This is a genomic window from Telluria sp. Soil_C_11, assembly GCF_057657395.1.
On record NZ_JBDGIN010000019.1, the window covers coordinates 1 to 57,671 of the forward strand.

Consider the following 57,671-nt stretch of genomic DNA (forward strand, 5'->3'; position numbering starts at 1 on the left):
TTTTGCCGTGGTCAACGTGACCGATGGTGCCGACGTTCACGTGCGGCTTGGTCCGTTCGAATTTTTCCTTTGCCATTTTGATCTTCCTTTAAAAGAACAATATTTTTAATTTTTGGGGGACAGGGCATAGTTCATCGCCGTTGCCCTGTCCTCAACTGACTAGATTTTACTGACTAATTACTTCGACTTTGCAGTCACGATGGCGTCCATCACGTGCTTCGGAGCTTCAGCATAGTGCTTGAATTCCATCGTGTAGGTCGCACGGCCCTGGGTTGCCGAACGCAGCACGGTCGAGTAACCGAACATTTCCGACAGCGGGACTTCGGCCTTGATGATCTTGCCACCGCCGCCCGGGATTTCGTCCATGCCCTGCACCATACCGCGGCGGGACGACAGGTCGCCCATCACGGTACCGGCGTAGTCTTCCGGCGTTTCCACTTCGACCGACATCATCGGCTCCAGGATGACCGGGTTGGCTTTACGGCAAGCATCCTTGAATGCCATCGAACCAGCCATGCGGAACGCGTTTTCGTTCGAGTCAACGTCGTGGTACGAACCGAAGACCAGGGTCACCTTGACGTCGACGACCGGGTAGCCAGCCAGCACGCCGGTGGTCAGGGTCTCGCGAACACCCTTCTCGACTGCCGGGATGTATTCGCGCGGAACCACACCGCCCTTGATGGCGTCGATGAACTCGAAGCCCTTGCCCGGCTCTTGCGGTTCGACGTTCAGGACAGCGTGACCGTACTGGCCGCGGCCGCCCGACTGCTTGACGAACTTGCCTTCGACGTCGGTGACACCCTTGCGGATGGTTTCGCGGTACGCCACCTGCGGCTTGCCGACGGTCGCTTCGACGCCGAATTCACGCTTCATGCGGTCGACGATGATCTCCAGGTGCAGCTCGCCCATACCACCGATGATGGTCTGGCCCGACTCTTCGTCGGTACGCACGCGGAACGACGGGTCTTCCTGAGCCAGACGGTTCAGTGCCAGGCCCATCTTTTCCTGGTCGGCCTTGGTCTTCGGCTCGACGGCCTGCTGGATCACCGGCTCCGGGAACACCATCTTTTCGAGGATGATCGGTGCCGACGGGTCGCACAGGGTTTCACCGGTGGTCGCTTCCTTCAGGCCCACGGCTGCAGCGATGTCGCCTGCGCGGACTTCCTTGATCTCTTCGCGCTGGTTCGCGTGCATCTGCAGAATACGGCCGACGCGTTCCTTCTTGCCCTTGATCGGGTTGAAGACGGTATCGCCCGAGTTGATGACGCCCGAATACACGCGGAAGAAGATCAGCTGGCCGACGAACGGGTCGGTCATGATCTTGAATGCCAGCGCAGCGAACTTCTCGTCGTCCGACGCCTTGCGGGTGACCGGCTGGTCGTCTTCGTCGGTACCTGCGACCGGCGGAATGTCGACCGGCGACGGCAGGTATTCGATGACCGCGTCCAGCATGGCCTGCACGCCCTTGTTCTTGAAGGCGGTGCCGCACATCATCGGCACGATTTCGCCGTTGATGGTACGGGTGCGCAGTGCCTGCTTGATCTCGGCTTCCGACAGTTCGCCTTCTTCGAGATACTTGTTCATCAGGTCTTCGTTCGCTTCAGCAGCGGTCTCGACCAGCTTCTCGCGCCATTCGTTGGCCTGGTCGACCAGCTCGGCCGGCACGTCGCGGTAGTCGAACTTCATGCCCTGCGAGGCGTCGTCCCAGTAGATGGCTTTCATCTTGACCAGGTCGACCACGCCCTTGAAGTTGTCTTCGGCGCCGATCGGGATCTGCAGCGGGATCGGGTTGGCCTTCAGGCGGGCGCGCATCTGCTCGTACACCTTGAAGAAGTTCGCACCGGTACGGTCCATCTTGTTGACGAATGCCAGACGCGGGACTTTGTACTTGTTAGCCTGACGCCACACGGTTTCCGACTGCGGCTGCACGCCGCCGACTGCACAGTAAACCATGCAGGCGCCGTCCAGGACGCGCATCGAACGCTCCACCTCGATGGTGAAGTCGACGTGGCCCGGGGTATCGATGATGTTGAAGCGGTGCGGCTCGAAGTTGTTGGCCATACCCTTCCAGAAGCAGGTCGTCGCTGCCGAGGTAATGGTGATGCCGCGCTCCTGCTCCTGCTCCATCCAGTCCATGGTTGCTGCACCGTCGTGCACTTCACCGATCTTGTGGTTCACGCCGGTGTAGAACAGGATGCGCTCGGTGGTGGTGGTCTTACCGGCGTCAATGTGAGCGGAGATACCGATGTTACGGTAGCGCTCAATAGGGGTAGTGCGTGCCATAATTTTTCCTAAATCTTTGAATGGACAAAACCGAGCAGCATTCTGGTGATCAAAATGCGCCCGGCCTGAACAACGGATACTGCATGGCCGCACCCCTTTCGAGGTTTGGCCACTTGCTTAGAAGCGGAAGTGCGAGAACGCTTTGTTCGCTTCAGCCATGCGGTGGACTTCGTCACGACGCTTCATCGCGCCGCCACGGCCTTCCGCAGCTTCCATCAGCTCACCACCCAGACGTTGCGGCATGGATTTCTCGCTACGCTTGTTTGCGGCTTCGCGCAACCAACGCATAGACAGAGCCATACGACGAACCGGACGAACTTCCACTGGCACCTGGTAGTTGGCGCCGCCGACGCGGCGGGATTTCACCTCGACCATCGGCTTGCAGTTGTTGATCGCGGTCGAGAACACTTCCAGCGGGTCCTTGCCCGATTTGGTCTGGATGTATTCGAACGCACCGTAGATGATGTTTTCTGCGACCGACTTCTTGCCGGACAGCATCAGAACGTTGACGAACTTGGCGACATCGGTATTGCCGAATTTCGGATCCGGCAGAATCTCGCGCTTGGGTACTTCACGACGACGTGGCATTTCAATTCCTTCCTGTCTTCAGTTGAGTGCTCTTTCCGCACTCGCGAAAAGCCCTCATGACTTTTCACTTACTCGGCCTTCCGGCCGGCTCAACTCAACAAATTAATTAAGCCAAAGTGGCGAAGAATTACTTCTTGGCAGCTTTAGCGCGCTTGGCACCGTACTTCGAACGGGCCTGCTTACGGTCTTTCACGCCCTGGGTATCCAGTGCACCGCGGACCATGTGGTAACGCACACCCGGCAAGTCTTTCACACGACCGCCGCGGATCAGCACGACCGAGTGTTCCTGCAGGTTGTGGCCTTCACCGCCGATGTACGAAATGACTTCGAAACCGTTGGTCAGGCGAACTTTGGCGACCTTACGCAGTGCCGAGTTCGGCTTCTTCGGGGTCGTCGTGTAGACACGGGTGCAAACACCACGCTTTTGCGGGCAGTTTTCCAGTGCCGGCGACTTGCTCTTCACAACCGCGGCTTCACGCGGCTTGCGAATCAGTTGATTGATGGTTGGCATCGTTCTTAATCCAACAAAATTTGCTACTACGTTGATGACCCGGACTGTCCAACTGCCCGGGGACTGAAACCTAGTCCCGGATTGCTTCCTGTACAGGCGACGAAAGCCACTCACCAACGGGAGCGGCTTGAATGCGTATACGATGTGCAGAATAAATTCGAGAACTCGCGAGTATAGACCCGAAGACGTGCAAGGTCAACCTGCTTGCGGTCCCGATACCGCCAGGAGGGCGATAGATAGCGAAATAACCAGGAGAATGTCGTACTTGCGACACAAGCATTGTACGCTGGTTTCCCCGTAGCAAAGGCGAGATAATGGCGCAATTCTCTCCGATTTTTTCCCTTCCCCTGGCTTCGATGCGATTCCTGCTGCGTCCGCGTAACCTGTATGTGCTGCTGAGTTACCTCGTGCTGTCCTGCATGCCTTTCGCGCCCCGCCTGTTCGGCCACCCGGTCGCGCATCCGGGCCAGCTGCTGGGCATCGAGCTGGTGTGCTGGATCGGCGCCTGGGCTTTCTGCAAGCGCCCCGCCTGGTTCCACTGGCTGCTGCTGCCGGCCTTCCTGGCGCTGCCGGTGGAGCTCTATCTATATGCGTTCTACGGCCAGGGCATCTCGACCCACCATCTCGGCATCATCGTCGAAACCAGCCCGGCCGAGGCGCTGGAATTCCTGGGCAGCAAAGTCTGGCTGATGGGGGGCGTCTTCCTCGGCGTGCTGGCCTGGTTCGCCAGCACCTGGATCGCCGCCTGGCGCACCCGCGACCTCGACTGGAACGACGTCTCGCGCTTCGTGGTGATGGGCGTGCTGGGCCTGGGCGTGGCGGTGTTCTTCTACGGCCGCGTGTTCGGCATCGCCCCGCCGCCGCTGGCGCGCACGGCCGCCGCAGCGGCCAGTCCTGCGCCGCTGAAGACCGGCGGCCCGGCCAGCGCCCCGGCTTCTGGTAGCGAGGAAACCGCCGCCCCGCGTCCCGGCAGCGTACCGCCCCCCGGCCGCCTGCCGCCGCTCGTGTACTGGGCCAGGCTGCCGTTCGACCTCGAGGCCTTCGCCCGCTCCTGGCCCTTCGGCCTGATGGCGCGCGGGATCGACTTCTATAAAGAACGGGTCTACCTGGCCGACCTGAACCGGCGCAGCGCCGATTTCCGCTTCGGCGCCCATGCGGGTCGCCCCGCCGACGAGCCGCAGCTGGTGGTGGTGGTGATCGGCGAATCCTCGCGCTACGACCGCTGGAGCCTGAACGGCTATGCGCGCGAGACCAACCCGCTGCTGTCGAAGGAATCGAACCTGGTGACCTTGCCGGACGTGATCACCTCGGTCTCGGCGACCCGGCTGTCGGTGCCGGTGATCATTTCGCGCAAGCCCGCCACCGAGAGCCTGAAGGACGGGTTCTCGGAAAAATCCTTCCTGACCGCCTTCAAGGAAGCCGGCTTCAAGACCTTCTGGCTGTCGAACCAGATCTCGTTCGGCAAGTTCGACACCCCGGTCTCGGTGTTCGCCAAGGAAGCCGACGTGGTCGATTTCCTGAACCTGGGCGGCTTCACCGACAACTCGAACTACGACGACGTGCTGTTCGGGCCCCTGAAGCACGCGGTGCTAGACCCCGCGCCCAAAAAACTGATCGTGCTGCACACCCTCGGCAGCCACTGGAACTACAGCCACCGCTACCCGAAGCAGTTCGACCAGTGGCTGCCCTCGCTGTACGGGGTCGACAAGCCGGTCTACACCGACATCCGCATCAAGGACAAGCTGAACAACAGCTACGACAGCTCGATCCTGTACACCGACTGGTTCCTGGCCCACGTCATCGATTCCCTGAAGGAGACGCAGCAGCCGGCGTCGATGCTGTACGTGGCCGACCACGGCCAGACCCTGTACGACAACCGCTGCCGCCTGGCCTTCCATGGCCACAACACGCAGTACGAATTCCACGTCCCGGCCCTCGCCTGGTATTCGGACGCCTACCGGGAGCGCTACCCCGGCAAGGTCGCGCAACTGCTGCGCCACCGGAAGGCGAAGCTGGCGACCGAAAACATCTTCCACACCCTGCTCGACATGGCCGAGGTGCGCTACCCCGACGAACGCCTCGACTGGAGCTTCGTGAACCCCGGCTTCAAGCAGCACAAGCGCTACGTCGACAGCTACGGCTGGACCGACTACGACAACGCCACCATCCAGGGGGAATGCCACGAAGTCATCGCCAAGGGCAAGCCGCTGCCGCGTACCTGATGCGCTGCCTCAAACCGGGGTCAGACTCCGAATTTTGGCAATTGCCTGGTCAAACTTGTTCTGCCAACCCATGGCGCTGGTCCTGACCAGACAGATTGCGCACAATTGATGCCGGTCGAGCGAACGGCAGAGGCCGTCTTCTAAGGTCGCTATTTTCATCATCGCTCGACTGCCATGCCACGCCCACGCCGCGTCGTCCTGCCTTCGGTTCCGCTACATATCATCCAGCGCGGGAACAACCGCGCTCCGTGTTTCGCTTCCCGGAACGATTACCTGGTGTACCTCGACATGCTGCGCGAATGCGCATTCGACTGCGGTTGTGCGCTGCACGCCTATGTCCTGATGACCAACCATGTGCACCTGCTGCTCTCCCCCAGCGGAAGCGACGGCGCCAGCATGATGATGCAGCGTCTGGGCAGGCGCTACGTCCACTATTTCAATCGCCGCCATGGCCGGACCGGCACCTTGTGGGAGGGGCGCTTTCGCTCCAGTCTCGTGCAGGACGAACGCTATCTGATGATTTGCCATCGCTATATCGAGCTCAACCCGATACGCGCATGCATGGCGGACGCGCCGTCCGACTACCCGTGGTCAAGCCACCTGGCCAATGCCTTCGGCCAGCAGAGCAGTCTACTGACGCCACATTCCGTCTACACGCGCCTGGGCGGCGATCCCGCGACGCGCCAGAGTGCGTACCGGGAGCTGTTCAGCGAAGCGTTATCGGATGAGGCCCTGGACCAGGTCAGGCAAGCCGGCAACGGCAATCGCCCGCTGGGTGCAGAGCCCGCTGATCGCCTGCTTCAAGTTTGCCGCGAGAAATAGCCAAAATTCGGAGTCTGACCCCGGTTTGATGCAGATCCTGTCCGGAGGTGTCCGTAGCACAGCCCGAGCGGACACGGCGGACAACTCATCCAGAACACTGCTTTCCTTGCGAATCAAGGACTTACGCAACTGGCACGGATCGTGCAAATACAGCACCGTCCAAACCCAGAATGTCCACCACCATGATTCGCGATACCTCACACCAAGACGCCGTCATCGCACCGAAGGCCGGGCACGCCATCAAGCGCCGCGCCCTCTGGATCGGCGCTGCCGTCGGCGTCGCCGCGCTGTGCGCCGCCCTGTTCTCGAGCTGGCGCAGCAGCGAAGCTTCGGTCAACGCGTCGCGCCTGCGCGTGGCCGAAGTCACCCGCGGCACCCTGGTGCGCGACGCCGCCGTCAACGGCCGCGTGGTCGCCGCCGTCAGCCCGACCCTGTATGCCAAGGCCTCCTCCACCGTCAACCTGAAGGTCGCCGCCGGCGACACCGTCAAGAAGGGCCAGGTGCTGGCGGTGCTGGAATCGCCCGACCTGGCCGACGTCCTGAAGCGCGAAGTCTCCACTTATGAAGGACTGAAGGCCGAGGTGGCGCGCCAGCAGATCCTGTCGCGCAAGCAGAAGCTGCTGGCGCAGAAAGAGGCCGACACCGCCGAGATCGAGCGCCTGTCCGCCCAGCGCACCCTGGAGCGCTACGACAGCGTGGCGCAGGTCGGCGTCATCGCCAAGATCGACTACCAGAAGGCCAAGGACGCGCTGCAGTCGGCCGAGATCCGCGCGAAGCACGCCTCGCAGGCCGCCGCGCTGGAAGGCGACGACGTCCAGCTGGCCCTGAAGACCAAGGTCAACGAACTGGAACGCGCGAAGCTGTCGATGGAAGAAGCGCAGCGCCGCGTCGACGAACTGACCGTGCGCGCACCGGTGGACGGCTTCATCGGCACCCTGAACGTGCAGAACCGCATGGTGGTGGCCGCCAACGCGCCCCTGATGACCCTGGTCGACCTGTCCAAGCTCGAAGTCGAAGTCGAGGTGCCGGAGACCTACGTGGCCGACATGGGCCTGGGCATGGGCGCCGAGATCGCGCTGCCCTCGGGCACCGCGACCGGCAAGCTGTCGGCGCTGTCGCCGGAAGTGGTCAAGAACATGGTGCTGGCGCGCGTGCGCTTCGATGGCGAGCAGCCCAAGGGCCTGCGCCAGAGCCAGCGCGTGACCGCGCGCCTGCTGATCGAGGAAAAACCGAACGTGCTGATGCTGCCGCGCGGGCCTTTCGTCGAGCAGGACGGCGGCCGCTATGCCTACGTGGTCCGCGACGGCATCGCCGTGCGCACCCCGATCACGATGGGCGCGACCAGCGTTTCGTCGGTCGAGATCCTCTCCGGACTGAAGCAGGGCGACAAAGTGGTAGTGGCAGGCACCGACGCATTCAACAACGCAAACCGCGTCTCGATCAATCAATAACCAATTCAAAGGAAACGACCATGCTGCGCATGACCAATCTGAGCAAGGTGTACCGTACCCACATGATCGAGACGCACGCCCTGCGCGGTTTCGAGATCGAAGTCAAGGAAGGCGAATTCGTCACCGTGACCGGCCCGTCCGGCTCCGGCAAGACCAGCTTCCTGAACATCGCCGGCCTGCTGGAGGAATTCACCGCGGGCGAATACATCCTCGACGGCGTGAACGTGAAGGGCCTGGACGACAACCAGCGCTCGCGCCTGCGCAACGAGAAGCTCGGCTTCATCTTCCAGGGCTTCAACCTGATCCCCGACCTGAACCTGTACGACAACGTCGACGTCCCGCTGCGCTACCGCGGCTTCAACGCGTCCGAGCGCAAGAACCGCATCGAAGACGCGCTGTCGAAGGTCGGCCTGGCCTCGCGCATGAAGCACTACCCGGCCGAGCTGTCGGGCGGCCAGCAGCAGCGCGTGGCGATCGCGCGCGCGCTGGCCGGCTCGCCGAAGCTGCTGCTGGCCGACGAACCGACCGGTAACCTCGACACTGCGATGGCGCGCGGCGTGATGGAGCTGCTGGAAGAGATCAACGCCGCCGGCACCACGATCCTGATGGTGACCCACGACCCCGAGCTGGCCGTGCGCACCACCCGCAACGTGCACATCATCGACGGCCAGGTGTCCGACCTGGTGCGCAAGGGCCCGACCCTGGTCGACACCAGAAGCGCGGCAAACAGCGCCGTGAGCGCCTGAGGCACCGGGAGAAATCATGTTCGCTTACTATTTCAAACTGGGCGTGCGCAGCCTGCGCCGCAACCCGGCGCTGACGGCGCTGATGGTGCTGACCCTGGCCGTCGGCGTGGCCGCCAGCGTCTCCACGCTGACCATCCTGCACGTGATGTCGGCCGACCCGATTCCCGAAAAGAGCAGCCGCCTGTTCGTGCCGCAGTTCGACAACGGCCCGGTCGAGGGCTTCAACCCGGGCGACGACCCGGACGACATGCAGATGAGCTACCCGGACGCCGCCAACCTGCTCAAGAGCGGCCAGGGCGAGCGCCGCACCGCGATGTATGGCGTGCCGGCCGCGATCGAGCCGCCGCGCAAGGACATCCCGGCCTTCTCGGCCACCGGCCTGGCGCCGACACGCGACTTCTTTGCCATGTTCAACGTGCCCTTCCTGCATGGCCAAGCCTGGAGCGAGGCCGACGACGCACGCGGCGCCGACGTCATCGTGCTCGGCCGCGAGACCGCCGAGAAGCTGTACGGGAACGCCAACCCGGTCGGCCAGCGCCTGATGGTGATGGGCTTCCCCTTCACCATCGTCGGCGTGACCGACAACTGGGCGCCGCTGCCGCGCTTCTATAAACTCATCGGCGGCAACCGCTTCGGCACGCCCGAGGAATTCTTCCTTCCGTTCTCGACCGCGATCCGGCACGAGACCCAGCACTCCGGCAGCATGAGCTGCAACGCCAACCGCGACCCCGGCTTCGCCAGCCTGCTGACCTCGGAATGCACCTGGATCCAGTTCTGGTTCGAGACCCGTTCCGCCAGCGACCGCGCCGAGCTGCAGACCTTCATCGACAACTACGCCAGCGAACAGCGCAAGCTGGGCCGCCTGAAGCGCAACGCCCCGAACAGGCTGTACGACGTGAACGAGTGGATGGAAAAGCTCAAGGTGGTGGGCAACGACAGCAAGCTGTCGGCCTGGCTGGCGTTCGGCTTCCTGGTGCTGTGCCTGGTGAACACGGTGGGCCTGTTGCTGGCCAAGTTCTCGGTGCGCGCTTCCGAAATCGGCGTGCGCCGCGCGCTGGGCGCCTCGCGCGCCGAGATCTTCCACCAGTTCCTGATCGAGACCGGCGTGGTCGGCCTGGTCGGCGGCGTGCTGGGCCTGGTGCTGGCCTTCGGCGCGCTGGCCCTGATCGGCATGCAGAGCAAGGGCATGGCGAACATCGCCCACATGGACTGGCAGATGCTGGGCCTGACCTTCGTGATGTCGGTGTCGGCGGCGATCCTCGCCGGCCTGCTGCCGACCTGGCGCGCCTGCCAGGTGACGCCGGCCATCCAACTCAAATCGCAGTAACCGGGAGACATCCATGGAAATCCGTCCCATCCTGTCCGCGCTGATGCGCAATAAAACGGGCCCGATCCTGGTGGCCCTGCAGGTCGCGCTCAGCCTGGCCATCCTGGCCAATGCCATGCACATCGTAAACGAGCGCCGCGCCGCGATGGCGCGCCCGTCCGGCCTGTCCGACGAGCATGCGACCTTCTACATCATCGCCCGCACGCTGAACAACGACAGCGCCGAGCAGCAGCTGGCCAACATGAAGCGCGAGGCCGACATCCTGCGCGCCGTGCCGGGCGTGGCGTCGGTGGCGAACGTGTCGCAGATGCCGCTGTCGCGCAGCGGCAGCAACAACAGCGTCGCGGTGGACCGCCGCCAGACCCGCCAGAGCGCCAGCGCCTCGACCTACATCTCGGGCGACTCGGTGATCAAGACCTTCGGCCTGAAGCTGGTCGAAGGCCGCGACTTCCAGCCGCAGGAGCTGGTCGACCTCAACGAGAACGAAACCCGCAACCCGCCCGGACAGGTGATCATCACCAAGGCGCTGGCCGAAAAACTGTGGCCGGGCGCCCCGGCGGTCGGCAAGACGATGTACTTCGGCACCGGCGAAGGGGCCTCGGGCGCGCAGGTGGTCGGCGTGGTCGAACGCCTGCAGGCCGCCCACGTCAACCTGGAAGAACGCTCGGAATATTCGGCCCTGATCCCGGCGCGCCTGTACGGCAATCCCGGCGCGCTGTATGCGATCCGCGCCGAACCGGGCCAGCGCGACCGCGTGATGAAAGAGGCCGAAGCGGCGCTGCGCAAGTCGTCGGCGTCGCCGATGATCCTGCGCCTGAAGACCTTCGACCAGGACCGCAAGGAGCTGTACCGCGCCGACGCCGCCCTGTCGTGGATGCTGGTCACCGTCAGCGTGCTGCTGCTCCTGATTACCTGCTCCGGCATCGTCGGCATGGCCAGCCTGTGGGTCACCCAGCGCCGCAAGCAGATCGGCGTGCGCCGCGCGCTGGGGGCGCGCAAGCTGGACATCCTGCGCTACTTCATCACCGAGAACTTCATGATCACCAGCGCCGGCGTGTTCGGCGGCGTGGCCATGGGCCTGGCCGTGAACCACCTGCTGGTCGCCAAGCTGGAGATGGCGCGCCTGCCGGTCGGCTACCTGGTCGGCGGCGCGGTGGTGTTCTGGGCGCTCGGCATCCTGGCGGCGTACGGACCGGCCTGGCGCGCGGCCAGCATTTCGCCGGCCACGGCGACCCGCAGCGTGTAATGCTGTTGTATGCTAGCGCCCATGCCTACTGTACTGATCATTGACGACAACGCCGCCGTCGGCGTCGCCCTGGACGTGCTGTTTTCGCTGCACGACATCGCGGCGCTGCACGCGGCCTCGCCCGAGGAAGGCCTCGGCCTGCTGGCGCGCCAGCCGGTCGACCTGGTGATCCAGGACATGAACTTCACGGCCGACACCACCTCGGGCGAAGAAGGCGTGGCGCTGTTCCGCGAAATCCGCAAGCGCCACCCGGACCTGCCGGTGATCCTGCTGACGGCATGGACCCACCTGGACGCCGCGGTCGACCTGATCAAGGCCGGCGCGGCGGATTATTTGTCGAAGCCGTGGAACGACGACCGCCTGCTGGCGACGGTGACCAACCTGATCGAACTGGGCCAGGCCAACCGGGCCCTGAACCAGCGCCTGCAGCGCGAACGGCGCGCACGCCGCGAGCTGGAACAGAACTACGACCTGCGCGGCCTGGTATGGGCCGACCCGGCCACCGAACGCGTGCTGAACCTGGCCTGCCAGGTGGCGCGCGCCGACGTGCCGGTCCTGATCACGGGGCCGAACGGCACCGGCAAGGAACGCATCGCCGAAATCATCCAGGCCAATTCGCAGGTAGCCAACGGCCCCTTCGTCGTGCTCAACTGCGGCGCCCTGCCCTCCGAACTGATCGAGGCCGAGCTGTTCGGCGCCGACGCCGGCGCCTACACGGGCGCCTCGAAGGCGCGCGAGGGCAAGTTCGAAGCGGCCGACGGCGGCACCTTGTTCCTCGACGAGATCGGCAACCTGCCGCTGGCCGGGCAGATGAAGCTGCTGCGCGTGCTCGAGACCGGGCGCTTCGAGCGTCTCGGCTCGAACCGCGAGCGCCAGGTGAAGGTGCGCGTGGTCAGCGCCACGAATGCGGACCTGGGAGCCATGATCCGCGCCGGCACCTTCCGCGAAGACCTGTTCTATCGCCTGAACGTGATCGAGCTGAAACTGCCGCCGCTGGCGTCGCGGCCCGGCGACATCTTGCCGCTGGCGCAGTCCTTCCTCCCGCCCGGCAAGACCCTGCACCCGAGCGCGGAAGCGGCCCTGATGGCGCATGCCTGGCCGGGCAATGTGCGCGAGCTGAAGAACGTGATGGCGCGCGCCAGCCTGCTGGCCAACGGCGACGTCATCAAACCGGCCGAACTCGGCCTGCCGGCGCCCGCCGGCAGCGCGCAGGACGCCGAGCCGGACCGCGAAGCCATCGTGCAGGCGCTGGCGCGCGCGGGCGGCGTCATCGCCCAGGCCGCGGCCGACCTCGGCCTGTCGCGCCAGGCCCTGTACCGCCGCATGGAGCGCCTCGGCATCGCGCGCGCTGCATGAGCTTCCCATGAGTGAAGGGAAGCGCTTCCGGCTCTCGCTCGTCACGCGCTGGTCGGCCCTGGTCGGCACGCTGCTGGCGGTCGGGATCCTGATCGCGCTGGCCCTCGACCACCTGCTGCCCGGCCAGCCGCTGGCCGTGCTCGGGATCTGCCTGCTGTGCGTGGTGCCGATCGCGCTGATTACGATCCGCTCGCAGATCCAGCCGATCCTGTCGCTGTTCCGCGCCCTGGAGGGCACGGTGGCGAGCTACCGCGACGGCGACTTTTCCTTCAGCCTGCACTGGGGCCAGAACGACGAACTGTCCGACCTGATCGAGGCCCACAACGCCCTCGGCCAGGTGCTGCGCGAACAGCGCCTCGACCTCGTGCAGCGCGAGCTGCTGCTCGACACCATGGTGCAGAACACGCCGGTGGCCATGCTATTGGTGGCCGACCTGGCCAATCGGAGCGAGCAAGGCGCGCGCACCATCGTCTACGCCAACCTGGCCGCGCGCCAGCTGCTGTCGAGCGGCCGCAAGCTGGAAGGACATGCATTGAACGAGGTGCTGGAGCAGGCGGCGCCGGCGCTCATCGAAGCCCTGGGCCGCGGCGGCGACGGCCTGTTCACCGCCGGCGAAGGCGAGGACGAAGAGGTCTACCATCTGGCGCGGCGCAACTTCAGCCTGAACGGCCGCCGCCACGAACTGCTGCTGCTGCGCCAGCTGACCACCGAGCTGCGGCGCCAGGAAGTGCAGACCTGGAAGAAGGTCATCCGCGTCATCAGCCATGAACTGAACAATTCACTGGCCCCGCTGGCCTCGCTCGCGCACTCGGGCGCGGAGCTGGTGCGGCGCGGCCAGACCGAGCGCCTGCCGCAGATCCTCGAAACGATCGGCGAACGCACGCGCCACCTCGAGAGCTTCATCCTCGGCTACGCCCGCTTCGCCAAGCTGCCGACCCCGCGCATCGACGCCGTGCCGTGGGACGCCCTGGTGTCCCGCCTGGCGGGCCAGGTGGCGTTCCGCCTGGTCGGCGAGCTGCCGCCCGAGCCGGCCCAGATCGACACCGCCCAGATGGAGCAAGCCCTGCTCAACCTGCTCAAGAACGCGCACGAATCGGGCTCCTGGCCGGACCACGTGGAACTGCAGATCCGCCGCGTGCAGGAAGTCGTCCGCATCGACGTGCTGGACCGCGGCAGCGGCATGAACGACGCCGTGCTGACCAACGCCCTGGTGCCCTTCTACTCCACCAAGCGCAGCGGCACCGGCCTGGGTCTGGCGCTGGCGCGCGAGATCGCCGAAGCGCACGGCGGGCGCATCACGCTGGCCAATCGCGAGGGCGGCGGACTGGCGGTGACCATGATCCTGCCGGTGGGGCCGCAGTAGAGGGGTCAGAGTCCGGTGTTGCTTTTTAAGGGACTCTGACCCCGGTGTTCAGCCAGCGGCTTTGCTTTGATAAGATATCGCCATGCACGCATCAACCGACTCCCGCTTCAGCCAGCCCGGCCATCCCCCCGCCACCATCACCGAATTCGAGGGCGTGCGTTCGCTCCACCTCGGCACCTCCTGGGTGCAGGGCGCGATGCGCCTGGCGCGCCCGGATGCGATCGAGCTCGAATACGTGCAGATGATGATGATGTGGATGCTGTTCGTGCCGCGTCCGCGCCGCATCGTGCAGCTGGGCCTGGGCAGCGCCGCGCTCACCAAGTTCTGTTACCAGAAATTCCCGGACGCGCGGGTGACGGCGGCCGAGCTGAATCCGAACGTGATCGCGATCTGCCACGCGTATTTCGGCCTGCCGCCGAACGATGCGCGCCTGGACGTGCGCGAGATGGATGCGCTCGACTTCGTGATGGACCCGGCCAACCACGGCACGGTGGACGTGTTGCAGGTCGACCTGTACGACGAGGAAGCGCGCGGCCCGGTGCTCGACACGCCCGAGTTCTACCGGGCCTGCGCCGACTGCCTGGTCGACGGCGGCGTCATGACCGCCAACGTGTTCGGCGACTTCATCAACTACGACAAGAACCTGGAGGCGATGGAGCTGGCCTTCGACGCGGTGGTCTGGCTGCCCGAAGTCCACGACGCCAACATCGTCGTCGTCGCCTTCAAGCAGTCGCCCCAGCTCGATTTTTCGGACCTGTACGAGCGCGCCGCCGAGATCAGGCGGCGCTACAACCTGCCGGCCAAGAACTGGGTCAATGGCCTGAAGGAGTGGATGCGCGATCACCTGGGCTGACGGCGGCCGCTTCGGGTTCGCGCGCCGCGTCGTTGACGCTCCGTTCGAGGCTGCCCATCATCGACTGCAGCGCGGCCATCTCCTGCGCCCGCTGCTGATATTGCTTGTAAGCCGGGATCGCCACCGCCGCCATCAAGGCGATCACGAAGATCGGGACGATCGCCGCAGCGCCGCCCACGCCGGTCCGCGGTACGAATAGCGCCAGCACGGCCGCCAGCTTGCTGCGTGGGGGCTGGCGCAGCTCATGCCCGGCGGCCAGCGCACGCACCGCCGCCATGCGCTTGACCAGCCAGGGATAATCGCCGACCAGCTCGTGGAACGACATCCAGAATCCCTCGGTGTGGCGCGCCTGGTCGACGTAAGCCTGGTGGTTCATCATCCGTGCGCGCTTGCCGCCGGCAGCCAGCACGGCCAGGCCATGCTCGGCGTTCTGCGGATTGTCGCAGGCCGCCAGGCCATGCCGGTCGCAGGTGTATTCGCGGGCACGCGAGTAGGCCGGGCCGATCAGCGGCAGCGCCGATGCCGGCATCAGGATCGTCGACCAGCTCAGGTGCCTGCGCTTGATGTGGCCGATCTCATGGCCGATATAGAAATTCAGCGCATCCGGATTGTCCGCCAGTCCATCCACCACGTCCGAATACAGCACGAGGAAGTGACGCCCGAGGAAGCGGGTGGCGAAGGCGTTCAGCATGCCGCCCATCTGCATCAGGTAGGCCTGCGGTTCTTCGTCGAGGCCCAGCTTGCGGCAGCAGGCCGAGATCTGCCGTTTCAGGTCGGGGAACTGTTCGTCGGTGATGCGTACGCCATTGCCCTTGATGTAGGAAATCAGGGCGGACTGCGCGACACAATAGAAAAGGAAACCGAACAGCAGGTAGACCAGGACTAGCCCGAAGGTGATGAGCAGGAGCCCGGCCCAGACCAGCACGGACCACGCCAGCATCCACCGGAACAGCCGCTCTTCGTTGCGATAAACCAGTTGCATGATCTTCCGCCCTTCTTGTTGTCATGAAAGACGCACATTCAAGGTGACTTTTCGCCCCGGCGACATGATGTTTGTTGTGCTATTCGCACAGTTCTGCCACAGGACAGACATGTAGTTGCGCCTAATCAACTAGCCTTCGCATTCCTCCAAGCAAGATGGGCCGGTCAATCGGGCTCATCAGAGGGGAACATGACCAAGCACCGCCATCGCAGCCTGCTCGCTTCCGCCATCCTGGCCGCCTTCGCTCCCGCACAGGCCCAGCAATCCCCGACCGAAGATGCCACGGCCACCGTCGTCGTGATCGGTTCGCGCACCGCGGCCAGGAGCGCGCTCGACACCGTGGTCCCGGTCGGCCTGATCGACCAGAAGGCACTGCAGTCGGCCGGCACCCCGGAGCTGGGCAAGGTGCTGCAGGAACTCGACCCGTCGTTCAACTTCACCACCACCTTCATCAGCGACGGCACCGACATCATCCGCCCGGCCACCTTGCGCGGCCTGGGACCGGACCAGCTGCTGGTGCTGGTCAACGGCAAGCGGCGCCACCAGCAGGCCCTGGTCAACGTCCAGCAGACCATCGGGCGCGGCTCGGCCGGCACCGACATCAACGCGATCCCGTTGTCGGCGATCCAGCGCATCGAGGTGCTGCGCGACGGCGCCGCCGCCCAGTACGGGTCGGATGCGATCGCCGGCGTCATCAACATCGTGCTGAAACAAGGCGTCGGCAACGGCCAGGCGAGCGTCGCCGGCGGTTCCACCACCAAGGGCGACGGCGATATCATCAGCGCCAGCGCCACCCGCGGCTTCGCGCTGGGCGCCTCCGGCGGCTACCTGGACCTGTCGGTCGAAGGCCGGCGGCGCGGCGAGACCAATCGCGCCGGCCCGGACAGCCTGCGCGTAAACCCGCCGCGCGTGACCCAGCGCATCGGCGATTCGCTGGCCAAGGATGCCTACCTGTGGACCAACGCCATGCTGCCGGTGGGGGCGGACGGCGAACTGTATGCCTTCGGCGGGGCCTCGCGCCGCCTAGGGGATGCCGCCGGCTTCTTCCGGCCGAAGGAGGATGGGCGCAACGTCCCTGCAGTCTATCCGGACGGCTTCCTGCCGAACATCCTGACCACGGTGCGCGACGCCTCGCTGGCGGTCGGCTACCGGCAAGGCCTGGGCGCGGCCTGGAACCTGGACGCCAGCGTCAACCACGGCCGCAGCGAACTCGCCTTCCACGAGCGGAACTCGATCAACGTCAGCTACTGGTACGAGCCGAAGTGCAGCTGCTCCGACTGGAACGAATCGCCGCGCGAGGCCGACACCGGCAGGCTGCGCTTCATCCAGACCACGGTCAACCTCGACCTGCGCGGGCCGCTGGCGCTGCCGGGTGCCGAGCTGCAGCTGGCGGCCGGCCTGGAATGGCGGCGCGACGGCTACCAGATCGTGGCCGGCGATCCGGTCTCCTACCAGTACGGCCGCACCAACAACCCGGCGATCCGCATCCGCGACCAGAACGGCCGGATCGCCGCGGCCGGCATCCAGGGCTTCCCCGGCTACACCCCGGCGACCGAGGTCGACGAGGCGCGCCACAACAGCGCCATCTACCTCGATGCCGAGCACAGGTTCGCGCTGCCGCTCACGCTGGCGGCCGCGGTGCGGCACGAGCGCTATTCGGATTTCGGCGGCACCACCACCGGCAAGCTGGCGCTGCGCTACGATCCGAGCCGCGAACTCGGCCTGCGCGCCAGCGTCTCGACGGGCTTTCGCGCCCCCAGCGTGCAGCAGAAATTCTACAGCTCGGTCTCGACCAACCTGAACGCCGCCGGCGTGCTGACCGAAACCCTCACCGCGCGCGAAGGCAGCGCCGTCACCAAAGCGCTCGGCATCGCGCCGCTGAAGGAAGAGACGTCGCGCAGCGCCAGCCTGGGCCTGGTGCTGCGCCCCGCGCCGGGCTTCTCGTTCACCGCCGACGCCTGGCGCACCCGTATCGCCGACCGCATCGTCTTCTCCAGCACCATCGCGCCCGAGAGCGGTCCCTGCGCCACCACGGCGGCCTGTCCGATCAAGGCGGTGCTGGAGCCGCTGCGCGTGGGCCAGGCGCAGTTCTTCACGAATGCGATCGGCACCACCACGCACGGTCTCGACCTGATCGCCGAGCGTACCTTCCGCAACACGGCAGGCATCCTGGTGCTGTCCGGCCAGCTCGGCTTCAATTCGACGTCCGTCGATTCGCGCAGGTCGTCGTCGCCGGTGCTGAGCGGCGCCCAGCTGTTCGACGACGCCCAGGTCACGCTGATCGAACGCGGCCAGCCGCGCCGGCACCACGTGGTGGCGGCCGACTTCACGACCGGCCCATGGAACCTGAACGCGCGCGCCAACTATTATGGAGAAGTGGCCGGCCAGGGCTTTACCGCACCGACTATCCAGACCTGGGATGCGAAATGGCTGCTCGACCTGACCGGGCGCTACGCCTTCGGCAAGTCCCTCAGCCTGGGCGTGGGCGTGAACAATGTGTTCGACACCTATCCGAGCCGCTGGGACCCGGTCAAGGCCGCGCCCTTCCCGCAGATGGGCTTCACCTACTGCTGGGAGACCTGCCCGTTCGGGATCAACGGGCGCTCGCTGTACGCGAAGGCCGACTACAGCTTCTGATCACCAGAACTTCCACCAGGGCCTGGCGGCGGCGACGCGGGCAAAGCGCATCATCGGGATGGTGTGCGGCTCGACCTCGTCGGCGCCGATGATGCCTTCGAGCTGGTAGCCGAACAGGTCGAGCAGCGCCGCTTCCGCCAGTTCCAGCGGATGGAAGGGCGCGCCGCCGGCATAGCCTGGATCGGGCGCCTCGCCTTCCTGGAGGCGCTCGCCGGCCCAGAAGGGTTCCTCGAAAGGCCGGCGGGCGCCGATGTCTTCGGTGATGCCGTTTGCATCGATCGACAATGAGCGGCGCAGCGCTCCCTTCTCCCAGATGCCATAGGCGAAGGAATCCATCGTGCTGAACATGATGTGCTGGATCATGGTCCGGCCCTTGGCGAAATCGACAAAGCGCCGCTGCAGCTGGCTCGCTTCCGTGACCACGCTATCGTCCGCCAGGATGGTCAAGCCCGGATAACAGCCGATGTGCAGGTTGTCGCCGCGCGGATAGGTATCGGAAAGATCGCCATCCGGCAGCGGCGTGAAGCGCTCGCCGGGGAACAGCGTGCGCAAGGTCGCCAGGCAGGCCTCGCGGTCCAGCGGCGGCTGCGATTTGAGGATGGCTACCGGATCGCCCTCGGCGATGGCCAGCATCGCGGTTTTTGCTCCCATGATTTATCTCCTCATTTATCTCTTCTCACGCCACCACAGGCCCAGCATCGCCAGCGCGAACACGATGCCGAATGGCCAGGCGGGCAGGCTGCGCGCCCCGCCCTCTGCTGCCGGGACAGGCGTGCGGGCAGCGTAGCGCGCGGTCGCATCGCGGCGCTGGGCGCGCTGCCACAGGGCCCAGTCGCCGTCCGCATAGACGTAGACCGCGCTGCCGGCCGCACGGCCACCCTGCCCCTGCGTGCGGACGTCCAGCCAGCCGGCCCGCTGCGGCCATACCGCCACGCAGGAGGCGTCGACGCGCTCGGCACGGCGCTGCCACGGCAGCGTCAGCGCCAGGCCAGGGAAGGAAACTTCGCCCCCCTTGGCCAGGGCGCCGCGTGCACACACTTCCAGGCGCCTGGCCGGCAACGGCAGCTCTTCCGGGTCGAGCCAGGCCAGGTCTTCGTTGCGCCGCACGCGCAGGCGGTCGAGCACGTCCTGCCACCACAGCGCCAGCGCGCGCGGTTCCTCGATCGCATGGCGGTGCCAGCCGCCCACGCCCAGCCAGGCGATGCGGCCCTTGCGCCAGTCGCGGGTCCAGAGGCCGTCTTCGCCCTGCCACTCCTTGGTGCGCGCCTGCGCCGGGTTCAGGCTACCCGATGCCATCGCCAGGCGCGTGCCGATGGTCTTGTCGGCCGGCTGCGGCGCCAGGTGCAGGCCCATGCTGCGCGACCAGACGCCGGCGTCGCCCGCGTTCGCGCCCAGCACCAGCAGCGGCGCGCCCTCGGCCACCCGGGCCAGCAGCGCCGCGCGCGCAGGCTCTCCGGCGCGTTCGAACCAGGCGGCGTCGACGATCTCGAGGTCCGGCGACTTCATCTCGGCGCGCGCGCTTTCGCTGCGGCGCAGGTTCTTGCCCAGCTCGACCTGCCAGTCGATCACGGCATTGCTGGCGGCGAGCAGGTCGTTCAAGGTGCGCAGGTCGAAGGACGGCGCGCCGAAGCGCCCGCGCACCTGCAGCGGCGACGGCGCGATCACGGTGAGCGGCACCGGGCCCTGGTCGACCAGCTTGCCTTTCGCATCCAGCAGGCGCGCCGTCAAGACCAGGCGCTCGGCCAGCGGCGGCAGCCATTGCACGGACAACGGGCCTTCTCCCTTGCCCTCGGCCAGTACCTCGCCGTTCTCGGCCAGCAGCTGCAGCCGGCCCGGCGCCCGCCAGGAGCGTTCCAGCTTCAGGCTGAAGAGTCGGCCCAGCGCGATCGTGCGCGGGAAGTCCAGCCGGACCGTGGGAGTGGCCGGCGCGGTCCAGGCCAGCGGGCGCGCCGGCAGGTCGTCCCATTCGGCGTCGCGCAAGCCATCGCCGTCGAGCTTGAGGGCGCGCACGCCGTCCAGCGAGGCCGGCGGATTCGCGGCGGACAGCGCCAGCGTGCCGCCGGCCTCGCCGGGCAGCGTGAAATTGCCGACCGCGCCGGCCAGCGCAATGCCCGCCAGCGCGGCCAGCACCAGGTCGATCCAGCGCCGGCGCAGGCCATAGGCCAGCGCGCTGAGCGCGCCGATTGCGAGGGCAAGGATGGCGAGCGTCGTCATTGCATTCCTCCCCGCACGGCGCGCTCGAACGGCGTCTCGACCGTCGGCGTGGCCTGCAGCAGCACCGGCGCATCGTGCACGGCGCCGCGCAGCCAGGCGCGCAGCACCGGGCGGCAGGCCAGGCAGCCGTCGGCCACGTCCTGGATCGCGCGCTGGGCCGCCAGGCGCTGTTCGTCGGCGCCGATGCGCTCGCGTACCCAGTCATGGGCGGTGCGAGTCCACAGGCCTGGCAGCGGCCCGTCGCCGGCCAGCGCCCGCACCAGCTCGCGCAGTTCGGCCGGCACGCCGTCCGGGGCTGCCGACTGTTCGCGGCGGTTGCTGGCCGCGCCGGCCATGTCGCCCGTCATGCGTTTGTCTTCCTTGATCGGCGGCGGCGCGAACGCCGTCTTGTGCAGGTAGATGCGCTCGGACTGCTGCAATTCCTTGATCGCCTCGAGCGCCTTGTGTTCGGGCGGCAGCGCCGTCTTCGGCGTGATCGCGCGCAGGGCATTCTCGGCATCCCACATCGCGCTCAGCGCGCGCCGCAGGATTTTCTTGGTGGCGTCGTCGAACAGGGTCGCGTTCTCGGCCTGGTCATGGGCGTGGCCGAACTCGTGCAGCACGTCCTGCGGCTTGCCATTGCCTGCGCCATGCTCGTCGTCGTGATCGTCCTTGCCGAACAGGGTCGATTCCTCGCCCAGGAACTGGCCGTAGCGGCGCCGCAGTGCGCCCTGGTCGGCGGCGATCGCTTCGCTGCGCTCGCGCACCGTGGCGGCGTCCATCTTCTTGATACGCATGTCGGCAATCAGCTGCTCGGTGTCGATGATGATCTGGCGCTGGCTGCGCAGGCTCTCGGCCTTGACCATCACCGGCAGCGCCGACACCTGTTCGTCCTCCTGCGCAGGCGGCGCGGGCAGGCGCAGCGTGTAGGTCGGCGACTGCACCGTGTGCGGCCTGGCCGCGTTGTCGGTGGCGCGCACGAAGAAATACAGCTCGTCGCCGGGCTCCATGCCGAGGTCCTGCAAGGTCCAGTTTTTCGACCAGTCGCGCCGGCGCAGGTCGCGCCCGGCCGGGATCGGCATCTCGCGGTCGCTGAAGCGGATGTTCTCGCCGCTGCCGCGCGCCAGGGTCAGGTGCAGGGTCGCTTGCCTGACCTGGTAATCGTCGCGCACCGAGATCGCCATCGCGGCCTGCGTGGCGTCGCGCGCCAGCTCCTTGATGATCTCGTTCGGCTGGGTGACCACGATCTCGGGCGCACCGTCCGGCAGCACCTTCAGGGTGTAGCGGGCGCCGCGCCAGCGCCAGAAGATCGATTCGGTGGCGGTCCAGCGCGCGCATTCAGGCCCGGCATGCAGGACCTGGCCGTCGCTCAGTTCGATCGCTTCGGCGGTCGCGCCGGCCGCGGGCTGCTTCAGGCACCACTCGACCACGGTCTGTTCCGGCGCCTGCAGGTCGCGCGGCGCCGACACGGACGGCTCGACACCCGTGTAACGCGGCGGCGCCAGTTTCACCACCAGTTCGGCGGCGGCGGGAGCGGCCGCCTTGTGGCTCGCGCCCGGCAAGGCGGTGGCAAGCGGCTGGCCGCCATGCGGCAGCAGCGACGAGCCCCAGGCCAGCGCCGCCAGCGCCAGGTTCGCCGCCAGCCACGGCAGGCCCGGGCGCACGCGTTCGCGCACGATCGCACGCACCCGCACCCGCGTGAGGCTGGCTTCGATGCGTGCCAGCAGGCGCTGGCGCTGCAGCTGCGCGACCGGCGATTCGGCCCGCCGCAGCAAGGCGGTGCTGTCTTCCATTTCCGGCACGGCGTCGTCGACCCAGGCGGCCCAGCCGCGGCCCACGCGCTGCCGCAGGCGCAAACCGTCCCAGGCGCAGAACGCCGACCAGGCCAGCAGGCCGGGACCGGAGCGCAGCAGCAGCCAGGGGATTGCGCCGCCCAGCCACAGGCCGGCGCGGCGCAGCAGCGCGGCCTTCCAGAGCCGGCCTACGATCTCAACGTCGGCGGACATGGGTCACGATCCTTTCGAGGGCGAACAGCACCAGCAGCGCCGTGGCCAATGCCTCGCGCAGGGCGCCGCCGAACGGCCCCGCCGGCGCCCGCGCATCGACGATGGGCGCCTGCGGCGGCGCGGTATGCGGCGCCAGCCCCAGGTGCAGGCGCTGCCAGCTGGCGAACATCGTGCGCGCGGCGTCGGCATCGCGCGGCGGCAGCCAGGCCGCGCTCCACAGGCGCCCGTGCGGGCTGTCCAGGTAGTGAAGTTCGCCGGCCTGAGGCGCTTTCCGCAGTTCGGGGAAGGCGGACGTGTCGGCCACCCACCACAGCGGCGCGCGCAGGCCGGGCGGTGGGGATTGGGGCAAGTCCCACACCACCAGCCCGGTCTTCGGGCCGGCCTGTTCGTCGAACACATAGCGCTGCGGCCCGTCGAGCGCCGCGAACACCTTGCGCCATTCCCCGGCACGCTGGCTGTACACCGCCACATGTTGTGCGGACGACGCCGGCAAAGCGGCCTGGCTGCGCACCGTGACCGCGTGGCGCAGGCGCGGCAGCGCGGCCGGCATCGCCACATCGCCGACCAGCAGCAGGCGGGCCTGCGGCTTGAATTCGCGCTCGTGCTCGTGCAGCCAGCGGTAGGCGTCGCGGCCGGGCAAGTCGATGCGGCGCGCTTCCGCCAGGCCGGCATCGCGCACCTGTCGGTCGGTGAACGCAGGATCGGCGCCGGGCACGATCAAGACGCTGTCGCCGCGCCAGGGCAGCACGGGGTCGGCAAGAAATGCGATCAGGCCGGTCAACAGCAGGCAGCGCAGGAGCAGCAGGAACAGGTCGCGAAAGCGCCACACGCGCAGCTGCACGGGTTCGGATGGCGGCAGGAAGCGCGCCGTCGCCAGCGGCGCGGCCCTGGTCTGTTCGCGCTTCTGGCGGTGCCACAGGATCGGCAGAAGCAGGACCGGCAGCGCCCACCACCACAGGCTGTTCATGGCCGCCCTCCCCGCGTGCGCATCCACGCGCGCAGGACCTCGCCCGGCGCACGCTCGATCGGCGCCGCGACATACGGAATGTCATGCGCACGGCACTGCTGGGCGACCATGCCGAAATGTTCCTCGCGCCTGCGGACGTATTCCTCGCGGGCCTCGCGTCCGAAGCGGAACAGCTTGCCGTCCGCTTCCGGGTCGCGCCAGGCTTGCCGGGCATCGAAGTCCGCCGCGATTTCGGCCGCGGTCTGCAGGCACAGCGCGCGCACGTCGTGGCGCATGCCGCGCAGGCGGAGCATCGCTTCCGACAGCGGCGACGGCCAATCGAGGAAATCGCTGGCCACGCACACCACGCTGGGTGTCCGCGCAAAGTGCAGGCTGGCGCGCAGGACCTCGCTGCCGGGCAGCGTGCCGGCGGCGTCGAACCGTTCCAGCTGGGCCAGCACGCGCTGCAGCTGGCGCGGCCCGCGCGCGGCCGGGGTGAAATGGGCGCGTTCGCCCTGACAGATGAGCAGGCCGAACGCATCGCCCTGGCGCTGCGCGATCGCGCCGACGCAGCCGAGCAGCAGGCGCGCGTAACCCAGTTTATCGAGGCCCTCGACGCTGCGGCTCGGTTCGAGCATGGAAGCGGTGGCGTCCAGCACCAGCCAGACCGCGACGTGGCTGTCGCGCTCGGCCTCGCGCACATAGTAGCGGTCGGCGCGCGCCATCAGCTTCCAGTCGACGCGGCGCCATTCGTCCCCGGGCGCATAGGCCCGGTATTCGGAGAACTCGACGCCGGCGCCGCGCTCGCGGCCGGCGTGGATGCCGTGTCCCAGCCCCGCCAGCACGTGGCGGATCGCGAGGTCGAGCTTACCGGTATGCGCCGCCAGCGCGGCGCTTGCCTGCATGGACACTCAGCCGGCCCCTCAGTCGACCCGGACGCCGCTGCGCAGCGCAGCCAGGATGTCGGCAATCGCGATGCCGTCCGCTTCCGCTTCGAAGTTGCGCAGCACGCGGTGGGCCAGCACCGGCAGCAGCATCGCGCCGATGTCTTCGCGCGTGACCGCCAGCCGGCCATGCATCAGCGCGCGCGCCTTGGAGGCCAGCACCAGCGCCTGGCCGGCGCGCGGACCGGCGCCCCAGCCGATGTGCTTGCGGATCGCCTCGACCGGCGAATCGGCCGGGCGGGTGGCGCGCACCAGGCGCGTCGCATAGCGCAGCATGGGTTCGGCGATCTCGATGTCGCGCACCAGCCGCTGCAGGCGAAGGAGGGTATCGAGCGTCATCGCCGGCTCGGCATCCGCCAGGCCGGCGTGCGTGGTCGCGCCGACCATCGCGATCTCTTCCTCCTCGGTCGGGTAGCCGACGTCGATGCGCAGCAGGAAGCGGTCGAGCTGGGCTTCCGGCAGCGGATAGGTGCCGGCCTGCTCGATCGGGTTCTGGGTCGCCAGCACGAAGAAGGGCCTGGGCAGCTTGTGCGTCTGGCCGGCGAAGGTGACGCTGCGTTCCTGCATCGCTTCCAGCAGGGCCGACTGGGTCTTCGGCGGCGCGCGGTTGATCTCGTCGGCCAGCAGCACCTGGGTGAACACGGGACCCTGCTGGAAGCGGAACACGCGCTGGCGCGTGACCTGGTCTTCTTCGAGGATCTCGGTGCCGACGATATCCGAGGGCATCAGGTCGGGCGTGAACTGCACGCGCCGGAACTGCATGTCGGTGGCCTGGGCCAGCGATTTGACGAGCAGGGTCTTGCCGAGTCCCGGCACGCCTTCGACCAGGGCGTGGCCGCCGGCCAGCAGGCAACAAACCAGCAGCTCGATCACGTCCTTCTGGCCGATGATCACCTGCCCCATGCTGCTTTTCAGGTGCCCCACCTTCGCCCCGAGGTCGGCGATCTCGTTCTCGGTCCATGCTTGTGCCACTTGCTACGCTCCTAAGGCATATTGAATGATGTTGACCGCAAAGCGGGTGTTGTCGACCGCCAGCCAGCGCTTGTTGCGGAAGTCGTAATCCCACTCGCAGCCGTAGTCCTTGTTCGAATACAGCACCCCGATGCGGCCGTTGACTTCGATGGCGCGCAGGTACTCGTGCACCAGGTCGTCGCCCCAGCCGTTCAGCTCCACCGCGGTGTTCGGCGGCCCGTCGAACTTGAAGAAGCTGGAATACAGGCGGTGATTGTTCGGGATCTTCTTCAGCGCCTTCGGGCCGAACATCTTCGCCAGCTCCGCTTCGAAGGATTTGGCGAACAGGCCGTCGATGTCGTGGTTGCAGTCGTCCACGAACACGAAGCCGCCGCCCTTCACGTAGCGCTCGAAGTTGCGGCGCTCGGCGGGCGTGAACTGCACCAGCTTGTGCCCGGCCATGTAGCAGAACGGCGCCTGCAGCATCTTCGGATCCGACAGGGCGATCACGCGCTCGGCCGGGTCCACCCGCAGGGTCGTGTATTCGACCAGCGAGTTGAGCACGTTGCTGGGCATGCGGATGTCCACGTCCCAGTCGCCCGACTCGTACATCAGGCGCGTGAAGTAGAAGTCGTAGACCACTTAAACCGCGTCGGACAGCGAGGTGAAGTTGAAATCGCGGATCCGCATCGGTGGAATCACCATCTGGTACGCCACCTCGTCCGGCCCGATGACCACCGGCTTGCCGAGTTCCTCGACGTTGTTGAGCATCGTGACCGGGCTCTCGTTGAAGCGGAAGTTCTTGATCGGGTACTTGATCTTGCCATTCTCGACGTAGAAGGTGCCGTCGCGCGTCAGGCCGGTCAGCAGCACGGACTGCGGGTCGACCATGCGGATGTACCAGGTGCGGGTCACGACCACGCCCTTCTTCGTGCTGGCGATCAGCTCTTCGAGCGACTTGCTGCCGCCGGCCATGATCATGTTGCCGGCGCGCGCGGTCGGCGCCACGCCGTTCTTCTGGGCCCAGAAGCGCGAGTATTCGAGATTGGCGACCTTGCCGTCCTTGATCAGGTCGCGGCGCTGGCGCGCCAGCATCGACTGCGAATCCCAGGGGCTGACCGGGACGTCCTTGTCCCAGGGGTCGGACCAGACGTTGATCTGTTCGTCGAACAGCTTTTCGCCCAGGCGGTTGCCGCCGCCCTTCTTCGCCAGGAAGCTGCGGCCTTCGTCGGCCTGGCGCGCACCGAAGGCGCCGAACATGCGGCCCAGCAGTTCGGAGGTCGCGGCCGGCTCCAGGATCACGGTGTAGCGGCCCGGCTCCAGCGCCTTCGCGTCGACCGAGCGCAACGCCTTCTCCATGGCGACCTCGGACGCCTCGCGCGGGTCGAAGCGTTTCGCATCGCTGGCCGAGCGGGTCACCCAGCCCGAACCGCGGCCATCCTCGGTGCGCGCGGTGCAGGTGTAATCGAGGCCCGTGAACTCGCGGTGCCCGAACAGGCCCTTCGAGTTGGCGATGGTCTCGAAGCCGGTGGTGTCGGTAAAGAAGCCGGCGGTGACCAGCTTGTTCTTGCGCCCGGCCAGGATCGCGTGCGAAGCCACTTCGGCGCGGTAGTCCGGGTCGATCGCGGCGGTGGACGCGAAATATTCGCCGGTCGGCTTGAATTCCTGCTTGCCAGGAATCGGCACGTATTCCGGATTCTCTGGCGCCAGGCGCGCGGTGTCCTCGGCGCGGCGCACGGCCTGCTCGAGCGACTTGTCGTCGAATTCGTTGACGCTGGCCGTGCCCTGGCGCTTGCCGAAGGCCACCGTCACCGTCAGGCGCCGGTCTTCGTTCAGGCCGGCCGTGGAGACGCTGTTGCGGGCGAAGCGGATATTGCCGCTGCGGTTGCCGTTGATGGCGACGCTGCACTCATCCGCCTTCGAGAAGGACAGCACGCGGTCGCAGATCCGTTTTGCTTCTTCCTGGTTAAGCTGTTTCATCTTGTCTCACCTATCCCCAACTTAGCCGATCTTGCGGCCGGTATTGATCACTTTGACGCCATTAAAGCGCGTGGTCGAGGCGCCGTGCGAGACCGCGCTGACCTGGCTGGGCTGGCCCTTGCCATCGAAGAAGGAGCCGCTCATGCGCCAGTCGCGTTCGTCGCAGATGGCGCTGCACGCGTTCCAGAATTCCTGGGTGTTCGACTGGTAGGCCACGTCTTCGAGCATCGGGCCGATCTTGCCGTCCTTGATCTCGTAGTACAGCTGGCCGCCGAACTGGAAGTTGTAGCGCTGCTGGTCGATCGAGTAGGAGCCGCGGCCGAGGATGTAGATGCCCTTCTTGACGTCCTCCACCATCTGATCCGGCGTCAGTCGCTTCGATCCCGGCGCCAGCGACACGTTCGGCATGCGCTGGAACTGCACGTTGCTCCAGCTGTCCGCGTACGAGCAGCCGTGCGATTCCTTCTCGCCGATGATGTGGGCCTGGTCGCGCGTGGCCTGGTAGTTGACCAGGATGCCGTCCTTGATGATATCCCAGCGCTTCGGCTGGACGCCTTCGTCGTCGTAGCCCACCGCGCCCAGCGAGCCCGGGGTGCTCTTGTCGGCGAAGAAGTTGACGTTGTCCGCGCCGAACTTGAATTTGCGGGTTTCCCACTTGTCCAGCGTGCAGAAGCTGGTGCCGGCGTAGTTGGCTTCGTAGCCCAGCACGCGGTCCAGTTCCGTCGGGTGGCCGACCGATTCGTGGATGGTCAGGAACAGGTTTTCCGGCGCGATCACGAGGTCGTACTTGCCCGGTTCGACGCTCTTGGCAGTCAGCTTTTCGCGCGCCTGGCGGCCGGCGTTGCGCGCTTCCTCGACGATGTCGTAGCCGCCCTTGTACAGGGTGGTCACGCCGCCGGCTGCGCGGACCTTGTGCTCGGGCCGCGCATCGAAGTACTCGTAGCCCATGCCGACCGGCGGCGCCAGCCCGGCGCGCGAGCGGAACTTGCCGCTGGCCTTGTCGACCGCGGTGGCGGTCAGCGGCGCCCACAGGCGGTGGATGTCCTGGTCGATGTACGAACCGTCGGTGGAAGCGAAGTACTTCTGCTGGTTCACCTGGAACAGGTTGGCCGTCATGAAGCTGGCGCCGGCGTCGAGGCCGGCCTTGTTGGCGGCGATCAGCATCTCGGCCTTGTCTTTCACCGGCACGGTGCGCCAGTCCTTCCTGATCGGCGTGGCCCAGGCCACCTCGCCCACTCCCTTCACCGGAGCCAGGCGCACCGGTTCCGTCTGCAGCCTGGCGTTGGCGCGGGCGATCGCCACCGCCTGGCGCGCGGCGTTGGCGACGGCATCCGGATGCATGGCATTGGTCGCGGCGAAGCCGTAGGCGCCGTCGGCGATCACGCGCACGCCGACACCGCTCGACTCGGTGTTCGTCACGCTCTGCACCGTCAGGTCGCGGGTGGTGATGAACTGGTTCAGGTAGCGTCCGATGCGCACGTCGCAATAGCTGGCGCCCGCCCTGGTGGCCGCGTCCAGGGCGGCATCGGCGAGCGCCTTCTTCAGGCCCAGGGCCATCGTGCTTTGCAGCTCTTCGGCGGCGATGGCGCTGCCGAAGACGGGGACCAGCATGGCGCCGGCGGTGCCGGCGGCGAGGGTCAGGAAGGTACGGCGTTCCAAATCAATCTCCAATTGCGTCAAGGACGGTCCGTGGCGTTGAAACGTCGTTCCCGCGAAGGCGGGAACCCAAATTTTGCGCGTACCGGTAACACAAGCAAACTTGGATCCCCGCCTTCGCAAGGATGACGGTTCAAGGGGCGCCGGTTCCTTGCGTCAGCATCTATTACACAGCGTCCGACAGCGACGTGAAGTTGAAGTCCCGCACCTTCATCGGCGGAATCGCCATCTGGAACGGCACTTCGTCGCCGCCGATGATCACCGGCTTGCCGATCTCCTCGATGTTGTTCAGCATGGTCACCGGGCTCTCGTTGAAGCGGAAGTTCTTGATCGGGTACTTGATCTTGCCGTTCTCGATGTAGAAGGTGCCGTCGCGGGTCAGGCCGGTCAGCAGCACGGATTGCGGGTCGACCATGCGGATATACCAGGTGCGGGTCACCAGGATGCCCTTCTTGGTGCTGGCGATCAGGTCGGCGGTCGATTTATCGGTGCCGGCCATGATGATGTTGCCCGGGGTCGCGGTCGGCTTCACGCCTTTCTTCTTGGCCCAGTACTGCGAGTAGTTTAGGGCGTTGACCTTGCCGTCCTTGATGATGTCCATGCGCTCGCGCGCGATCAGGTTCTGGGTATCCCACGGCAGCACCGGCACGTCCGGATTCCACGGGTCGGCCCAGATGTTGACCTGGCTGTCGAACAGCTTGTCGCCCAGGCGCGAGGCGCCGCCCTTCTTCGACAGGAAGCTGCGGCCCTCGTCGGTCTGGCGCGCGTCGAAGCCGAACAGCATGAAGCCGAGCAGCTCGGAGGTCGCGGCCGGCTCCAGGATCACGGTGTAGCGGCCCGGTTCCAGCGCCTTCGCATCGACCGAGCGCAGCGCTTTTTCGATCGCCACGTCGGCCGCTTCGCGCGGATCGAAACGGGCGGCGTCGGTGGCCGAGCGCTTGACCCAGCCGGAGCCGCGGCCGTCTTCGGTGCGCACGGTGCAGGTGAAGTCCAGGCCGGTCTCGTCCTGGTGGCCGAACACGCCGTTCGAATTGGCGACGCTGGTGAATGAAGTGCTGTCGTTGAAGAAGCCGGCGGCCACCAGCTTGTTCTTGCGGCAGGCTTCGATCGCGTAGGCCGCGGACTGGGCGCGGAATTCCGGATCGATGGCGGCGGTCTTCTTGCTGAAGGTCTCGGACGCGCGGTAGTTCTGCTTGCCGACGGCCGGCATGAATTCCGGATTCTCCGGCGCCAGCCGGGCCAGGTCTTCGGCGCGGCGGACGACTTTTTCCAGCGACTTGTCGTCGAACTCGTTGATGGTGGCGACGCCCTGGCGCTTTCCGAAGGCGACCTGCACGGCGATGGCGGTGTCTTCCGCCAGGCCGGCGGTGGAGACGGCATTGCGCGCGAAGCGGATATTGCCCTTGCGGCTGCCTTCCACGGTCACGCTGCATTCGTCGGCCTTGGACAGCGACAGCACGCGGTCGCAGATGCGTTTGGTTTGTTCCTGGGTCAGGATGGTCATGTGTGTGCTCCCTGCCTTAGCCGATCTTGCGGGCCGTGTTGATGACGTTGATGCCGTTGAAGCGCGCGGTCGAGGCGCCGTGCGACACGATGGAGATCTGCGGAGGCTGGCCCTTGCCGTCGAAGAAGGAGCCGCCCATGCGCCAGTCGCGCTCGTCGCACAGGGCCGTGCAGGCATTCCAGAAGTCCTGGGTGTTCGACTGGTAGGCCACGTCTTCCAGCATCTGGCCGATCTTGCCGTCCTTGATTTCGTAGAACAGCTGGCCGCCGAACTGGAAGTTGTAGCGCTGCTGGTCGATCGAGAACGAGCCGTCGCCGACGATGTAGATGCCCTTCTTGATATCCTTGACCATCTCGTCCGGGGTCAGCTTCTTCTTGCCCGCCTGGAGCGAGGTGTTCGGCATGCGCTGGAACTGCACGTTGCTCCAGCTGTCCGCGTACGAGCAGCCGTCCGATTCGGTCTTGCCGATGATGTGGGCCTGGTCGCGGGTGGCCTGGTAGCTGACCAGGATGCCGTCCTTGATGATGTCCCAGCGCTTGCACTTGACGCCTTCGTCGTCGTAGCCGACGTTGCCGAGCGAGCCCGGGGTGGTCTTGTCGGCCACGATGTTCACCAGCGGCGAACCGTAGTTGAATTTCTTCGATTCCCACTTGTCGAGGGTGGCGAAGCTGGTGCCGGCGTAGTTGGCCTCGTAGCCCAGCACGCGGTCCAGTTCCGTCGGGTGGCCGACCGATTCGTGGATCGTCAGCCACAGGTGTTCCGGCGAGAGCATCAGGTCGTACTTGCCCGGAGTGACCGACTTGGCGGTCAGCTTGCGCTTGGCGTCGCGGCCGGCGGCGCGCGCGTCCTCGACGATGTCATATGACTTGGTGTACAGCGTGGCGACGCCACCGGCGGCCTTGATCTTGTCTTCCTTGCGCGCGGCCAGGTATTCGTAGCCCATGCCGACCGGCGCCGACAGGCCCTGGCGCGAACGGAACTTGCCGGTGGCCTTGTCGACCGCGGTGGCGGTCAGCGGCGCCCACAGGCGCTGGATGTCCTGGTCGATGTAGGAACCGTCGGTGGAGGCGAAATACTTCTGCTGGTTCACCTGGAATAGCATCGACTGCATGAAGTTGGCGCCGCCGTCCATGCCGGCCTTGTTGGCCGCGATCAGCAGCTCGGCCTTCTCCTTGATCGGCACCGTGCGCCAATCTTTCACTACCGGCGTCGCCCACGACACCTCGCCCACGCCTTTCACCGGCGCGAGCTGCACCGGCTCGGACTGCAGCCTGGCGTTGGCCTTGGCAATCGCCACCGCCTGGCGCGCCGCGCCGGCCACGCCGTCCGGGGTCATGTCGTTGGTGGCGGCGAAGCCGTAGGCGCCGTTGCAGATCACGCGCACGCCGATGCCGGCCGACTCGGTGTTGACCACGTTCTCGACGTTCAGGTCGCGGGTGATCACGTACTGGTTGAGGTAGCGGCCGATGCGCACGTCGCAGTAGCTGGCGCCGGCCTTGGTGGCGGCGCCCAGCGCCGTATCGGCCAGCATTTTCTTGGCCGCGACCGGCATCGGCTTGAGCAGCTCTTCGGCCGCGATCGCGCGGCCGAAGACGGGCACCAGCATCGAGCCGAAAGCCAGGCCGCTGATGTTGAGGAAGGTACGGCGTTCCATGACGTCTCCTGTGTTGGACAGTGGTCCGGCGGGCGGACCGCTCTAGTTGTACTGCGCCTGTGCTTCTTATTTATCTGCTGAACCATATCAGCAGTTAAACTTTTTGAATAGGCAATCTTTATGCCAAGCGCCTGAGGGCGTTCGACATCCCCGGGCCATAGCGGATTGCCAAAGCAGTGTCCGGCCGCTTCGTGTCCGCCCCTGTCCGGACAGTGTCCGCGCGGACGCGTTTGATACATATATAATATTTACTTGACGACAACTATGCACTGGCCGATGATCGGCGGACGGCACGGCACGACGCCGCTGCCTTACCGACATGGAGAGCGACACATGAAACGATTCATCCTGGCCGCACTGCTGGCTGGCGGCCTGGCCGGCACTGCGCTGGCCGCCAGCCAGACCGACGACGCCCAACTGCGTGCGGCAATCGCAGGCAGCCACCGCAGCAGCGCCAACGTGGCGCGCGACGCCTGGCGCCATCCTTACGACACGCTGACTTTCTTCGGCATCAAGCCGACCATGACGGTGGTCGAATTGCTGCCGGAAGGCGGCTGGTACACCGAGATCCTGGCGCCCTACCTGCGCCAGGACGGCAAGCTGATCAGCGCCGGCGCCATCTCCAGGACGTTGCTGGAGTCCAACCCGGCGGTGTATGACAAGGTCGTACGGGGCGGCTTCAGTCCGGCAAAGGCCATCTACAACTTCGCCCCGCCAAACAGCGTCGACATGGTGCTCACCTTCCGCAACGTGCACAACTTCGTCGAGCTGGGCGACGACAAGGTCAAGGAAATGTTCAAGGCCATCTACACGAGCCTGAAGCCGGGCGGCGTGCTGGGCGTGACCGATCACCGCCTGCCGGAATCGATGCCCCAGGACGCCAAGGCAACCAGCGGCTACATCCACGAGTCCTACGTGATCAGGATGGCGGAAAGCGCTGGTTTCAAGCTGGCGGCCAAGTCCGAGATCAACGCCAATCCGAAGGACAAGGCCGACCACAAGGGCGGTGTCTGGGCGCTGCCGCCGACCCTGACCAACCGCGACGAGGACCGCCAAAAATACCAGGCCATCGGCGAGAGCGACCGCATGACGCTCAAGTTCGTGAAGCCCTGAATGTGACGCGGCGGTGAGTATTTGTGAACTTTCGCGCGGCCGCACGGTGTATAGTCAACCAGCATCTTTTTGAGTCAAAGAAACGCATGACATTTTCCCGTATCGCCGCCGCAGCCCTGCTCGCTGCCGCCAGCCTCGCCGCCCAGGCGCAGGACACCGACGCCAAGGCCGCACCCACCGCGCCCGCCATCTCCTCGCGGGTCGAACGTTCGGTCGTCAAGATCTTCTCGACCTTGCGCCGCCCCGACCCGTACAAGCCGTGGACCAAGGCCACGCCGCAGGACGTCACCGGCTCGGGCGTGATCATCGAGGGCAAGCGCATTCTCACGAATGCCCACGTGGTCGGCTATGCCAGCCAGGTGCAGGTCCAGGCCAGCGAGGACGGCGACAAGGTCGGGGCCACGGTGGTGGCGGTGGCGCGCGGCATGGACCTCGCCCTGCTCAAGCTCGACGACGAGTCTTTCTTCGACAAGCACCCGGCGCTGCCGCGCGCCAGCGTGCTGCCGGACGTGCGCGAGCAGGTGTTCGCCTACGGCTATCCGGTCGGCGGCAACTCGCTGTCGATCACCAAGGGCATCGTCTCGCGCGTCGAATTCGTCCCCTACGGCTTCGGCAACGCTGGCCTGCGGGTGCAGATCGACGCCCCGATCAACCCCGGCAACAGCGGCGGCCCGGTGATCGCCGGCGACCGCATGATCGGCCTGGCCTTTTCCGGTATCGCCGGGGCCAACAACATCGGCTACGTGATCCCGAACGAAGAGATCGAGCTGTTCCTGAGCGACATCGCGGACGGCCGCTACGACGGCAAGCCGCTGCTGCTCGAGAGCATACAGACGCTGGAAAACCCGGTCCTGCGCCAGTACCTCAAGCTCGACAAGTCGGTCGAAGGCGCGGTCGTGCACCGCCCCCACAGCAACGACCCCAATTATCCGCTGAAGGAATGGGACGTCATCACCCGCATCGGCGACTATCCGGTCGATAACCAGGCCATGGTCAAGCTGGGCCCGAACCTGCGCGTGCGCTTCCAGTACCGCGTGCAGCAGGTCGCGAAGAACGGCAAGGTGCCGCTGACCGTGGTCCGCGGCGGCAAGACCCTGCAGGTGCAGGTACCGGTGGGCGGCCCGCGCCAGCTCCTGATCCCGGACCTGAACGGCGGCTACCCGTCCTACTTCGTGTACGGTCCGATCGTGTTCTCGCGCGCCACCTCCGAGTTCCTGTCCTCCGTGAGCGGCAATGCGGGGGCGCTGAACGCCCTCAGCTTCAACGGCAGCCCGCTGGTGACGCGCCGCGGCGAGGGGCCGGACGGCCAGCGCGAGGAACTGGTGGTCATCAGCTCGCCCTTCTTCCCGCACAAGCTGACGACCGGCTACAGCAACCGCTTCGGCGCCGTGGTGGAGTCGGTCAACGGCGTGCCGGTGCGCAGCCTGCGCCACCTGGTGGCCCTGCTGCGCGACCTGAAGGACGACCTGCTGGTGCTGCGTTTCGACCAGCGCGAAGGCGAGACCATGGTCCTGCCGCGCAAGGAGATGCAGGCCGCCACCGACAGCATCCTGTCCGACAACGGGATCCGCTCGCAGGGTTCGCCGGACATGATGGAAATCTGGAACGGCAAGAAGACCTGAACATGGCAAACCTGCAGCAGCGGAGCGCCCGCCTGCGCGCCGCCCTCGTGGCGGCCGCGGTGCTGGGCGCCGGCGCCGTTTCTTCGAACGCCTACGCCGCACCGGGCGCGCAGCCGGCGCCCGAGCAGCTGATGGCCCTGGCCTTCCCCGGCTGGGCCGACAGCCCCGCCGCGCATGTGCAGACCGTGTCGCTGCCCGCCCCGGCGCCGGGCGCCTTCCGTGACGGCTGGAACGCCGGCCAGGCGCGCGTGATCGCCGAACCCAAACTGGTGCTGCGCCTCGATCCCGGCCAGGTCATGCTGGTCGCCGGCCTGGCGCCGGCCGGCGAGGACGGCAAGCCGGCCGCAGGCCAGCTGACCCCGATGGCGCTGGCTTCCTACCGCTTCGAACAGCATGGCGCCAACTGGGTGCTGGCCGGCCACCAGGGCGTGTTCGCCTGGCGCGGCTTCAACGGCACGGCGCAGGTGCGCGCGGTCGCGCTGTCGGCGCAGCGCCAGGGCATCGGCGTCGAATACGGGAGCTGCTGGGATGGCTATTGCGGCACCTGGATGGCGCTGTATGAAGTGGACAAGGGCGCGGTGCGGCGCGAGCCGGCGGTCGAGATGGCGCTGTCCGGCTCGAATGCCGACAGCGCGATCGACTGCACGCGCCGCCTGCAGCCGCTGCTGAAGCCGCGCGCGCCGGAAGCGGCCCAGCTGGCGGCCTTCGCCCCCGAGGCCGGCCGCCCCGAGAGCCACGACTGCTACGCCATCGACAGCAGCTGGACCATCGATCCCTCGCGCGACCAGCCGGGAGACATCGTGGTCCGCTACCAGGGCGCGATGAGCCGCGCCGAAGCCTGGCTGGCCGCGCCGATGCCGGTCGACCAGCGCCAGGTGCTGCGTTATGGCAGCGGGAAGTATCGGGCGGTGTCGGGCTTTAATCCCGTGCCGCCGATCTGACCGTCGTTCCCGCGCACAGCCGTCGTTCCCGCGCACAGCCGTCGTTCCCGCGAATCTACCGTCGCCCCCGCGAAGGCGGGGGCCCAAGTTGCTTGTGTTTCGTTAGCTCATGCAAACTTGGGTCCCCGCCTGCGCGGGGACGACGGCTTACTTCTTCACCGGCGTGAAATTCAAATCCTGGAAGTCGTAGCTGAAATCGGTCTCGGTAGAAACCGGCTGCATCTTCATGCGCTCGATGCTGCCGTCCGGGTTCAGTGCGAAGGTCACGTAGGCGTCGGCGTTGAAGTTGCGCTCCTTCCAGCGCACGATGAAGGTGTCATGCTGGAAGTGCTCCAGCTCCCCGGTCAGGTCCGGCGTGCGCGACAGCGACAGCACCTGCTTGCCGCCGACGTGCTTGATGGTGGCGATGCCGTACCACGGATCCTGGTAGTCGCCGTCGTAGGCGGTGCGCGGCAGCGACGGCTGGGACTTTGCGGTGCGCGCGGCGCCGGTCCTGGCCAGGCGCGCCTTTTCCTTGGCGTGCATCTCTTCGTCGACCGCGGCGACGGCGCCGATCCAGTCGGTCTTGTCGTCCCTGTCCACCAGGCGGCCCAGCAGCTGCCACTGCAGCGCGTTCAGCGAACCGCCGCTTTCGGCGTTGGTGAGGATGGCGATGCCCAGCTTCTCTTCCGGCACCAGCACCACTTTCGAATAGAAGCCCTGCAGCGCGCCGCTGTGCAGGGCCAGCAGGCGGCCGTGGTAGTCGCGCAGCTGGAAGCCAAGGCCGTAAGCGGCGAAGTTGGCGCGGGTACCGGCCAGTTTCGCATTCGGCTCGCCGGTGCGCATCGGCGTCTGCGCGGTCCACAGCTCGCGCGCCTGCTTGGCGCTGAACAGGCGCGCTTCCTTGCCATCGGCGCCCGCCGGCAGCCTGCCTCCCGCCAGCAGCACGTTCATCCAGCGCGCGATGTCTTCGGCGTTGGTATTGATGCCGACCGCGCCGACCGCGTTCGGCACCGGCATCGCCTTCACGGCGGCGATCTTCTCGTTAATCTTGCTGTGGGCGTTGGCGACGTTCGGGTTGCCTTCGTTCTCCGCCAGGCTGGTGGTGGTCGTGGCCATGCCGCTAGGGGCCAGGATGCGCTCGCGGATGGTCTCGCCCCAGGTCTTGCCGGACTTCGCGGCGATGATCTTGCCGGCCACGATGTACAGCAGGTTGTCGTAGGCGTAGCTGCTGCGGAAGCTGGTGGAAGGCTGGATGTAGCGCAGCTTGTGGATGATCTCGTCGGTCGAGAAGCTGGTGGTCGGCCACCACAGCAGGTCGCCGGCCCCCAGCCCCAGGCCGCTGCGGTGGGTCAGCAGGTCGCGCACCGTCATCTCGTGGGTGACGTAGGCGTCGTACATCTGGAAGTCCGGCAGGTGCTTGGTGACCGGATCGTCCCAGGCCAGCTTGCCCTCGTCGACCAGCATCGCCAGCGCGGCGGCGGTGAAGGCTTTCGAGTTCGAGGCGACTTCGAACAGGGTCTTGCCGTCCACCTTTTCCGGGGATCCCAGCTTGCGCACGCCGAAGCCGCGCGCCGTCAGCACCTGGCCATCCTTCACGATGGCGATGGCGATGCCCGGCACGTCGAACAGCTTCATGACGCGTTCGACGTCGGTGCCGAGGTGGGCGAGCTGGATCGGCGACACGCTGGCCGCGGCGGGCGCCGGCGCGGGAGCGGCGACGGGAGTCTGCGCCAGGGCGGCGCCGGAGAATGCGATCAGGAGGGCTGCTGCGATGCGGTTCATGGAGTGCACGGGTGGGATCCTTGGCGTGATATACGGGAGCGAAATTCAGGCGCGAGCAGGATAGCACTTTCACCGATGGGTAGAAAGCGCCCTCCTCTGCTATGATCGCGCCTTTGCTTTTCCCGCCCTGCCGCTTTACATGGACGCCTTCCTCGTTTCCACCGGCATCGTCGCCCTCGCCGAAATCGGCGACAAGACCCAGTTGCTGGCCTTCCTGCTCGCCGCCCGTTTCCGCCGTCCCCTGCCGATCGTGTTCGGCATCTTCGCCGCCACCGTCGCCAACCACGCCTTCGCGGCCGCGGTCGGAGCGCTGGTCAGCAAGCTGCTCGGCCCCGACGTGATGCGCTGGGTGCTGGGCCTGGCCTTCATCGGCATGGCGGCCTGGATCATGGTCCCGGACGACATCGACGCGGAAGAATCGGCGCCGGCGCGTTTCGGCGTCTTTCTCACCACCGTGATCGCCTTTTTCCTGGCCGAGATGGGCGACAAGACCCAGGTCGCGACGGTGGCGCTGGCCGCGCGCTATCCCTCCGCGGTGGCAGTGGTGGCCGGCACCACGCTGGGCATGATGCTGGCGAACGTGCCGGCCGTGTACTTCGGCGACCGCATCGCCGGCCGCGTGCCGCTGAAGCTCGTGCACGGCATCGCCGCGCTGATCTTCCTGGTGCTGGGCGTGGCCACCCTGTTCGGCCTGGGCCGCAATCTCGGTTTCTAGTTGCCGCCCAGCTGCCCGACCCACACCGGCGCCGACCACAATACCTTGCCGTCGTCCTGGGTCAGCTTCGCATAATAGAAATGCCGGCCCGGCGCGGGCGTGACGGTGGCCGATGCCTCGGCGGCCAGCTGGGTCACCGTGCCGTTCCGCCCCGGCACCCCTTCCATGATCGCGACCGCCGCGGCGCGCCGGCCGGCGCCATTCGCGAACTGCACCGATAGCTGGAGGACGCCGCGGTTGTCGAAGCGCTCGCCCATCAGGTGTCCATTCGCCGTCAACACGAGCTGCGATTCCTTGTCCATGGTCGCGAACACGCGCCGCGCGCGGACGGCGGCGACGAAGCTGTCGCGGGTCAGCGGCTCGCCGCTCGGCACCAGCACCGCGGTGCGGTTGGTGTAGGCGGCGCCCCAGTTGGCGCAGTGGTTGTCCTGGTTGCTGCTGAAGGCCAGGTGGTAGCCCGCTTCGAGCAGCCTGTTGCAGGCCGCCTCGAAGTTGCTGCGCCGGGTTTCGCCTTCCTTGTCATTGCTTGAAAAAGCCGAGCTGTTCATCACCTCGCACAGCGCCATCGCTTCGTCGCCGTCCGGCGTATAGGCCAGCGGCACGCCGCCGACCTGGAACTGGTCCTTCAGCGAAGGATGGTTGAACTGGCCGATCCAGCCCCGCTGGCGCATCAGCGTGTACAGCGCGCCGTAGTCGCTGCGCGGGCTGGCGGTGTCGGCCAGCAGCTCGCCCTTGCCGTTCTTTTCCCAGCCCAGCAATTCGTCGCTGTTGAAGATGTTCAGGTGGCCGCCCTTACTGATCACGCCCCATTCCATGCCGTACAGGGCCAGGAAATCCGGGTGCTGCGCGTTGAACTCGCGCGCCGTCTTCAGGCCGGCCTGGTACAAGGCCCTGGCTGCGGCCGGATCGGCGCCGGTGTTGGTGCCGTCCGAGCCGTCGTACATGTGGTTGTGCTCGGAGACCATCAGCATGTCCAGGCCATGCGCGCGGGCGTAGGGAAAGGCGGCGGCCGGACCGAAGGGAGCGGTTTGCGGATCCGACGCGCCGCGGCAATCGTCGAGGGCGGCGCCGCCGTCGCTGTCGCGGGTCTGGCTGTGCAGGTTGCCGTAATAGACGGTGTAAGGCAGCGCACCCGGCGCCGGCGCCGCCTGCAGCACGCCGTGCCGGCCAGGCAGCGGAGCAAAGGCCGACAGCGCGGGCGCCGGCAGGCTGCCGACGGCGATGTCCCAGGACTGCTCGACCTCTTCGCTGCCGGCCGCGGCGCGCAGGCGCACCTGGTACACGCCGGGCGCGGGCCGGCGGTTGGCGAGCCGCTTCCCCAGCCAGCCCGGCCAGCGCACCCGCACGTCGACCGGGCTGCCGGACAGGCTGGTCCGCCCCCGCCAGTGCGCCACCTCGCGGCCGCCCGGCGCCACCAGGGCGAGGCGCCAGTGCGCGCTGCGGCGCCCTTGCAGGCCCGGGTAATCGAAAGACAGGGTGAAGGTGCGCGCATCGAAGCCGCGGCCTTCGCCGTGGTAGGGCGCGTCGAGCGTCGCTTCGAACTCCTGGTGCTCGTGCAGGACCGGCGCAGTGGCGGAGGTGGCAGCTGCGGAGGCAAGGTGGAAGAAGCCGGCCGCTGCCAGGATGAGGCAGCGGGACCAGCACAGGGATGGGGAACAGGATGAGGTAGTCATGATGCAATTTTTGCAATTGCATCATTCCCTCATCTTGATTACCGGATCATACCGATGTGAAATTACTATTAACTAATTGATAAATATGAAATTTGTCAGAAATGATACTCGGCGCGCACCATCGGCGTGCTGGCGCGCTGGCCGCGGTTGCCGGTCGTGGCCGCCGTGTTGCCGAATTTGTTGTTCCAGAACTGGTATTCGAGGCCGAGGCGGAAGCGGTTCTTCGGCTGGCCGAAGCGGCTGCCGATGTCGTACATCAGCTGCATGTCGAGGTTGGTCTCGGCGCCGGTCCCGTTGCCGACCTCGTCCCTGCCCTTGGCGGCGATGTAGTTCAGGTAGCCCTCGAAGGACCAGCCTCCGCCGTGTCCACCGATCCAGCTGTCCGGGATCGGGATGCCCCAGCTGGCCGAGAACATCGGATGGTAATCGTAGGTATAGCGGCTGCGCACCTCGGAGATCGGCGGGAAGGCGCCGCTCGGCGCATTGCTCTCGCGGAGCAGCAGGATGCCGGTGCTGAGGAAGCCCGGCACGTCCCACATCAGGGTCGGACCGGCGACCAGCATGCGCTTGCGCGAGTTGTAGCCGACGTCGTTCTTGGTGTTCCAGTCGAAGCCCAGCACCAGGCCCAGGCCCTTCACGGGACCGAAGGCGATGGGGGCGCCGCGCAGCGCGCCGATGTCGAGCGTGTGGCGGTAGACGACATAGGCTTCCTGCGCGCCCTCCGACTGGTTCAGCGAGGCCGGGTCGTTGCTGTCGGACTGCAGCAGGTCGACGTTGAAGTAGTTCGAGCCGTACTTGTAGCCGCTGGCGTGGGTCAGCGCGAAGATGTTCTTCTTGATATCGGACGGATTGAAGGGCTCGCGGAAGCGCTGCCCGTAGCGCCAGCTGATTGCCGTATCGCTCCAGTCGGCTGCGCTGACCGGCAGCGCCGTGCTTGCGGCAACCGCCATGAATCCAAATGCAGCCAGGGCCGCTGCGCTCTTACGTTCGCTCATCTTGTTCTCTAATTGTTAAAGGGGGATTGTGATGCCGGGATACCGCTAGTGTAGCCGGAAGCCGCCCCAGCCGGCAGGGGCGTGTGGCGTGCATGCCAAAGACCCGCCGGCGAAACGCACGGCGGGCGACGATGCGCATTTGTACGAGCGTCTAACAAAACCCTCAGGGCAAGGCGCTTCGTCGAAGACAGTACGTTAGTACGGCGAGACGATGCAACGCCGCCATGAGGGTTTTTTAGGCGCTCGCCAGGGCGAGGCCGCCGGCCAGGCTCCATACCTGCGGATGGCCCAGGCGCTGCAGGCACAGCGCCGCCCGCGCGCTGCGGTTGCCGCTGCGGCAGACGAATACCAGCGGACGCCGCGGCGCAGCCAGGAAGTGGCCGAGATGTTCGGCCAGGCGCGACAGAGGCACCGCCTGCGCCGCGGTCCCGTGCAGGTGCGCCGCGCCCGCTTCGAGCTCGCAGGCTTCGCGCACGTCGACCAGCAGTGCATCCTCGTGCGCGCGCAGGAAGGCGGCGAGGCGCTCCGGCGGCAGCTGCTGCACTTCTCCCGCCGAAGAAGGCGCGCTGCGATACCCCGCCGCCGTGGTGCAGGGCGCGCCGCCGGCGTCGAGGCCATGGCACAGCACCGTCCCGCCATCGACCACGCGCGCCAGCCCGTGCGCATCCTCCATCGCGAGCCCGCCGGTGAAGGCCAGGCGCACCGCCGCCGGCTCCAGGCGGCCGTCGCGGGCGCGGCCCAGCAGGTATACGGCGCCGCCGCCATCCCGGTCCGCCAGTTGCACCAGCAGCTCGTCGCCGATCGCGATCGCCGGCGCGGTGCCGCCGTCGGCCAGGGCGACCATCTCGCCAGCGCCATCGCGCGGCCAGCCGAGCGGTCCCGTTTCACCGGTGTCCAGGCCGCAGGCGGCGCGCAGCTCGGCGCGGGCGCCAGCATCCATCGGATCGGCGCCCGTGCCCAGCACCGCCAGCGGGCGCAAGCCGCTGCCCTGGACCTGGGCCGCGATCCGCGCCGCCACGCCGGCCGGCGGATCGATGACCACGCAGGCGCCGGCACCGGCGTCGAACAGGATCCAGCCGTGGCGCCCGCCGGCGCTCACCTGCTGCAGGCCGCGCTTCTCTCCGCTGAGCGTCGACGGCGCCAGCGCCGGATGGCGCGCCGCCTGGCCGCAGCGGCGGATCCGCGCGCAGGCTTCATCGATGAAATCATCCGTCGCCAGCGGCCCGAATGACAGGCGCACGGCGCCGCTGGTGCGCCACGCCGGCAGGCCCATCGCTTCCAGCACGTAGCTGGGCGCGGCTTTCGCCGCCGAACAGGCCGAGCCCGCGCTGACGCGCACGCCGGCGGCGTCGAACAGGTCGAGCAGGTCCTTGCTCGCCATGTCCGGCACCGCGAAGTTCAGGGTGGTCGGCAGCGTCAGCTCGAAAGGCGCGTTGAACACGATGCCGGGGAAGGCTTCAAGCAGGCTGGCCGCCAGGCGCTCGCGCAGCGCCGCCAGTTCGGCGTGTCCACGGAAGGTAGCGCCCTGCTCCAGCGCGGCCAGCACGGCGCCCAGCGCCGCGATGCCGGCCATGTTCTCGGTGCCGGAACGCTGGCCGGCTTCCTGGCCGCCGCCGATGATCAGCGGCGTGTACGGCGCCCCCTCGCGCACGTACAGCATGCCGATGCCCTTCGGCGCATACAGCTTGTGGCCGGAGAACGGCGCGTAGTCGATGCGGGTCTGCGCCAGCGCGAGCGGCAGCTTGCCGAGCGCCTGCACGCAGTCGACCATCCAGTAGGCGCGCGGGGCATGCTCGCGCAGCAAGCCGGCGATGCCGTCCAGGTCGGAGATCGTGCCGGTCTCGTTGTTGGCGGCCATGGTGCAGACCATCGCCGCGCGCGGCGCCAGTTCGCGCAGCAGGTCCAGGCGGTGCCTGCCGGCGCCGTCGACCGGCAGCGCGCGCAGGGTCAGCCCGGTCCCGAGCAGGCGGTTCCAGTGCGCCAGGCTTTCCGACACCGCCTTGTGCTCGGTGGCGCCGTAGAGCAGGAGGTCGCCGCAATCTTCCCCGGCCGCGCGGCGCTCCCGCACCGCGCACAGCGCCGACAGCACCGCGGTCTGGATCCCCTCGGTGGCGCCGCTGGTGAACAGCACCCTGCCCGTCCCTGCGCCGAGCACGCGCCGCGCCCGCGCGCGCACGCCGTCGAGCATGGCCCGGGCGCGCAGGCCGGTCGCATGGCTGCTGCTCGGGTTGCCGAAACAGCCCTGCATCGCTTCGAGGGCGGCGCTGGCCGCGGCTGGCAGGACGGGCGAGGTGGCGTTGGCGTCGAGGTAGATATCGTGGCTCATGAATAACAACCGAAAAAATTGCTAAAAACAAAAAATAATATGCACACAACGTGCCATTGTTGAGTAATATGTTACGGACTGAGGCAGAATAAGACGTACTAAAATTCCTTTCATTTCGCCCGAAAGAAGAAGTCGCATTCTCATTCTTACTGCATAAGAAAATGAATTCTCTCGACAAATACGATTGTGCGATTCTTGCCGCTTTGCAAGCGGACGCCACCCTGTCGATTTCCGGATTGAGCGAAAAAGTCGGCTTGTCCAGCACGCCCTGCTGGAAGCGCGTCAAGCGCCTGGAGGAAGAGGGATACATCGAGAGCCGGGTCAGCATCGTCAACCGCAACAAGGTTGGCCTGCCGGTGACGGTCTTCGTCAGCGTGCGCACCAAGGAGCACGACGAGAAATGGCTGGAGCGCTTCGCCTCGGCCGTGATCGCCCTGCCCGAAGTGCTCGAATTCCACCGCATGAGCGGCGACATCGACTACCTGCTGAAGGTGGTCACCACCGACATCGAAGGCTACGACCGCTTCTACAAGAAGCTGATCAAGACCGCCCAGCTGGCCGGCGTCTCCTCGGCCTTCTCGATGGAGCAGATCAAGTACACCACGGCGCTGCCGCTGGAACTGATTTCGCACCAGCTGCCGGCCTGAGTCTGTCCACGCGTCTTTGAATCATGCGATGATGGCGCCCGTTGGAACATAACGGAGACAGTGAATGCCATCGAAATTCAAGATTGCGCCGCTGGCGCTGGCGCTGGCCGCCGGCCTGGCGGCATCCGCCGCTTCGGCCCAGGACCAGCTGGTGCGCATCGGCGTGAGCGGCCCGCTGTCGGGCGCGAACGCCTTCGCCGGCAAGGACAATGAAAACGGCGTGCGCCTGGCGGTCGAGGAACTCAACGCGCAAAAGCTCAAGGTCGGCGGCAAGCTGCTGCGTTTCGAGCTGATGTCCGAAGACGACCAGGGCGACCCCAAGGCCGGCGTGAGCGTGGCCCAGAAATTCGCCGACGCCGGCGTGAAGTTCGTCCTCGGCCCCTACAACTCGGGGGTCGCGATCCCCGCCTCGCGCGTCTACAACGATGCCGGCATCCTGATGTCGACGGTCGGCACCAATCCGAAGATCACGCAGTCGCGCTACCCGAACGTGTTCCGCATCGTCGCCAGCGACAACCAGGTCGGCGGATCGATGGCGGCCTACGCGGCGAAGGAACTGAAGATCAAGACCGTCGGCGTGATCGACGACCGCACCGCCTTCGGCCAGGGCATCGCCGACGAATTCGCGAAGCAGGCGCGCGCCTCCGGCCTGAACGTGGCCGGCCGCGAGTTCACCAACGACAAGGCCAGCGACTTCGCCTCGATCCTGACCGCCTTCCGCGCGAAGAAGGTCGACGCCATCTTCTTCGGCGGCTATGCGCCGCAGGGAGCGCCGATGGCGCGCCAGATGAAGCAGCTCGGCCTGGCGAACGTCCGCCTGCTCGGCGGCGACACCCTGTGCAGCCCCGAGATGGCCAAGCTGGGCGGCGATGCCGTCGGCGAGAACGTGCTGTGCGCCCAGGCCGGCGCCATGCTCGACAAGCAGCCCGGCGGCCCGGCCTTCAAGACGCGCTACAAGCAGCGCTTCCAGCGCGAACCGGACGTCTACGCGCCGGCCTTCTACGACCAGACGATGTTCATCGCCCAGGCCATCAGGAATGCGAACACGGTCGATGCGGCCGCGGTGGGCAAGGCCCTGCATACGATGAGCTACCAGGGCGTGGCCGGCACCTACGGCTATGACGCGAACGGCAACCTGAAGAAGACCGCGGTGACGGTGTACACCTTCAAGGGCGGTGCGCTGGCGCCGCTGGCCAGCTATTGATCGACAAGGCCCCGTAAAGACTGGGCCGCGGGCGGCGCAAGGCGTATCCTTGTCGCCGCCTTATTCTTATCACCGGATTTTCAAGCACACATGAACCACATCCTGAAGCTGGGCGCGATCGCATGCGCCGCCATGCTCGCCTGCGCGCCCGCCGGCGCCGCCGACACCAGGCCTGCCGCCGCCAACAGCGCCGCCGCCCCGACGGCCGACTCGAAGCGCCTGAACAAACTGGCCGACGAATACTACGATGCGCTGGCGCGCTTCGACCCGGTGTCGGCCGGCGAGAGCGGCGACAACCGCTTCGCCGACCAGATCGGCATGTCGATCTCGGCGAAGAACCGCGCCGCGCAATTCGCGCGCTACAAGGACTACCGGAAGCGCCTGCACACGATCCGCCGCGACGCCCTGCCGCAGCGCGACCAGACCAGCTACGACATCCTCGACTACGAGCTGGCCACGGCGCTGCGCTTCGAGCCCTTCCCCGAGCACCTGCTGCCGATCAACCAGATGGACAACCTGCCGGTGACGCTGGCGAACTACGCCGGCGGCGAAGGCGCCCAGCCGCTGTCGAGCGTGAAGGACTACCAGGCCTACCTGAGCCGCCTGAACCAGCTCGGCCCCTGGATCGACCAGGCGATCGCCAACATGCGCGAAGGGATGCAGCGCGGCGTGGTGCAGCCGAAGGCGGTCATCGTGTCGGCCCTGCCGCAGTTCAAGCAGCTGGTGGCCAGCAAGCCGGAAGACAGCATCTACTACACCCCGATCAAGAACCTGCCGGCCAGGTTTTCCGATGCAGATAAAAAGAAGCTGAGCGCAGGCTACCGCAGCACCATCGACGGCAAGCTGAATCCGGCGCTGGCCCGCCTGGCCGCCTTCCTGGAGAAGGAATACCTGCCGGCCTGCCGCACCAGCACCGGCTGGAGCGCCCTGCCGCAGGGCCAGGACTGGTACCTGGTGCGCGTCGCGAGCCAGACCACCACCGACCTGCAACCGGAGCAGATCCACCAGATCGGCCTGAAGGAAGTGGCGCGCATCCAGAGCGAATACGCGCGCATCGGCCCGCAGATGGGGTACAACGGTCCGGCCGCCGGCCTGCCGACCTGGGTGCTGGAACAGCCGAAGTACAAGCCCTTCAAGACCGACCAGGAAGTCATCGGCGTCTACCGCAAGCTGGACGCCCAGCTGAAGACCAAACTGCCGGCGCTGTTCACGCTGCGTCCGAAGACCCCGCTCGACCTGCGCCTGGAGCCGGAACTTTCGCGCGCCACGGCTTCCGACCACTACACGCCGCCGGCGGTGGACGGCTCGCGCCCGGGCGTGTTCTGGTCGGTCGTGAACGACCCGACCCAGTACGGCAGCACCGGCATGGTGACGCTGTTCCTGCACGAAGGCCAGCCGGGCCACCACTTCCACATCGCCCTGATGCAGGAGCTGGACCTGCCGAACTTCCGCAAGTTCGGCGGCAACAACGCCTTCACCGAAGGCTGGGCGCTGTACGCCGAAACCCTCGGCAAGGAGATGGGCCTGTTCGACAAGCCGGAAGATTATTTCGGCCATCTGAACGACGAGATGCTGCGCGCGGTGCGCCTGGTGGTCGACACCGGCATGCACGCGAAAGGCTGGACCCGCGAGCAGTCGATCCAGTACATGCGCGAGACCCTGGGCTATCCGGAATCGATCGCGCGCAGCGAGACCGAGCGCTACATGGCCTGGCCGGGCCAGGCGCTGGGCTACAAGATCGGCTCCCTGAAGATCCAGGAACTGCGCCGCCGCGCGGAATCGGCATTGGGCAGCAAGTTCAGCCTGCCGAAGTTCCACGAGATCGTGCTGGGCGAAGGCACGCTGCCGCTGGCGCTGCTGGAGAAGAAGGTCGACCGCTGGATTGCGGAATCGAAGTAAGCCCGCCCCCCGGGACGAAGACCTAAAAAAACCGGGGCTGGCCCCCGGTTTTTTGATGCATATTTACGGTGCTTGTGAGAATGTGATAGTTTCCCAAAAGAATTTGTCGTCATACTATCCCGACAATAACTCCAAACAGGGAACTCCATGGCAACGCGTATCGCACTCAAACACAAGGAATCCGGCATCATCAAGGATGGCTACTACGGATTTTCCTGGACGACGTTCTTCTTCGGTTTTTTCCCGGCGCTGTTCCGCGGTGACTTCATCACCTTCATCGGCGCCTTCGTTATTTCCGTCATCATCGGCATCATGACTTTCGGCGTCGGCGCATTCTTCGTCGGCGTCGTCTGGGCCTTCATGTACAACAAATACTACACGCGCAAACTGCTCGAGCGCGGCTACGTCCTCGCTGGCTCGGAAGCCGACAATACCCTGGCCGCAGCCGCGCTGGGCATCGCGCTGCCGGCCACCCCGGTCGCCGCCTGACCGTTCGCACAGCGTTTTACCCGTTCCGCGGCGCGGACCACCACGGTCCGCGCCGCGATTTCGTTAACGCTCCGGTGCGACTCTCCACACCACGCCGCCCGCATCGTCCACCACCAGCAGCGCGCCATCGGCCGCCACCGCCACCGCGGCCGGACGGCCCCAGACATCGCGGTCGCTCAGCACCATGCCGGTCATGAAGTCCTGGTACTGGCCGGTCGGCACGCCGTTCTTCATCATCACGCGAATGACCTTGTAGCCGGTGCGGGTGCCGCGGTTCCAGGAGCCGTGCAGGGCCAGGAAGATGTCGCCCTCGTATTCCTTCGGGAAGGCGTGCTTCGCGCCCGCCGGGGCCTGGTAGACCACCATGCCGAGCGGCGCCGAGTGGGCCTGGATCAGGGTGTCGGGCACGGTCACCTTGTCCTTCAGGTCGGGACGGATGCCCTTCAGGCGCGGGTCTTCGTGCGCACCCAGGTAGTACCACGGCCAGCCGTAGAAACCGCCCTGCTTCACGCGCGTCACGTAATCCGGCGGCAGGTTGTCGCCCAGCTCGTCGCGCTCGTTCACGCTGCAGAACAGGTCGCCGGTCTGCGGATGCACCAGCATGCCGACGCAGTTGCGCAGGCCGTTGGCGAACGGGCGGCGGTTCTTGCCGTCGGGGTCGAACGCCAGCACCGCGGCGCGGTCGGTTTCCTCCCCCCAGGCTGCGCCCAGGCCGTGCTTCGCTTCCCACTGGGTGAGCGCCTCGGGCGGTTTCGCGCCGATGTTCGAGGCGATGTTGGTGGCCGAGCCGACCGATAGCAGCATCGTCCTGTCGTCCTTCGAAAACGCCAGGGTGCGGGTGACGTGGCCGCCGCCGGTGTCGGCGATCTTCTCGACCACGGTCTCCGGTTCGCCCTTCGCCTTCAGGTCGCCGGCCGTGTACGGGAAGCGCACCACCGAATTGACGTTGGCGACGTACAGGTATTTCGGATTCGCGCCGGACGGCCACAGGGCCAGGCCGTAGGGACGCGACAGGCCGGTGGCGAACACGCTGGCGCTGTCCGCCTTGTCGCCGCCGCTGCCCGGCCGCAGGATGCTGACCTGGCCCTTGCTCGCCTCGGAGACGATGATGTCGCCATTCGGCGCGCGCAGCGCCAGGCGCGCCTTGCCGGTGTCGCCGGCGAACACCGACACCTTGAAACCCTTCGGCACCGCAGGCATCGCGCCATCCGGTCGCGCGGCCACCTTCGGGCCGTTGCCCGCGCTCTCGCTGGCGAAGGGCGCGGCGAGTTTGTCGACGGTGAGGTGGTGCAGGTCGCCCGGCTTGTCTTCGGTCCAGGCGCCGGCCTTTTCACTGCCGCCGGCCGGCTTCGCGGCCGCCGCGGCAGCCACTGCCGGCTTGCCGCTCTGCGTCGCCAGGTAATCGATCACGGCGGCGCGCGCCTTCGCATCGGCGATCCCGATCGGCATCGCGGTGCCCGGCACGTCCTTGCTCGGGTCGCGCAGGAAGACATCAAGTTCTTCACGGGTCCAGGTCTTGCCGGCGGCGCCGGCCTTCGCCAAAGCGTCGGTGTAGTTATAGCCCGCCACTGCGGCGGCCTTGCGGCCCACCACGTTGTACAGGCCCGGACCGGCGCGCGAGCCCAGCTTGGGATCGACCGTGTGGCAACTGGCGCAGTTGCTTTGAAAGTAGGTCTGGCCGGCGGACGGCGCAGCCTGCGCGCCTCCTGCTGCCAGCCATGCCAGCGCGGCGGCATGAAACGCCAGGATAGTGCGATGCATATTCTTCTCCTTGTTGAATCGGGCGCTCAATCGATCATGAAGACCGGATAACGGCGCCACTCCGGCTCGCGGTAGCGTGCGCAATGGGCGAAGATGAAGTCCAGCACCGCGCCCTGGTCTTCCAGCAGTTCGGGATGCGCCTGTTTCCAGTCTTCGAACTTCGCGGCCAGCCCGGGCTCGTCGCGCAGCAGCTTCTCGGCCTCGTCCTCGAACACGTAGTCCGAATATGCCTCTTTCTTTTCCAGCACGCTGTTGAAGAAGCCCCAGCGGAAGAAGCTGTCGTGGCCCAGCGGCTCCAGCATCTCGATCGCATAGCGGGCGTTGTCCTGGTCCAGCGGCACGATGTAGTCGCCGGTACGGAGCAGCACGCTGGCGCAGCGGCGCTCCAGCTGCACGTCGTCGTGGAACATATGGCCTTCGTAGGCGTGCGGGCGCGAAACCACCGACCTGACGTGGTAGCAGGCGACGTCCTGCTGGCGGTCGGCCGTCACGCGCTCCATGCGCACGCCGTTCCACTGCAGGCGCTCGATCACTTCGCGCCACTGCTGCGGCACCACGTAGGCGCGCGGCGCCCACACGACCACGTCGGCCGGGAAGCGGTTGAAGTAAGGGATATCCTTCTCGAACGGCGCGCTGCGGTCGTACCACAGGCGCTGGTAGTTGCCCAGTACGCTCGGCTTGTACTTCGCCTCGTAGCCCTTGAAGCGGAAGGTGGAAGGATTGGCGTCGTCCATCGCCCAGTGGATCGGCCATTCGCGGCGGGTGCGGCCCTGCTCCTTGGCGGCGCGGCGCAGCTGGACGATTTTGTCGCCGTTGGCGACCGTGAAATCGAGCGCCGTCTCGACCAGCGCCCGCATCGAGTGGTAGCGGTCGGCGAAGGGCTTCAGCATGTGGGTCTCGGGCATGAAGCCGATCGTGTGGTGCAGGGCCGCGTAGCCGGTCGAGAAGCGCGGGGTCTCGAGGAAATCGGCGATGCCGTCGTCCGGGCTGTCCTTGACCGGATTCACGTAAGGACAGGTCGGCCAGCCGCGCCGGTCCATCTCGGCGTACATCGCCGGCAGCATGGTGTCGCGCAGGAAGTCGCCCAGCTCCCCGCCCAGCTTGTCGGCCTGGGTCTGGATCAGGGTCATGGTGTAGCTGTAGTCGGCGCCGTTCGAGGTGTGGGTGTCGACCATCACGTCCGGGTCCCAGGCGGTGAAGAATTCGTTGAACACGCGCGCGGTGAGGGTGTCGCACTTGACGAAGTCGCGGTTCAGGTCGAGGTGGCGGCTGTTGCCGCGGAAGCCGAACTGCTCGGGACCGTCCTGGTTCACGCGCGACGTGTCGTTGCGGTTGAAGGCGCCGTCGACGTTGTACAGCGGGATGAAGATGAACACGGTGCGTTTCAACCCCGCCAGGCGTTCGGGTTGCTGGCAGAAGTCGCGCACCAGCGCCATGCAGGCGTCCACGCCTTCCGGTTCGCCCGGGTGGATGCCGTTATTGTTGAAGAAAACCGGACGCCGGTCGCGCTTGATCTCGAAGCGGTCGAACACGCCGTCGGAGGAGACCACGCCCGCGTGGATCGGCACGCCGGCATCCGAGGTGCCGATCTGGCTGAAGCGCAGCACGCGCGGATAAGCCTTGGCGAGGTCCTCGTACCAGGCGATGCAATCGGCCCAGGTGGTGGTCTGGTTCTGGTTGCCCTTCTCGAAAGGCGTCTTCAATTCATTGGACATGATGGCCGTCTTGATTCTTGAGTGATGGGTGGTGCGAAGCCGCTAATGTACCTCAGTTGCCTGCTTCGGTTGCGCCCGCGTTTGCGCCGTCCAGCGGCAGGACGATCGCCACCGTGGTGCCGCGTCCGGGCCGGGAACGCAACTGGATCGTGCCGCCGAGGGCGAACACGCGCTCGCGCATGCCGATGATGCCGATGCCTTCGGAGGCCACCGCCGGGTCGAAGCCCTCGCCGTCGTCGCCGACCTCGATGTGCAGGGCCTCATCATCCTCCGACAGCACCAGGCTGACATGGGCGGCGCTGGCGTGCGCGTGCTTCATGATGTTCGACAGCGCTTCCTGCACGATGCGGTAGGCGGAAATCGCCAGCTCGTTGCCGAGCCGCGAGAAGTCACCCTCCGAATGGAATTCGAAATCCACGCCCGAACTGCCGCGGTAGTGGCTGACCATCTCTTCCACCGCGCCGTGCAGGCCCAGCATGTCCAGCACTTCGGGGCGCAGGCGCCGCACCAGGCGCCGGCCGTTGGCGTACAGGTCGAGCGCCAGCCTGGTGATCGCCTGCGCCTTGGCGCCGATCTGCTCCACTTCCGGACCCGGCGGGGCCTTGTTCGCCAGCTGCTGGATGGTCTGCGATTCCAGGCGCACCGCGATCAGCGAGGCGTTCAGTTCGTCGTGGATCTCGACCGCGATGCTCTTGCGTTCGTCCTCGATGATGTTGTTGACCTTCTGGATCAGCTTGCGCTTGTCGGCGTCGGCGCGCAGCGCCTCGTTGCGCGACTCCAGCAGGTCGCGGGTGCGCTCGGCCACCTTGTTCTCGAGGTCCTGCTTGGAACGGTCGAGCGCCACCGACATCTCGCCGATCGAGGCCTGCAGCTCGCCGACCTCGCCGCCGGTGGTGACGGGCAGTTCGACGCGGTAGTCGCCGCCGCGGATCGCGCGCAGCACGGCGATCGCCTCGCGCAGCGGCACGGTCAGGCTGCGCGCGAGCACGTAGGCCAGCAGGCCGCTGGCGATCAGGGCCAGCGCCGCCATCGCCAGCTCGACACGGAAGCGCCGCAGCTGCTTGGCCAGCATGCTGGTCGGCGACATCGTCACCCTCACCTTCCCCACCACCTCGGTGGTCAGGGTCGGCGGGCGGGTGTCGCTGGAGGCGGAGACGTGCGGCGTGCCGTTGTCCGAGAACAGGTTGATCCACACCACCTGCTTGCGGATCGGCGCCTCCCACGAACGCGCCTCGGCCTGGATCGGATGCTCGGAGACCACGCTGACGGCGTTCCTGCCGCTGGTATCGACCACGTCGATGCGGTACACGCTGCGGTCCGACTGCACCAGGCCGTTGATGGTCAGGCGCAGGTCGGACAGGTTGCCGGAAATGACGTTGTACTCGCTGGTCTCGGCCAGCGCGCGCGCGAGGATGCGCCCGCGCTCGGCCAGCTCCTCGTCGACCTGGGCGCGGTGCGAATACCAGGAATACGAGACGAAGGATGAGAACAGCAGCACCACCGGCAGCATGGTAATGAAAGCCATGCGCAGGCCGATGCTCCAGCCGCGCCAGAAGGACAGGTAGCGCATCATGGCCGGCGCGCTGCAGTGGCGTTGGCGGGGGCGCCGGCGGGAGGGCTGGCGGGACGGCGGGCGAAGTTGCGCACCTCATCGCCCACCGTCAGGTCGAGCGAACGCGCCACGCCCTCGTTGACGATGGTGCGGAAATAGCGCGGGAACTGCGGCGGCGCCAGCTCGCCGCCGGCCACGTAGGCGGCGGCGATCTCGGCGACCTGGGCGTCGATGTCCTCGATCTCGGAATAGGTGGTGGCCAGCGCGCCGGCCTTCACCATGTCGCCGGAGAAGCCGATCACGCCCTGCTTGTGGCGATAGGTCGAGAGCAGGATGTTGCGGATGCTCTCGGTGGTATAGACGGTACTGTCGGGCAGGGCCAGCAGCACGTCGGTCTGGGCGATCTGGTTCAGCAGGCGGTTGATGTCCTCGCCGGCACCGGCATCCAGCACCGTGACCTTGCCATGCGTGGCCCGGTCCGCCTCCAGCACCGGCCGCAGGAAGGCCGTGTCGACGCCGAGGATGGCGCCCACGCGCACCGGGCGGCGGTACAGCAGCGCGGCCAGGCGCAGCTGGTCGCCCGGGGCCGGCTCGGCGTAGACCGCGGTGCTGGCGACCGGATGCGCGCCGCCATGCGCGGCCCTGGCCATGATCGCTCGGTACACCTGGCTCGAGGTGAAGGCGGAGATCACCACGCAGTCGCAGCGCTTCGCCATGACCTCGCGCAGGGCCGCCGGACCGATCGCCACGTACAGCATGCGGCGGCGCTGGGCCAGCTCGGTACGGAAGGCGGCGAAGATCGGGACCATGCGCTTGTACAGGTCTTCGGTGATGCGCTTGGTGACTGCGCTGTCATCGCCGGTGACGAACTGGAAGCGGAAGCCTTCGACGGGTTGCTGGGTGGGTTTGGCGGCGTGGGCGCTTGTGGCCAGGGTCAGGGCTGCGATTGCGATGGCAGCCAAAGCGAACTTGGATTCCCGCCTTCGCGGGAATGACGTATTAAGGCTGCGGGTCGTAGGTACGTTCGTAGTCCGCGCCTCCCGCACGTCATTCCCGCGCAGGCGGGAATCCAAGTTCAGCTTCCGAAGCACACGACGCAACACGTCAGTCCGTAATTCAGGGTTCGATCAAGCCATGCTTCACCGCCAGCTTGGTGATGTAGGCCTGCCGGTGCACTCCCAGCTTCTCCTTCACCGACTGGCTGATATTGCTGATGGTCTTGGTCGACAGGTTCAGGCGCTCGGCGATCTCGTTGTTGGTCAGTCCCTCCGCCATCAGCTTGAAGATCTCCAGGCTGCGCTCGTCCAGCATCGACTGCGGCGAGACGTCGCCGCGCACCGCCAGGCTGGCCAGGCGTTCGGCGATCTGGGGCAGGAAGTACAGCTTGCCGGCGTGCGCCTGGCGTACCGCCTCGGCCAGGTCGGCCGGGTCGCAGTCCTTGGTCACGAAGGCGTGCGCACCCATGCGGTAGGTTTCCTTGATCAGGCTGTCCTGGTCGAACTGGCTGAGGAACACGATCTTCGCCTGCGGGTCGGCCTTCAGGATGTTCTGCGCGGCGTCCATGCCGGTCAGCTCGGTGCCGAAGCGGATGTCGAGTACCGCCACGTCGGGCTTTTGCTCGGCGTACATCGCCACTGCCTCGCTGGGCGACTTGGCCTGGCCCACCACTTCCATGCCCTGCGCGCCCAACGACATGGCGAAACCGGTCATCACGATCGGGTGGTCGTCCGCCAGCATCACGCGGATCGGTGTTGGTTCTTTCTGCATTTGCTTGCCATTCCCTGGTATCTGACAGGGAGATTATTCCATACAAGGACGGCAACACCAACGAATGTAATACAAGTAACGAATGGAAGTAAATTTGCTAAGAATTCGCTTTACACATTGCTAGGACCTAGCATATATTGATTCCACAGCTTAGCGAACCTGCTTCAAGCCGCACAACAACAAGGAGGATGACCATGCAATTCTCTACCTCGAACCACGCCAATGGCAGCAAAGCCACCAAGTTCATGCTGGTCGCGGGTTTGCATGTGGCGGTCGGCGTCCTGTTCGTCCACAGCATGCACACCCGGAAGATGTCGTTCAGCCTGCCCGACCAGGTGCTGGTGATGATCGAGCCGCAGCGCCCCGAGCCGCCGCCGACGCCGCCCGAACCGCCGAAGCCCGCGCAGCAGCTGGCGCCGCCGCAGATCGTGGTGCCGAAGGTCGAAGTCGACGTCGCTCCGCCGCCCGAGCAGCCGCAGGTGCAGGCCACCACGCAATCCGAGCCCTCGCCCAACCCGTTCACGCCGGCCCGGACCGCACCCGAAGCGCCGCCCGCCACGAATGCGACCGCCAACACCGGCCAGATGCACAGCGCGGTGCTCGCCGACGCCAACAGCTGCGCCCTGCCCGACTACCCCGCCAGCGCGGCCCGCAGCGGCGACACCGGCACCACGACCCTGGCCCTGCTGGTCGGCGCTGACGGCCGCGTGAGTTCGGCGCGCATCGAGCAGTCGAGCGGTTCGCGGGTGCTGGACCGCGCCGCCCTGAATGCGCTCAGCCTGTGCAAGTTCAAGCCGGCCATGAACAACGGCGTGCCGGTAGCCGGCTGGGGCCAGCTGGCCTATGTATGGAAGCTCGATTGAGCCGCGCCGCCGACAAAGTACTTGACCGGAAATAAATGTGAATCTTGGCAAACAGAACCGGATGCGGTGCAAGGCGGCGAGTGCGCCGCAGTGCGGGCACTGCAAGCAGGAGCCAACGCAGCAACGCGCCGGTTCTGGCAGCCAAAAACACATTTATTTCTGGGCGAGTACCTAGACAGAACCCTTCTTTGCCCGCCTCCGCTCCTCAGCCTGGCGGGCTTTTTTTTGCTGGAGACCCGGATGTCCCACGACTCCGCCCTGCCCGCCGCCAGCGGACGCCAGGGCTTCGCCGCCGCATGCCTGCTTGGCGCGCTGCTGGCCTGGCTGGCGCTGGCCCCGCGCCACTTCCCGATGCCATCCAGGCCCGGCGGCGCGCCCTCCGCCGCCGGCTTTTCCGCCGTCCGCGCCCAGGCCCACGTGCGCGCGCTGGCGGCGGCGCCGCGCCCGATCGGCAGCCACGCCAACGCGCAGGCGCGCGACTACCTGCTGGCCCGATTGCGCGCGATCGGCCTGGAGCCGGAAGTGCAAACGGCGATGGCGCAGACGGCGTCTTCCGACCTCACCGCCAATGTGCGCGTGACCCTGGCCGAGGTCCACAACGTGGTCGTGAAGAAGCCGGGCATGGTATCGGGCCATGCCGGCAGGCCGGCGGTGCTGGCGGTGGCCCAATACGATTCCGGCAACGCCACGCTGGGCGCGGCCGACGGCGCGGCTTCCAGCGCCGCGCTGCTGGAAACCCTGCGCGTGCTGCAGGCCGGTCCGCCGCTCGACAACGACCTGCTGGTCGTGTTCACCGACGGCGATGCCGGCCAGGCCCTGGGCACGCGCGGCTTCGCGCAGTCGCACCCGTGGGCGAAACGCGCCGGGGTCGCACTGCGCTTCGACAACCCGGGCAACCGCGGCGCGCTGCAGCTGATCGGCGCCGACCGCGCCGACGGCTTCGCGCTGTCGGCCTGGGCGAAGCTGGCTCCCGATCCGCAGGGCTCGTCCTTCATGGGTGAGCTGTACGCCCGGCTGCCGCAGCACCAGGGCGCAGCCCTGCTCGCGGGGCCGGGGCCGCGGTTGCCCGTGCTGCATTTCGCCACCGCCGCCGGCCCGCTGGGCGGCGGCGCCTGGGACGTGCCCGAGCGCCTCGACAGCGCCAGCCTGCAGCACGAAGGCGACACCATGCTGGCCCTGCTGCGCCACTTCGGCTCGGCCGCCCTGCCCCAGCCCGGCACGGGCGGCGCGCGCGGCCAGGTGTTCTTCGCCCTGCCCGGCCTGGGCATGCTGCACTATTCCTATCTCATGGTGTGGCCCCTCAGCGTGCTGGCCTGCCTGCTGTGCGTGGCCGCCTGCCGCACCGGCATCCGGCGACAGGCGATCGACCTCACCGACATCGTGCATGGCGCCTTCGGGTGCCTGGCGGCGACGGTGCTGGCCGCCTGCGCCGCCTGGCTGGTCCGCGATGCGCTGCCCGGGCTGGCGCCGCGCTACGATGCCGGGCTGCTGGCCCAGGGGCCGGGGCTGGAGGCCGGCGTGCGCTGGCAGCTGCTCGCCTTCACGCTGCTGCCGGTCAGCGCCTTCATCGCCCTGCAGCGCACCCTGCAGGCGCGGATCGGCGCCGCGGCGGCGGCGCTGGGCGCGATGTGCGCCCTGAACATCGCCCTGCTCGGCGCCAGCTGGTTCGCGCCGGGCGCGAGCCATGTGCTGGCCTGGCCGCTGCTGGCCGCGCAGGCAGCCTGGCTGCTGCTGTCCGGCCGCCGCGCGCGCACGTGGACGCGCATGCGCAGGCTGGCCGTGCTGCTGCTGGCCGCCGTGCCCGCCGCGCTGCTGATCCTGCCGGCGGCGCGCGACAGCCTGCTGTTCGTCTCCCCTGCCTGGCTGGTGCTGCCGTCCAGCCTGGCCTGCTGCCTGCCGGCCCTGTGCGGGCCGCTGCTGGCCGAGGTGGGCGCGCGCCTGGTGGTGCGGCCGCTGCTGCTGGGCGTCTGCGCCTGCCTGGCGCTGGCCCACCGCAGCAGCCCGACGCCGCCCGAGCTGCCGCAACCGAACCGGCTGGTGTACTTCAAGGACACCCCGAGCTGGCAAGCCTTCTGGCTGTATCCGCCGGTGCCGCTGGATGCCTGGACGCGCGCGATCTTCCCGAACACCCGGCATCCCTACCAGTTGCCCTACCTGCTCGGCGATGGTTCTCCCCCTGTGTGGTACGCGTCGGCCAAGCGCGACGACAGCATCGCCTACCCGCACCTGATCATCGAGAAGGACCGGCGCGGCGGCGCCGTGCGCCACGTCGAATTCCTGCTGCGCTCGGAGAACCGCGCCCCCGAACTCGTGCTGCGCCTGATCGGCGCCGATACCCTGAAGACCAGCGTCAACGGCCGCGTGCTGACCAACCGCCGCTACCGCGGATGGAAGCTGGACCTGC

44 protein-coding genes and 1 pseudogene (1 of these 45 running past the window's edge) are annotated in these 57,671 nt (G+C 66.9%); 20 read left to right on the forward strand and 25 right to left on the reverse strand.

Going from position 1 to position 57,671, the window contains the following annotated elements; translation table 11 throughout:
* From AC3A6M_RS21600 to rpsL, 4 genes and pseudogenes are all read right to left on the reverse strand, one after another.
* Positions 1–76: pseudogene (locus tag AC3A6M_RS21600) on the reverse strand (GTP-binding protein); the annotation flags it as partial.
* A 101-nt stretch (positions 77–177) separates the two neighbouring features.
* On the reverse strand, positions 178–2,283 hold the full coding sequence (fusA, locus tag AC3A6M_RS21605) for an elongation factor G (RefSeq protein ID WP_487854777.1): 2,106 nt from the start codon (positions 2,281–2,283) through the stop codon (positions 178–180).
* A gap of 117 nt (positions 2,284–2,400) precedes the next feature.
* Positions 2,401–2,871, reverse strand: a complete 471-nt coding sequence (rpsG, locus tag AC3A6M_RS21610) for a 30S ribosomal protein S7 (RefSeq protein ID WP_442124184.1) — start codon at positions 2,869–2,871, stop codon at positions 2,401–2,403.
* A 127-nt stretch (positions 2,872–2,998) separates the two neighbouring features.
* Complete coding sequence (gene rpsL / locus AC3A6M_RS21615; RefSeq protein ID WP_036240557.1) at positions 2,999–3,382, reverse strand: 30S ribosomal protein S12; 384 nt, start codon at positions 3,380–3,382, stop codon at positions 2,999–3,001.
* A gap of 314 nt (positions 3,383–3,696) precedes the next feature.
* Between rpsL and AC3A6M_RS21620 the strand changes: the two genes are divergently transcribed.
* The 9 genes from AC3A6M_RS21620 (at position 3,697) to AC3A6M_RS21660 (ending at position 14,768) form a co-directional block, all read left to right on the forward strand.
* On the forward strand, positions 3,697–5,604 hold the full coding sequence (locus AC3A6M_RS21620) for a phosphoethanolamine transferase (protein ID WP_487854778.1): 1,908 nt from the start codon (positions 3,697–3,699) through the stop codon (positions 5,602–5,604).
* A 174-nt stretch (positions 5,605–5,778) separates the two neighbouring features.
* On the forward strand, positions 5,779–6,426 hold the full coding sequence (locus AC3A6M_RS21625; RefSeq protein ID WP_487854779.1) for a transposase: 648 nt from the start codon (positions 5,779–5,781) through the stop codon (positions 6,424–6,426).
* A 182-nt stretch (positions 6,427–6,608) separates the two neighbouring features.
* Entirely contained in the window at positions 6,609–7,877 is a 1,269-nt protein-coding gene (locus tag AC3A6M_RS21630; protein WP_487854780.1) for an efflux RND transporter periplasmic adaptor subunit, read from the forward strand.
* A 20-nt stretch (positions 7,878–7,897) separates the two neighbouring features.
* Positions 7,898–8,623, forward strand: a complete 726-nt coding sequence (locus tag AC3A6M_RS21635; protein ID WP_487854781.1) for an ABC transporter ATP-binding protein — start codon at positions 7,898–7,900, stop codon at positions 8,621–8,623.
* A gap of 16 nt (positions 8,624–8,639) precedes the next feature.
* A complete protein-coding gene (locus tag AC3A6M_RS21640; protein ID WP_487854782.1) occupies positions 8,640–9,950 on the forward strand; it encodes an ABC transporter permease in 1,311 nt (436 codons plus the stop codon).
* A 13-nt stretch (positions 9,951–9,963) separates the two neighbouring features.
* Positions 9,964–11,196, forward strand: a complete 1,233-nt coding sequence (locus tag AC3A6M_RS21645; RefSeq protein WP_487854783.1) for an ABC transporter permease — start codon at positions 9,964–9,966, stop codon at positions 11,194–11,196.
* A 21-nt stretch (positions 11,197–11,217) separates the two neighbouring features.
* The gene (locus AC3A6M_RS21650) at positions 11,218–12,552 is read left to right on the forward strand and encodes a sigma-54-dependent transcriptional regulator (protein WP_487854784.1); all 1,335 of its coding nucleotides are present in this window, start codon (positions 11,218–11,220) and stop codon (positions 12,550–12,552) included.
* A gap of 7 nt (positions 12,553–12,559) precedes the next feature.
* Complete coding sequence (locus AC3A6M_RS21655; protein WP_487854785.1) at positions 12,560–13,915, forward strand: sensor histidine kinase; 1,356 nt, start codon at positions 12,560–12,562, stop codon at positions 13,913–13,915.
* An 82-nt stretch (positions 13,916–13,997) separates the two neighbouring features.
* Entirely contained in the window at positions 13,998–14,768 is a 771-nt protein-coding gene (locus AC3A6M_RS21660) for a spermine/spermidine synthase domain-containing protein (protein WP_487854786.1), read from the forward strand.
* Here AC3A6M_RS21660 and AC3A6M_RS21665 read toward each other — a convergent pair.
* A complete protein-coding gene (locus AC3A6M_RS21665; RefSeq protein ID WP_487854787.1) occupies positions 14,728–15,750 on the reverse strand; it encodes a M48 family metalloprotease in 1,023 nt (340 codons plus the stop codon). The two genes, AC3A6M_RS21660 and AC3A6M_RS21665, sit on opposite strands and share 41 nt — an antisense overlap.
* A gap of 189 nt (positions 15,751–15,939) precedes the next feature.
* Between AC3A6M_RS21665 and AC3A6M_RS21670 the strand changes: the two genes are divergently transcribed.
* A complete protein-coding gene (locus AC3A6M_RS21670; protein WP_487854788.1) occupies positions 15,940–18,387 on the forward strand; it encodes a TonB-dependent receptor plug domain-containing protein in 2,448 nt (815 codons plus the stop codon).
* Here AC3A6M_RS21670 and AC3A6M_RS21675 read toward each other — a convergent pair whose 3' ends face one another.
* The 11 genes from AC3A6M_RS21675 to AC3A6M_RS21725 form a co-directional block, all read right to left on the reverse strand.
* On the reverse strand, positions 18,388–19,038 hold the full coding sequence (locus AC3A6M_RS21675) for a DUF6928 family protein (protein ID WP_487854789.1): 651 nt from the start codon (positions 19,036–19,038) through the stop codon (positions 18,388–18,390).
* Between the two features lie 15 nt (positions 19,039–19,053).
* Positions 19,054–20,601 carry a hypothetical protein gene (locus AC3A6M_RS21680; protein WP_487854790.1) on the reverse strand — a complete coding sequence of 516 codons (1,548 nt, stop codon included), beginning with the start codon at positions 20,599–20,601 and terminating at the stop codon, positions 19,054–19,056.
* Complete coding sequence (locus AC3A6M_RS21685) at positions 20,598–22,586, reverse strand: hypothetical protein (RefSeq protein ID WP_487854791.1); 1,989 nt, start codon at positions 22,584–22,586, stop codon at positions 20,598–20,600. Before AC3A6M_RS21685 ends, AC3A6M_RS21680 begins: the two co-directional genes overlap by 4 nt.
* Entirely contained in the window at positions 22,570–23,553 is a 984-nt protein-coding gene (locus AC3A6M_RS21690) for a BatA domain-containing protein (protein WP_487854792.1), read from the reverse strand. The genes AC3A6M_RS21685 and AC3A6M_RS21690 overlap by 17 nt, the downstream gene beginning before the upstream one ends.
* A complete protein-coding gene (locus AC3A6M_RS21695) occupies positions 23,550–24,437 on the reverse strand; it encodes a DUF58 domain-containing protein (protein ID WP_487854793.1) in 888 nt (295 codons plus the stop codon). Before AC3A6M_RS21695 ends, AC3A6M_RS21690 begins: the two co-directional genes overlap by 4 nt.
* Before the next feature lie 18 nt (positions 24,438–24,455).
* On the reverse strand, positions 24,456–25,448 hold the full coding sequence (locus AC3A6M_RS21700) for an AAA family ATPase (protein WP_487854794.1): 993 nt from the start codon (positions 25,446–25,448) through the stop codon (positions 24,456–24,458).
* Positions 25,449–25,451: 3 nt separating this feature from the next.
* Entirely contained in the window at positions 25,452–26,069 is a 618-nt protein-coding gene (locus tag AC3A6M_RS21705) for a DUF4159 domain-containing protein (RefSeq protein ID WP_487854795.1), read from the reverse strand.
* Positions 26,070–27,407, reverse strand: a complete 1,338-nt coding sequence (locus AC3A6M_RS21710) for a TldD/PmbA family protein (RefSeq protein WP_487854796.1) — start codon at positions 27,405–27,407, stop codon at positions 26,070–26,072. It lies immediately after the preceding gene.
* A 21-nt stretch (positions 27,408–27,428) separates the two neighbouring features.
* A complete protein-coding gene (locus AC3A6M_RS21715; RefSeq protein ID WP_487854797.1) occupies positions 27,429–29,066 on the reverse strand; it encodes a TldD/PmbA family protein in 1,638 nt (545 codons plus the stop codon).
* Between the two features lie 163 nt (positions 29,067–29,229).
* Complete coding sequence (locus AC3A6M_RS21720) at positions 29,230–30,567, reverse strand: TldD/PmbA family protein (RefSeq protein ID WP_487854798.1); 1,338 nt, start codon at positions 30,565–30,567, stop codon at positions 29,230–29,232.
* Between the two features lie 16 nt (positions 30,568–30,583).
* The gene (locus tag AC3A6M_RS21725; protein ID WP_487854799.1) at positions 30,584–32,221 is read right to left on the reverse strand and encodes a TldD/PmbA family protein; all 1,638 of its coding nucleotides are present in this window, start codon (positions 32,219–32,221) and stop codon (positions 30,584–30,586) included.
* 333 nt (positions 32,222–32,554) lie between these two features.
* Between AC3A6M_RS21725 and AC3A6M_RS21730 the strand changes: the two genes are divergently transcribed.
* The 3 genes from AC3A6M_RS21730 to AC3A6M_RS21740 all read left to right on the forward strand — a co-directional run bounded on the left by AC3A6M_RS21730 (position 32,555) and on the right by AC3A6M_RS21740 (position 35,897).
* Entirely contained in the window at positions 32,555–33,334 is a 780-nt protein-coding gene (locus tag AC3A6M_RS21730; RefSeq protein WP_487854800.1) for a class I SAM-dependent methyltransferase, read from the forward strand.
* 86 nt (positions 33,335–33,420) lie between these two features.
* Positions 33,421–34,956 (forward strand): S1C family serine protease, encoded by a 1,536-nt coding sequence (locus tag AC3A6M_RS21735; protein WP_487854801.1) that lies wholly within the window; start codon positions 33,421–33,423, stop codon positions 34,954–34,956.
* A 2-nt stretch (positions 34,957–34,958) separates the two neighbouring features.
* Entirely contained in the window at positions 34,959–35,897 is a 939-nt protein-coding gene (locus AC3A6M_RS21740; RefSeq protein WP_487854802.1) for a hypothetical protein, read from the forward strand.
* 147 nt (positions 35,898–36,044) lie between these two features.
* On the opposite strand, the gene AC3A6M_RS21745 is transcribed toward AC3A6M_RS21740, so the two are convergent.
* Complete coding sequence (locus AC3A6M_RS21745; RefSeq protein ID WP_487854803.1) at positions 36,045–37,661, reverse strand: serine hydrolase; 1,617 nt, start codon at positions 37,659–37,661, stop codon at positions 36,045–36,047.
* Positions 37,662–37,800: 139 nt separating this feature from the next.
* On the opposite strand from AC3A6M_RS21745, the gene AC3A6M_RS21750 reads away from it, so the two are divergent.
* Entirely contained in the window at positions 37,801–38,376 is a 576-nt protein-coding gene (locus AC3A6M_RS21750) for a TMEM165/GDT1 family protein (protein WP_487854804.1), read from the forward strand.
* Here AC3A6M_RS21750 and AC3A6M_RS21755 read toward each other — a convergent pair.
* From AC3A6M_RS21755 to AC3A6M_RS21765, 3 genes are all read right to left on the reverse strand, one after another.
* Entirely contained in the window at positions 38,373–40,049 is a 1,677-nt protein-coding gene (locus AC3A6M_RS21755) for a CehA/McbA family metallohydrolase (RefSeq protein WP_487854805.1), read from the reverse strand. The genes AC3A6M_RS21750 and AC3A6M_RS21755 overlap by 4 nt on opposite strands.
* A gap of 95 nt (positions 40,050–40,144) precedes the next feature.
* Positions 40,145–41,044 (reverse strand): outer envelope protein, encoded by a 900-nt coding sequence (locus tag AC3A6M_RS21760; RefSeq protein ID WP_487854806.1) that lies wholly within the window; start codon positions 41,042–41,044, stop codon positions 40,145–40,147.
* Positions 41,045–41,279: 235 nt separating this feature from the next.
* A complete protein-coding gene (locus tag AC3A6M_RS21765; protein WP_487854807.1) occupies positions 41,280–43,370 on the reverse strand; it encodes an aminotransferase class V-fold PLP-dependent enzyme in 2,091 nt (696 codons plus the stop codon).
* A gap of 161 nt (positions 43,371–43,531) precedes the next feature.
* On the opposite strand from AC3A6M_RS21765, the gene AC3A6M_RS21770 reads away from it, so the two are divergent.
* From AC3A6M_RS21770 to AC3A6M_RS21785, 4 genes are all read left to right on the forward strand, one after another.
* Entirely contained in the window at positions 43,532–44,017 is a 486-nt protein-coding gene (locus AC3A6M_RS21770; RefSeq protein ID WP_487854808.1) for an Lrp/AsnC family transcriptional regulator, read from the forward strand.
* A gap of 64 nt (positions 44,018–44,081) precedes the next feature.
* Positions 44,082–45,221 (forward strand): branched-chain amino acid ABC transporter substrate-binding protein, encoded by a 1,140-nt coding sequence (locus AC3A6M_RS21775; RefSeq protein ID WP_487854809.1) that lies wholly within the window; start codon positions 44,082–44,084, stop codon positions 45,219–45,221.
* Between the two features lie 90 nt (positions 45,222–45,311).
* Positions 45,312–47,120: a DUF885 domain-containing protein gene (locus AC3A6M_RS21780; protein WP_487854810.1), complete on the forward strand. Its 1,809-nt coding sequence runs from the start codon at positions 45,312–45,314 to the stop codon at positions 47,118–47,120.
* A 147-nt stretch (positions 47,121–47,267) separates the two neighbouring features.
* Positions 47,268–47,609 (forward strand): hypothetical protein, encoded by a 342-nt coding sequence (locus AC3A6M_RS21785; protein WP_487854811.1) that lies wholly within the window; start codon positions 47,268–47,270, stop codon positions 47,607–47,609.
* A 63-nt stretch (positions 47,610–47,672) separates the two neighbouring features.
* Here the strand turns inward: AC3A6M_RS21785 and AC3A6M_RS21790 are convergent, their stop codons facing one another.
* From AC3A6M_RS21790 to AC3A6M_RS21810, 5 genes are all read right to left on the reverse strand, one after another.
* Positions 47,673–49,370 carry a PQQ-dependent sugar dehydrogenase gene (locus AC3A6M_RS21790; protein WP_487854812.1) on the reverse strand — a complete coding sequence of 566 codons (1,698 nt, stop codon included), beginning with the start codon at positions 49,368–49,370 and terminating at the stop codon, positions 47,673–47,675.
* Positions 49,371–49,396: 26 nt separating this feature from the next.
* Positions 49,397–51,085: a M14 family zinc carboxypeptidase gene (locus tag AC3A6M_RS21795; protein ID WP_487854813.1), complete on the reverse strand. Its 1,689-nt coding sequence runs from the start codon at positions 51,083–51,085 to the stop codon at positions 49,397–49,399.
* A 52-nt stretch (positions 51,086–51,137) separates the two neighbouring features.
* On the reverse strand, positions 51,138–52,658 hold the full coding sequence (locus AC3A6M_RS21800) for a sensor histidine kinase (protein ID WP_487854814.1): 1,521 nt from the start codon (positions 52,656–52,658) through the stop codon (positions 51,138–51,140).
* Positions 52,655–53,599 carry a hypothetical protein gene (locus AC3A6M_RS21805; protein ID WP_487854815.1) on the reverse strand — a complete coding sequence of 315 codons (945 nt, stop codon included), beginning with the start codon at positions 53,597–53,599 and terminating at the stop codon, positions 52,655–52,657. Before AC3A6M_RS21805 ends, AC3A6M_RS21800 begins: the two co-directional genes overlap by 4 nt.
* A 154-nt stretch (positions 53,600–53,753) precedes the next feature.
* Positions 53,754–54,404 (reverse strand): response regulator, encoded by a 651-nt coding sequence (locus tag AC3A6M_RS21810; protein ID WP_487854816.1) that lies wholly within the window; start codon positions 54,402–54,404, stop codon positions 53,754–53,756.
* Positions 54,405–54,598: 194 nt separating this feature from the next.
* On the opposite strand from AC3A6M_RS21810, the gene AC3A6M_RS21815 reads away from it, so the two are divergent.
* Complete coding sequence (locus AC3A6M_RS21815) at positions 54,599–55,267, forward strand: energy transducer TonB (RefSeq protein ID WP_487854817.1); 669 nt, start codon at positions 54,599–54,601, stop codon at positions 55,265–55,267.
* A 240-nt stretch (positions 55,268–55,507) separates the two neighbouring features.
* Positions 55,508–57,671 carry the 5' portion of a M28 family peptidase gene (locus AC3A6M_RS21820; RefSeq protein WP_487854818.1) on the forward strand. Its footprint extends 191 nt past the window's final position, so 2,164 of the gene's 2,355 nt are visible here — the first part of the coding sequence; the start codon lies at positions 55,508–55,510; the stop codon falls past the right edge of the window.

Excerpts from the sequence above, each read along its gene's own strand:
- AC3A6M_RS21665 (WP_487854787.1), bottom strand. The coding sequence starts at position 15,750 with ATGCAACTGGTTTATCGCAACGAAGAGCGGCTGTTCCGGTGGATGCTG.
- AC3A6M_RS21745 (WP_487854803.1), bottom strand. The coding sequence starts at position 37,661 with ATGAACCGCATCGCAGCAGCCCTCCTGATCGCATTCTCCGGCGCCGCC.
- AC3A6M_RS21670 (WP_487854788.1), top strand. The coding sequence starts at position 15,940 with ATGACCAAGCACCGCCATCGCAGCCTGCTCGCTTCCGCCATCCTGGCC.
- rpsL (WP_036240557.1), bottom strand. The coding sequence starts at position 3,382 with ATGCCAACCATCAATCAACTGATTCGCAAGCCGCGTGAAGCCGCGGTT.
- AC3A6M_RS21750 (WP_487854804.1), top strand. The coding sequence starts at position 37,801 with ATGGACGCCTTCCTCGTTTCCACCGGCATCGTCGCCCTCGCCGAAATC.
- AC3A6M_RS21720 (WP_487854798.1), bottom strand. The coding sequence starts at position 30,567 with ATGACCATCCTGACCCAGGAACAAACCAAACGCATCTGCGACCGCGTG.
- fusA (WP_487854777.1), bottom strand. The coding sequence starts at position 2,283 with ATGGCACGCACTACCCCTATTGAGCGCTACCGTAACATCGGTATCTCC.
- AC3A6M_RS21790 (WP_487854812.1), bottom strand. The coding sequence starts at position 49,370 with ATGCATCGCACTATCCTGGCGTTTCATGCCGCCGCGCTGGCATGGCTG.
- rpsG (WP_442124184.1), bottom strand. The coding sequence starts at position 2,871 with ATGCCACGTCGTCGTGAAGTACCCAAGCGCGAGATTCTGCCGGATCCG.
- AC3A6M_RS21660 (WP_487854786.1), top strand. The coding sequence starts at position 13,998 with ATGCACGCATCAACCGACTCCCGCTTCAGCCAGCCCGGCCATCCCCCC.
- AC3A6M_RS21775 (WP_487854809.1), top strand. The coding sequence starts at position 44,082 with ATGCCATCGAAATTCAAGATTGCGCCGCTGGCGCTGGCGCTGGCCGCC.
- AC3A6M_RS21795 (WP_487854813.1), bottom strand. The coding sequence starts at position 51,085 with ATGTCCAATGAATTGAAGACGCCTTTCGAGAAGGGCAACCAGAACCAG.
- AC3A6M_RS21640 (WP_487854782.1), top strand. The coding sequence starts at position 8,640 with ATGTTCGCTTACTATTTCAAACTGGGCGTGCGCAGCCTGCGCCGCAAC.
- AC3A6M_RS21770 (WP_487854808.1), top strand. The coding sequence starts at position 43,532 with ATGAATTCTCTCGACAAATACGATTGTGCGATTCTTGCCGCTTTGCAA.
- AC3A6M_RS21810 (WP_487854816.1), bottom strand. The coding sequence starts at position 54,404 with ATGCAGAAAGAACCAACACCGATCCGCGTGATGCTGGCGGACGACCAC.
- AC3A6M_RS21635 (WP_487854781.1), top strand. The coding sequence starts at position 7,898 with ATGCTGCGCATGACCAATCTGAGCAAGGTGTACCGTACCCACATGATC.
- AC3A6M_RS21785 (WP_487854811.1), top strand. The coding sequence starts at position 47,268 with ATGGCAACGCGTATCGCACTCAAACACAAGGAATCCGGCATCATCAAG.
- AC3A6M_RS21620 (WP_487854778.1), top strand. The coding sequence starts at position 3,697 with ATGGCGCAATTCTCTCCGATTTTTTCCCTTCCCCTGGCTTCGATGCGA.
- AC3A6M_RS21675 (WP_487854789.1), bottom strand. The coding sequence starts at position 19,038 with ATGGGAGCAAAAACCGCGATGCTGGCCATCGCCGAGGGCGATCCGGTA.
- AC3A6M_RS21625 (WP_487854779.1), top strand. The coding sequence starts at position 5,779 with ATGCCACGCCCACGCCGCGTCGTCCTGCCTTCGGTTCCGCTACATATC.
- AC3A6M_RS21710 (WP_487854796.1), bottom strand. The coding sequence starts at position 27,407 with ATGAAACAGCTTAACCAGGAAGAAGCAAAACGGATCTGCGACCGCGTG.
- AC3A6M_RS21630 (WP_487854780.1), top strand. The coding sequence starts at position 6,609 with ATGATTCGCGATACCTCACACCAAGACGCCGTCATCGCACCGAAGGCC.
- AC3A6M_RS21780 (WP_487854810.1), top strand. The coding sequence starts at position 45,312 with ATGAACCACATCCTGAAGCTGGGCGCGATCGCATGCGCCGCCATGCTC.
- AC3A6M_RS21680 (WP_487854790.1), bottom strand. The coding sequence starts at position 20,601 with ATGACGACGCTCGCCATCCTTGCCCTCGCAATCGGCGCGCTCAGCGCG.
- AC3A6M_RS21695 (WP_487854793.1), bottom strand. The coding sequence starts at position 24,437 with ATGCAGGCAAGCGCCGCGCTGGCGGCGCATACCGGTAAGCTCGACCTC.
- AC3A6M_RS21800 (WP_487854814.1), bottom strand. The coding sequence starts at position 52,658 with ATGATGCGCTACCTGTCCTTCTGGCGCGGCTGGAGCATCGGCCTGCGC.
- AC3A6M_RS21730 (WP_487854800.1), top strand. The coding sequence starts at position 32,555 with ATGAAACGATTCATCCTGGCCGCACTGCTGGCTGGCGGCCTGGCCGGC.
- AC3A6M_RS21685 (WP_487854791.1), bottom strand. The coding sequence starts at position 22,586 with ATGTCCGCCGACGTTGAGATCGTAGGCCGGCTCTGGAAGGCCGCGCTG.
- AC3A6M_RS21740 (WP_487854802.1), top strand. The coding sequence starts at position 34,959 with ATGGCAAACCTGCAGCAGCGGAGCGCCCGCCTGCGCGCCGCCCTCGTG.
- AC3A6M_RS21755 (WP_487854805.1), bottom strand. The coding sequence starts at position 40,049 with ATGACTACCTCATCCTGTTCCCCATCCCTGTGCTGGTCCCGCTGCCTC.
- AC3A6M_RS21760 (WP_487854806.1), bottom strand. The coding sequence starts at position 41,044 with ATGAGCGAACGTAAGAGCGCAGCGGCCCTGGCTGCATTTGGATTCATG.
- AC3A6M_RS21815 (WP_487854817.1), top strand. The coding sequence starts at position 54,599 with ATGCAATTCTCTACCTCGAACCACGCCAATGGCAGCAAAGCCACCAAG.
- AC3A6M_RS21725 (WP_487854799.1), bottom strand. The coding sequence starts at position 32,221 with ATGGAACGCCGTACCTTCCTCAACATCAGCGGCCTGGCTTTCGGCTCG.
- AC3A6M_RS21690 (WP_487854792.1), bottom strand. The coding sequence starts at position 23,553 with ATGAACAGCCTGTGGTGGTGGGCGCTGCCGGTCCTGCTTCTGCCGATC.
- AC3A6M_RS21735 (WP_487854801.1), top strand. The coding sequence starts at position 33,421 with ATGACATTTTCCCGTATCGCCGCCGCAGCCCTGCTCGCTGCCGCCAGC.
- AC3A6M_RS21650 (WP_487854784.1), top strand. The coding sequence starts at position 11,218 with ATGCCTACTGTACTGATCATTGACGACAACGCCGCCGTCGGCGTCGCC.
- AC3A6M_RS21655 (WP_487854785.1), top strand. The coding sequence starts at position 12,560 with ATGAGTGAAGGGAAGCGCTTCCGGCTCTCGCTCGTCACGCGCTGGTCG.
- AC3A6M_RS21765 (WP_487854807.1), bottom strand. The coding sequence starts at position 43,370 with ATGAGCCACGATATCTACCTCGACGCCAACGCCACCTCGCCCGTCCTG.
- AC3A6M_RS21645 (WP_487854783.1), top strand. The coding sequence starts at position 9,964 with ATGGAAATCCGTCCCATCCTGTCCGCGCTGATGCGCAATAAAACGGGC.